Annotated in this window: 11 protein-coding genes; 8 read left to right on the forward strand and 3 right to left on the reverse strand. The window is 71.9% G+C overall.

All coding sequences use genetic code 11. The features are described from left to right. Nucleotides 1-115: 115 nt before the first annotated feature. Both ACF062_RS12315 and ACF062_RS12320 read right to left on the reverse strand, forming a co-directional pair. The gene (locus ACF062_RS12315) at nt 116-760 is read right to left on the reverse strand and encodes a GNAT family N-acetyltransferase (RefSeq protein WP_392137652.1); all 645 of its coding nucleotides are present in this window, start codon (nt 758-760) and stop codon (nt 116-118) included. A gap of 26 nt (nt 761-786) precedes the next feature. Then, the gene (locus ACF062_RS12320) at nt 787-1,587 is read right to left on the reverse strand and encodes an alpha/beta fold hydrolase (RefSeq protein ID WP_320589147.1); all 801 of its coding nucleotides are present in this window, start codon (nt 1,585-1,587) and stop codon (nt 787-789) included. Between the two features lie 404 nt (nt 1,588-1,991). Here ACF062_RS12320 and ACF062_RS12325 point away from each other — a divergent pair, with 404 nt between their 5' ends. The 5 genes from ACF062_RS12325 to ACF062_RS12345 are packed head-to-tail and all read left to right on the forward strand — an operon-like array spanning nt 1,992 to nt 7,056. Beyond that, nucleotides 1,992-3,119, forward strand: coding sequence for a hypothetical protein (locus ACF062_RS12325; protein ID WP_392137653.1), 1,128 nt, complete (start codon nt 1,992-1,994; stop codon nt 3,117-3,119). Then, a complete protein-coding gene (locus ACF062_RS12330) occupies nt 3,116-3,793 on the forward strand; it encodes a DUF6182 family protein (RefSeq protein WP_392137654.1) in 678 nt (225 codons plus the stop codon). The genes ACF062_RS12325 and ACF062_RS12330 overlap by 4 nt, the downstream gene beginning before the upstream one ends. Then, nucleotides 3,783-4,397, forward strand: coding sequence for a hypothetical protein (locus ACF062_RS12335; RefSeq protein WP_392137655.1), 615 nt, complete (start codon nt 3,783-3,785; stop codon nt 4,395-4,397). Before ACF062_RS12330 ends, ACF062_RS12335 begins: the two co-directional genes overlap by 11 nt. A 2-nt stretch (nt 4,398-4,399) precedes the next feature. Then, nucleotides 4,400-6,103, forward strand: coding sequence for a GH3 auxin-responsive promoter family protein (locus tag ACF062_RS12340; RefSeq protein WP_392137656.1), 1,704 nt, complete (start codon nt 4,400-4,402; stop codon nt 6,101-6,103). Beyond that, a complete protein-coding gene (locus ACF062_RS12345; protein ID WP_392137657.1) occupies nt 6,100-7,056 on the forward strand; it encodes a TauD/TfdA family dioxygenase in 957 nt (318 codons plus the stop codon). Before ACF062_RS12340 ends, ACF062_RS12345 begins: the two co-directional genes overlap by 4 nt. A 64-nt stretch (nt 7,057-7,120) precedes the next feature. Here the strand turns inward: ACF062_RS12345 and ACF062_RS12350 are convergent, their stop codons facing one another. Beyond that, on the reverse strand, nt 7,121-8,281 hold the full coding sequence (locus ACF062_RS12350; protein WP_392137658.1) for a cytochrome P450: 1,161 nt from the start codon (nt 8,279-8,281) through the stop codon (nt 7,121-7,123). Between the two features lie 389 nt (nt 8,282-8,670). On the opposite strand from ACF062_RS12350, the gene ACF062_RS12355 reads away from it, so the two are divergent. From ACF062_RS12355 to ACF062_RS12365, 3 genes are all read left to right on the forward strand, one after another. Next, on the forward strand, nt 8,671-21,579 hold the full coding sequence (locus tag ACF062_RS12355; RefSeq protein WP_392137659.1) for an amino acid adenylation domain-containing protein: 12,909 nt from the start codon (nt 8,671-8,673) through the stop codon (nt 21,577-21,579). Beyond that, nucleotides 21,576-40,679, forward strand: a complete 19,104-nt coding sequence (locus ACF062_RS12360) for a non-ribosomal peptide synthase/polyketide synthase (protein WP_392137660.1) — start codon at nt 21,576-21,578, stop codon at nt 40,677-40,679. The genes ACF062_RS12355 and ACF062_RS12360 overlap by 4 nt, the downstream gene beginning before the upstream one ends. A 388-nt stretch (nt 40,680-41,067) precedes the next feature. Beyond that, nucleotides 41,068-43,103, forward strand: a 2,036-nt coding sequence (locus ACF062_RS12365; protein WP_392137661.1) for a condensation domain-containing protein, incomplete at its 3' end; no start/stop codon positions are given.

Consider the following 43,103-nt stretch of genomic DNA (forward strand, 5'->3'; position numbering starts at 1 on the left):
TCGCCGCCCGTGCCGCTGGCCCCCCCCCCGGGGCCCGCGCCCCCCGTCCCCGGCGGGGGCGGGGTGGCCGCCCCCCCCCCCCCCCGGCCCCCCCCCCCCCACGCCGCGGCGCCGCCTACAGATCACCGCTGGTCGGCACCGACCGCGGGTCGCGCGGCAGCGGCCAGGGAGCGAGCCGCAGGTCGGGGATCGGCTTGTCGGCCGTCTCCGCCTCGGCCGTCTCGAAGCCCCGCGCCAGGTAGTTGCGCACGGCGTGTCGATGGTCGAGCGTGCTGGTCCGCAGGAAGACGTGCGACGTCGGCCCGGCACCCGGGCTCCAGTCCACGCCGCCGCGCCAGGCGTTCTCCACGCACGCGGTCAGCAGCGCACCGCCCAGACCCTGCCCGTAGAACTGCGGGAGCAGGCCGAACAGCACGATCTCCACCGCCCCGCCCGGCTGCGTCTCCAGCTCGAAGAAGCCGGCGACGGTGCCCCGGACCGTGGCGATCCACGTCGCCACGGTGTCGCGGCCGACCCATGCCTCCCACGTCTCGTGGTCCCACTCGAACCGGTCGGTCCAGCACACCCGGGAGCCCACCGCCGCGTACAGGGCACGGCTCAGGTCGACCGACGGCACCTGGGACCGCTCCACCCTCATGGGCACGTCCGCGCGCACCGGCCGCAGCCGCTCGGGCGAGGACATCCGTAGCGTCCACGTGGTCACTCCGCGGCTCACGGTCTTCGCCGCGAATCCCGCATCCGGCATCTCTGTCTGTGTCACAGCGAATCCTCCCGTGTGCCGGAGCCTCAGTACTTGGCGAGAAACTCGATGATCGCGGCGTTCACCGCGTCAGGGCGCTCCAGGTTGCCGAGGTGGCCGCAGTCGGGGATCTCCACGTGGTCGCAGCCGGGAATGGCGTCGGCGACCTCGGCCACCAGATGCGGCGGGCAGATCAGGTCGTCGGTGAACGCGATGGTGCGGCACGGCACGGTGATCGTGCGCAGCGCCTCCCGGCGGTCGCCCGCCCGGTCCACCCCGGCCTGACCGCCATCGCCGGTGATCCCACCGGCCAGCTCGAAGATTTCCAGCCAGCCGGAGGCCGCGGTGTCGTCGTTCAAGGTCGCCGGGGACAGCATCTCCAGGACCGTGCGCATCGCCTCGTACCTCGGCGGCAGCCGCACACCGCTCTCCCGCAGCGCCCGGTCCGCCTCCGTCAGAGCCCGCCGCGTCGCGTCGGCACGCGCACGCGTGGCGATCAGGACGGCAGAACGGACCAGATGCGGTGCCTGGCCGGCCAGCTCCTGAGCGATCATCGCGCCCATGGACGTGCCGACGATCCGGCACGGGCCGAGGCCCAGGGCCTCGATCAGGCCCCTGGTGTCGGCCGTCATCTCGGCGAGCGTGTACATCCCGGGAGGTGCGTCGGAGGCGCCGATGCCTCGGTTGTCGAAGATGATCGTCTCGTAGCCCGCCTCGTTGAGCGCCGGCGTCTGGTGTGTGGTCCAGACATGGCCGGCGGCACCCGAGCCCATGATGAGGAGTACCGGCTCCCCCTGACCCGAGCGCTGATAGGAGAGCCGGATGCCGTTGGAGGTCACATAGGGCATGGCGGGCCCTCGGTCACGGTCGTGGTGTGCAAGAGGGTCTCCAGTCGTCGGGGGAGAACTCGTTGACGAGGGGCGTGGATGGGCGCCGGGCGCTGCCGGGCGCACCACCATGACACCGCCCCGACTCCGCCATCAAGCCTGTCTGCCGAGGCCACGATCAGACACATACGCGCTGTTCAACCGGCCCGCGCACGCAGTTGAACGAACAGTCGGCGGCTGTTGACCCGGGACGTCCGGCCGGGCACATAGTGGGTCCGCGGCCGTGCCCGTCGGAAGCCCCGGCGCGGACCGCCGGCCCCGGGGACCCCCTCCCCGCACGCTTCCGGCCCCGCCCGAGGAATCCCCCGTCCCGGCGGAGCCGGAAGCCCGGCCCCCTCGCCACCCCGCATCCCACGGAGGACGACGTGCCCCTGCGCCAGCCGAAGCCGCCGCTCGCGGCGGGGCACGCCCGCCGCGTGCTCTTCGCGCCTGTACCCGTCGCCCCCACCAAGCCGCTCACCCTCAGCCACATCAAAGGGCTCCTGTGGAGCGACCTCGTGCACCGGGCCACCGGCCTGCTGCACCACGTCGACCTCCTCCACAGCTGGACCGTCGGCGTCCGCAACGCCCAGACACTCGGCTTCTGGAACCACCTCGACCGCACCCGCCCCGGCGCGGACTACAGCACCTGCGACGAGGAGGAGATCGGCGCCCTGTACGTGGAATACCAGCGCACCCGCACCGCCGGTGACGTCTCCGCCTCCGACGGCGCCCTCCACCCCGCGGGCGCGCGCGTCCTGGAACTGTGGGCGACGCGGCTGCGCGACATGGGCATCGCCGAAGGGGGGTTGCGGACTCCGACCGAGCCGCCGATCGGCCTCGACGGCCTCGTGGCGATGCTCGTGGACCTGCGCCTGGCCGTGGATCACCGGCGCTGGGGCGGACCGGTGCACCTCGACGCGACCCGGGCCGGCATGCCGCTGCGGCTGCTCGTGGCCGCCGACGGCACCGCCAACTACCTCGCCTCGGTCCTGCGTGAACTGGTCCCGCGCGTCCGCGCCTACGACGACGTCGTCCTCGCCTGCGATCGCGACTCCCTCCCCGACTACATCCTCGTACGCCACGTCCTGCGGCGGCTCGGCGCCCGGGTCGGACTCATCGGCCTGGGCCGCGTGCGCACCGGTGGCACGCGGGGCCGCATCCCCTCCTCGCGGCACGGCGGCTGGCAGGGTCTGACCGCCGCCGATCTGGCAGAGCGCTACCTCGACCGGGTCGGCCCCGCCGTGTACCGGCTCGGGCTGCGCCTGTACTTCACCGGGACCCTCGGCCACGGCGACGGCCGGCCGCACCGCCCCGACCTCCTGGACCGCTGCATGGGCCGGGCCGCGCGCGTCCTCAAGGAGCAGGGCCCCCGGGCGGACACCGCCGACGCGCTGCGCGCGCACTCCCGCCCCCACGCCTATGTCGACCCCTATCGCCTCACCACCGCGCTGCTCGCCCAGCACCGCAAGGCCGGAGCCGACAGCGGCCTCCTGGATGAGGTGTACCTGTGACGCCCGCCCGGCCGCCCCGCACCCAGCGCGAGCTCCAGGACGTGCTCGACGCCCGCGTACGGGCCGCCGGCCCACCCGGCCCCGGGGCCGCCGCCGTAGCCGTGCTCCGCAGCTGCGAGCCGCCCCGTTTCGCCCAGTCCGTCCTGGACTTCACGGCGACGCTCGACCCCGCCGCCGCGCACGCCTGGCTCGCGGACTTCACCCGCACCGTGTACCTCGCGGGTGACCCGTGCAACCTCGCCGTACGCCTGCCGCCCGCTTTCACGAGCACCGACGGCGAGGTCGCCTGGTACGCCCCCGCGACGGGGCCCCGCCGACGCGCACTGCGGCTCCTGCTGCGCCCGGTGAGCGGCACCCTGCCCAACGGGGCGCCCCCGGCCCCCTACACCCTGCGCGTTCCGCACGGCCACGCCCCAGGGCGGTGGCGGCTCACCGTCGCGACCGACGGGCTCACGCTCCAGCGCTACCTGGTCCACCTCGGCCACACCCTCGCCGAAGCCCTGCTCACCGGCGTCCTGGCCCCCGGCGAGCGGATCGCCGTCACCCACGTACCGCACCTGGGGGCACAGCCCCGGCACCCGGCGTACCTACGGGTCCACGAGGACGTCACGGACACCGCGCGGCTGCGCGCGTACACCTGCCTGGAGAAGACGACGGCCCGCGATGAACAGTGACTTCTGGGTCCTGCTCGGCACCGACCACTGCGGCAAGTCCACCACCCTGGACCGGGTCGCCGCGCGCGGCGGCTCCGTGCTGCCCGTCTCCTACGACGCGGCGCTCCTCCCCGAGGAGTACCGCGACCTCGCCCCCCTGCCCGGGACGCTCGGCCGGGCTGTCGCGGGCGGCCACTCGGCGGAGTACGTCCAGGCCCTCCTCCACCTCGCCGTCGCCTACTTCCGCGACCGGATCTTCCGCGCGCCCCCCGGCCGCACCCTCCTGATCGACTCCTACTACTACAAGATCCTCGCCAAGAGCCGGCTGCTCGGCCTGGCCGACGGCCCGTGGCCGCAGTACTGGCGGTCCATGCCCCGCCCGCGCGGAGTCGTCCTCCTGGACGTCGATCCCGCGACCGCCTGGCGGCGCGCCGGCGACGGCGCCCGGCTCAACCCACTGGAGCACTACGGGGCCACCCCTCACCTCGACGCCTTCACCCGTTTCCAGAGAGACCTGCGTGCCGAACTCCTGGCCGAGACACAGGGGTTGCGCGTCGAACACATCCCCGCCGGCCAGGACGCCGAAGCCACCGCCGACCACGTGCTGTGGGCCATCAAGGAGTGAGCATGAGACCCACCGACACCGCACCGCGGATCCAGAGCGACCAGGACGCCGCCTGGCGGGCCCGACTGGTCGCCGCCAAAGACCGGTTCGCGGCGGCTCTCCCCGACGCGGCCGCACGGCAGCGGCGCATCCTCGCCGAGATCCTCACCGACAACGCCGACACCGCCTTCGGCCGGGAACACGGCTTCGCCCGCCTCCGCACGATCGACGACTACCGCGCCGCCGTCCCGCTGCGCACCCACCAGGAGTACCGGCCCTGGCTGACCCGCTCCGCCGCCGGTGAGGCCCGCGTGCTCACCGCCGAGCCGCCCAGGCTGTTCTTCACCACCAGCGGCTCCACCGGCGACCGTAAACGCGTCCCCGTCACCGAGAGCTTCGTCAGACGCGTCTACCTGCCCTTCTTCCAGGCCGCGATGGGTGTGCCCGCGCAGTACCACCCCGACGCCTTCGGGCGCGGCGCCGTCACCCTGAACCTGCGCCACGACCGGCTCGCGCGCCCCGCCCTCAGCGACTCCGGCCGCCCCAGCCTCGGCCCCAGCCAGGCCGACCTGCGCGGTGGCTTCGGCGTGGACCTGGAGGAGCCCGGCAGCCGCGCCCCCTGGGCCGAGCTGCCGGCGGCCCTCGACGACCAGGCGTACCTCGACAAGCTGTACGTCCGCGTGCGTACGGCCGCGGAGCACGACGTGCGCTCCGTCATCGGCCACAACCCCACCATGATCGCGATGCTGCCCGAGCTGATCGCCCAGTGGTGGCCACGGCTGATCGAGGACATCCGCGACGGCACCTGCCTCGGCGCGCCCGGCGGCACCCCCGCCCCCGCCCGCGCCGCCGAACTGGAGCGCCGCGCCGGGGGCCGCCCCACACCGGCGGCGATCTGGCCGCACCTGAGTCTCCTGTACTGCTGGACCAGCGGAGTCGCCTCCCTCTACCTGCCCCGCCTCAAGGACGCGTACGGCCCCTCCGTCACAATCCTGCCCACGCCTCCCGCCGCCTCCGAGGGGCCCGTCGGCGTGCCCGTCGACCGGCACCCGAGCGCGGGCCCCCTCGCCGTCTCCTGCGTCCTGTACGAGTTCGTCGACGCGTCACGGGACGTCGCGCCCGACAGCCCCACGCTGCTCCACGACGAGCTGGAGGAAGGCCGCGACTACCACGTCGTCCTCTCCCACCTCGGCGGACTCTACCGCTATGTGCTCGGCGACCTCGCGCACGTCGTCGACCACGTCGACGGCGTCCCCCGCGTCGAGTACGCCGGACGAGCCACGCTCTCGGACACGGTGGGCGAGCGGCTGCGCGAACCGCACGTCGTACGCGCCCTGCGCGAGGCGAGCCGCGTCGCCGGCATCGGCGTCACCAACGTCACCTGCCGCCCCGAGAACGGGCCCGGCCGCCCCCACCACACTCTGGTCGTCGCCCCGGACCGGCCGCTGCCCCCGGCCCGGCTCCCGGCCTTCCAGGACCTGGTGGACAAGGAGTTGTGCCGGGTGAGCCACGACTACCGGCACGTGCGGTCGACGGGCGCGCTCGGCGCCGCCCGCGTGGTCCCCGTGGCCGCCTCGGCCTTCACCGAGCACTGGCACCACCGCCTGGCGGCCGGGATGAGACCCCCCGAGATCAAGGACCAGGTGTTCCAGCACGACCCCGCGGCCTGGGCACGGCTGCGGGACCACGGACGACACAGCACGCACACCGAGAAGAGGCCGGAATGACCGACACCAGGGGAACCACCGACCCCGAGAACTGGAAGCCACTGGAGCTGCGCCCCGAAAGCGGCCGCACCGGCGCCGCGGGGATACGCGAAGTCCTCGCCGGCATCGGCGACTTCGGACAGCTGCTCGCCCGCGAGAAGGCCGTCGTGTTCCGCGACTTCGACGTGGCCGAGCAGGACGTCGAGACCGCGATGGACCTGCTGCTGCCCAACCGGCTCGCGTACACGCACGGCACCTCGCCCCGTACCAAGCTCGGCGGGAACCTCTACACGTCCACCGAGTACCCCCAGCACATGACCATCGCCATGCACAACGAACTGTCCTACAGCCACCACTGGCCCGAGCGGCTCTTCTTCTACTGCGCCACCACCCCGGGCTCCGGCGGCGCGACGCCCGTCGTCGACGGCGGGCTGTGGCTGGACTCCCTGGACGAGGAGGTGCGCGACGCGTTCGCGGCGGGCATCCGTTACACCCAGAACCTCCACGACGGCTTCGGACTCGGCCGCGGCTGGCGCCAGACCTTCGAGACCGACGACCGCGCGGTCGTCGAAGCATTCCTCGACCAGGGCGAGTTCGACTGGAAGTGGATGCCGGACGGCGGCCTGCGCGTGATCAGCCCGATCCGCCCGGCCACCCTCAAGCACCCCCACTCCGGCACCGAGGTCTGGTTCAACCAGGCCGACCACTTCCATCCGGCCGCGCTCGGCGACGAGACCGCCCGAGAACTCGCACAGATCCTCCCGGCCGAGGAGCTGCCCCAGTCCGTCACCTTCGCCGACGGTGGCCCCATCCCCGACGCCTACGTCCGGCACGTCCATGACCGGGGCCTGGAGGTCGCCGTCGACGTCGACTGGCGCCAGGGCGACCTGATGGTCATCGACAACGTCGCGGTCGGTCATGGCCGGCGCCCTTTCGGCGGGGACCGCCGGGTCCTGGTCGCCATGTCCGGCTGACCGGTACGCCACAGGTGAAGGGGCCCGCCTCCCCGAGGCGGGCCCCTTCACCATGTGCCGGCTCTCAGGCCGCCTTCATCCGCACCGGCAGCGTCTCGGGCCCGTTCACCACGATCGAGTCGAGGAGCTTCGGCTCGCCGTCCGGCTCGACGTCCACTCCCCGCTCCGACAACTCGCCGTACAGCAGGCGCAGTTCCACCTTGGCGAGCATGCTCCCCAGGCAGAAGTGCTCACCGAAGCCCAGCGACAGGTGCCGGTTGGGGGTGCGGCGCACGTCGAACACGTCCGGGTCGTCGAAGACGGACTCGTCGCGGTTGGCCGAGGGCAGCCAGAAGACGACCTTGTCGCCCTCCTCCACACGCTGCCCGCGGATCTCCGCGGGCCGCACGGCCGTACGCATGATGTGCGTCGCCGTCGACGTCCAGCGCAGCACCTCCTCCACGGCGGACGGCAGCAGGCCCGGCTCGTCGCGCACCGCCTGCCACTGGTCCGGCCGCTCCAGGAAGGTCAGCATCCCGCCGGCCGCCGCGATGCGCGTGTTCTCCGTGCCGCCGACCAACAGGTTGTCGCAGTTGAGGATCACGTCGTCCGGGCTCAGGCGCTCCCCGTCGATCTCCGCCGTCGCCAGGATGCTCACCAGGTCGTCGCCCGGGTCCTCCGCCTTGTCGGCCTGCAACGTCTCGAAGTAGCCCAGGATGTCGAGGTGCGCGAACCTGCGCGCCGCCGGGTCGCCCGCCGCGAAGGCCTGGCTCGTCAGCTCGTACAGGTACTCCCAGTCGGACTCCGGCACGCCCATCATCTTGCAGATCACGTACAGCGGGACACGGGCCGCGACATCGGCCACGAAGTCACAACTGCCGCTCTCCAGCGCCCGGTCGACGACTCCCCGGGTGATGTCCTTCATCTCCGCCTCCAGGGCGCGGACCGACCGCACGGCGAACCAGCCGTCGACCAGCCCCCGCAGCTGCCGGTGCCGGGGCGCGTCCGTCAGGGCCAGTGTGCGCCCGCCGCCCGGGTCCGCCCCGTGGCCGGCGGGCCGCAGCAGGATCCCCTGCGCCGAACTGAACGTCTCCGCGTCACGGTAGGCCGTGCGGATGTCGTCATACCGGGTCAGCGACCAGAAACCGGGCAGCTCGCCCGGCTGGTGCCAGTGCACCGGATCGTTGGCGCGCAGCCAGCGCCATTGCGCGAAGGGATCACCGTGGGAATACAGTGCGGGATCCACCAGATTTATGTGCGGCGCTGAATCGGGCATACGGGTGCCTCGCAGATAGTGGGGTGGTCGGGAAATGATTCACGAAATTCTTCCGACGCGCGCGTTCGGATAGAGGCGGCAGTCACCGTCGCAGGGCGCGCACACCTACGTCAAGCCGTCCGGACCAGCCCCGATCCCGCGTTCAACTGCCGTGCTCACGCAGTTGAACGCCCACCGGGAGCACATTGATCACCGCTGGACCCTGAGTCATAGTGAGTCGCCGCGCCAGGCGCTGAAGAAAGTCCGAGATAAACAGGTCACAGCTTTTTGCAAGAGGAGCTGGGCGGTCATGCGCATGCCCCGGTTGAGGCGGCCCGTGCTGTTCCAGTCGATGAGTCGAACGATTGGAGAGCGCGGGAATGGCCAAGATCGAGGGTGAGCTCCGCGAATTGATGGGCGGACAGCTCGGCATCTGGTACGCACAGCAACTCGCCCCCCGCAACCGGGCCTTCTTCATCTCGGAGTACATCGAGATCCACGGCCCCGTGGACCACGAGCTCCTCGTGCGCGCCGCCGACCTGCGTGTGCGCGAGATCGAGACGCTGCGCCTGCGCGTGCGCACCGTCGACGGAACACCGATGCAGTACCTGCACGACGCCGCCGACTACCCCGTCCAGATCGTCGACGTCAGCGGCGAGCCCGACCCGTCCGCCGCCGCCCGCGCCTGGATGGACGCCGACCTCGCGCGCCCCGCCGAACTCGACGGCGGCCCGCTGTTCGGCAACGCCCTCATCAAGGTGGCGGACGAGCTCCACTACTGGTACGTACGCCCCCACCACCTCGTCCTCGACGGCCAGGGCGGCGTCGTCATGGCCCGGCGTGCCGCCGAGATCTACACCGCGCTCCTGGAAGGCCGCGACCCCTCCGAGGGCGCCGCCGACCCCGTCTCCGTACTCCTCGACGCCGACCGCGCCTACCGCGAGTCCGAGCAGTTCGAGGAGGACCGGCGCTACTGGCGCGAGCTCCTCGCAGACCACCCCGCCGTCCACGGCGGCGACGCGTACAAGTCCCGCCGCGCCCAGCGCGCCCCCCTGCGCCACACCGACGGCATCGACACGGACGCCGTCGACGTCCTCAAGACCGGCGCGCGCCGCCTCGGTACCAGCTTCGCCGGCCTGATGATCGCGGCCGCCGCCCTCCACCAGCACCGAGTCACCGGCGAACGCGAGGTCACCGTCGGTCTGCCCGTGCGCGCCCGTTACGACAAGCGGACCCTCGGCGTGCCCGGCATGACCTCCAACATCCTGCCGCTCCGGCTCACCATCGGCCCGGACTCCACCGTCGAGGACGTCGTACGACACACCTCCCGTGCGGTCCGCGAAGGGCTGCGGCACCAGCAGTACCGCTACAAGGACATGCTGCACGACCTGAACATCGCCGACGGCGACCTGTGCGGGCTGCACATCAACGTCATGGCCTTCGACTACGACCTGCGCTTCGGCGACTGCCCCACCGTCACCCACAACCTGTCCACCGGCCCCGTCGACGACGTCCGCATCGACATCTATGACCGCGCGGGCATGCAGATCAACGTCGACGCGAACCCTGACCACCATGACCTCACCGACGCCGCCGACCTCTCCCGCCGCTATCTGAACGTCGCCCACTGGCTCGCGAACGCCGCACCCGACGACCTCGTCGCGTGCGCCGAGCTCATGGACGAGGACGAGCGCCGCCGGGTGCTCGTCGAGTGGAACGACACCGACGCGCCCCTGGTGCCCGCGACTCTTCCGGAGTTGTTCGAGGCGCAGGTGGCGCGGACGCCGGATGCGGTGGCGGTGGTCTTCGAGGGCGAGTCGGTTTCGTATGCGGAGCTGGATTTCCGGGCCAATCAGTTGGCGCGGTTGCTGATCGCTCGGGGTGTGGGTGCCGAGTCGGTGGTGGGGGTGTGTCTGGAGCGTGGTGTCGAGTTGGTGGTGGCGCTGCTTGGTGTGGTGAAGGCGGGTGCGGCGTATCTGCCGGTGGATCCGGAGTACCCGGCGGAGCGGATCGCCTACGTCCTTGAGGCCGCCGGAGCCGCTTCGGTGGTCACGACCGGGGCGCTGGAGTCCCTGCTGCCCGCGGACGTCACGCGGGTGCGCGTGGACGACCCGGAGCAGGCCGGCCTGGACGACGGGCCCCTGGGCGTCGAGGTGCGGCCCGAGAACCCCGCGTATGTGATGTTCACGTCGGGGTCGACGGGGCGGCCGAAGGGCGTGGTGGTGCCGCATGCGGGGGTCGTGAACCGTCTTGTGTGGATGCAGGGCCGGTTTGGGCTGGGTGCTGGTGACCGGGTGTTGCAGAAGACGCCGTTCGGTTTCGATGTGTCGGTGTGGGAGTTCTTCTGGCCGTTGCTGGAGGGTGCGGCGCTGGTGGTGGCGAGGCCGGGTGGGCATCGGGAGCCGGGTTATGTGGCTTCGTTGATCCGGGAGCAGGGTGTGACGACGGTGCATTTCGTGCCGTCGATGCTGGAGGTGTTCCTTGCCGAGGTGTCGGTGGGGGAGTGTGGTGGTTTGCGGCGGGTGATCTGCTCGGGTGAGGCGTTGTCGGTGGCGGCGCAGGAGCGGTGCTTCGACGTGTTTCCGGGGGTGGAGCTGCACAATTTGTATGGGCCGACCGAGGCGTCCGTGGATGTGACGGCGTGGCGGTGTGTGCCGGGGGTGTCGTCGGTGCCGATCGGTGCTCCGGTTGCGAATACTCGTGTGTTTGTTCTTGATGCGGGTCTTCAGCCGGTGCCGGTGGGTGTGGGTGGAGAGTTGTATCTGGCGGGTGTTCAGCTTGCTCGTGGGTATGTGGGGCGGCCGGGGCTGACCGCTGAGCGTTTCGTGGCGGATCCTTTCGCCGTGGGGCAGCGTATGTATCGCACGGGTGATGTGGTGCGGTGGAACGCGGGTGGGCAGCTGGAGTATTTGGGGCGTGCGGATGAGCAGGTCAAGATCCGTGGTTTCCGTATCGAGCCGGGTGAGGTGCGGGCGGTGGTGGCGGCGCATCCGCAGGTCGCTCAGGCCGCCGTGGTCGCCCGTGAGGACATGCCCGGGGACACCCACCTCGTCGCCTACGTCGTTCCCCGCGAGGAGTACGGCAGTCGGCTCCCCGAATCCATCGTGCAGTTCGTGGCAGGGCGGCTCCCGGAGTACATGGTCCCCTCGGCGGTCGTGGTCCTGGACGCGTTGCCGTTGAATGTGAACGGCAAGCTGGACCGCAAGGCCCTGCCCGCCCCCGACTACGCCGGCCTCGCGGGCGCCGGGCGTGGCCCGGAGACTGTCCGCGAGGAGATCCTGTGCGCGGCGTTCGCCGAGGTCCTGGGTCTGGAGAACGTGGGCGTCGACGACGACTTCTTCCGGCTCGGCGGCCACTCCCTCCTCGCGGTGCGCCTCGTCGAGATCCTGCGCACCCAGAACGTCTCGGTATCCATGAGAGCCCTCTTCGACGCCCCCACACCGGCCGGCGTCGCACGCTCCATGGGCGCCGAGCGGGTCGTCGTCCCGGACAATCTCATCCCGGCCGGTGCCACCGAGATCACGCCAGCGATGCTGCCGCTGGTCGACCTGACCGCCGACGAGGTGGCCGTCGTGGTCGCCTCCGTCGAGGGCGGGGCGGCCAACGTCAAGGACGTCTACCCGCTCGCCCCGCTCCAGGAAGGCCTGCTCTTCCACCACCTGCTCGCGGACGGCGGAAACGACGCCTACGTCATGCCGGCGGTCTTCGAGTTCGACGCCCGAGAGCGCGTCGACGCGTTCACCGACGCCCTTCAGCAGGTGGTCGACCGGCACGACATCTTCCGCACGTCCCTGGCCTGGGAGGGCCTGCGCGAGCCGGTCCAGGTCGTGTGGCGCCGCGCCGCGCTGCCCGTCGTGGACGTGACCCTGGACCAGGACGCCGCCGACCCGGTGGCCGACCTCGTCGCCACCGGGGGCGCCCGCATGGACCTGCGCCGGGCCCCGCTGCTCGACCTGCACGTCGCGGCCGAGCCGGGCAGTGGCCATTGGCTCGTGCTGCTGCGCATGCACCACACGGTCCGCGACCACACCGCGCTCCAGGTCGTCCTCGACGAGGTGCGGGCGCTTCTGGCGGGCCGGGGCGACGAGCTGCCGGAGCCGCTGCCCTTCCGCGACTTCGTCGCCCAGGCCCGCTCCACCGTGGACCGCGCCGAACACGAGCGCTACTTCGCCGAGCTCCTCGGCGACGTCACCGAGCCGACAGCCCCGTACGGGATGGCGGACGTACGCGGCGACGGCTCGGACGCCGTCCTCGAACCGCTCCCGCTGGAGCAGGAGCTGACCGTACGGCTCCGCACGGCCGCCCGCCGCGCGGGCGTCAGTACGGCGACCGTCCTGCACGTCGCCTGGGCCCGGGTCCTCGCCGCCGTCAGCGGCCGCGACGACGTCGTCTTCGGCACCGTCCTGCTCGGCCGCATGAACGCCGGCTCGGGCGCGGACCGCGTGCCCGGCCCGTTCATGAACATGCTGCCGGTGCGCGCCCGCACCGCCGAAGCCGGCTCCCTCGCCGCGGTGTCAGCGATGCGTGGTCAGCTCGCCGAGCTCCTGGAGCACGAGCACGCGCCGCTGGCCGTCGCCCAGCGCGCCAGCGGGGTCACCGGCGACACCCCGCTGTTCACCTCCTTCCTCAACTACCGGCACAACGCAGGCCAGGACGCCGAGACGAGCTGGGACGCGGCGATGGAGGGCACGCGCCTGCTCTTCGCGCGCGAGCTCTCCAACTACCCGCTCGCGCTCCTCGTCGACGACAACGGGGACAAGATCGGTCTCTCCGTGGACGCGACCGCTCCCATCGACTCCGCCGCCGTGGCCGCGCTGGCCCGCACGGCCGTCGCGTCCCTCGTCGCCGCCCTGGAGTCCGCGCTGGACGGCGGGCCCGACCTGCCGCTGAGTGCGATCCCGGTACTCGGAGAGGACGAGCGCCGCCGGGTGCTCGTCGAGTGGAACGACACCGACGCACCCCTGGTGCCCGCGACTCTTCCGGAGTTGTTCGAGGCGCAGGTGGCGCGGACGCCGGATGCGGTGGCGGTGGTCTTCGAGGGCGAGTCGGTTTCGTATGCGGAGCTGGATTTCCGGGCCAATCAGTTGGCGCGGTTGCTGATCGCTCGGGGTGTGGGTGCCGAGTCGGTGGTGGGGGTGTGTCTGGAGCGTGGTGTCGAGTTGGTGGTGGCGCTGCTTGGTGTGGTGAAGGCGGGTGCGGCGTATCTGCCGGTGGATCCGGAGTACCCGGCGGAGCGGATCGCCTACGTCCTTGAGGCCGCCGGAGCCGCTTCGGTGGTGACCCTCGCCGGGCTGGCGGGGCTGCTGCCCGAGGGCACGGCCCGCGTGCTCCTGGACGAGGCCGACTTCACGGGCGTCCGGGGCGGGAAGTTGCGCCCCGGCGAGCGCAGTTCGAAGCCACAGGATCCCGCGTATGTGATGTTCACGTCGGGGTCGACGGGGCGGCCGAAGGGTGTGGTGGTGCCGCATGCGGGGGTCGTGAATCGTCTTGTGTGGATGCAGGGCCGGTTTGGGCTGGGTGCTGGTGACCGGGTGTTGCAGAAGACGCCGTTCGGTTTCGATGTGTCGGTGTGGGAGTTCTTCTGGCCGTTGCTGGAGGGTGCGGCGCTGGTGGTGGCGAGGCCGGGTGGGCATCGGGAGCCGGGTTATGTGGCTTCGTTGATCCGGGAGCAGGGTGTGACGACGGTGCATTTCGTGCCGTCGATGCTGGAGGTGTTCCTTGCCGAGGTGTCGGTGGGGGAGTGTGGTGGTTTGCGGCGGGTGATCTGCTCGGGTGAGGCGTTGTCGGTGGCGGCGCAGGAGCGGTTCTTCGATGTGTTTCCGGGGGTGGAGCTGCACAATTTGTATGGGCCGACCGAGGCGTCCGTGGATGTGACGGCGTGGCGGTGTGTGCCGGGGGTGTCGTCGGTGCCGATCGGTGCTCCGGTTGCGAATACTCGTGTGTTTGTTCTTGATGCGGGTCTTCAGCCGGTGCCGGTGGGTGTGGGTGGAGAGTTGTATCTGGCGGGTGTTCAGCTTGCTCGTGGGTATGTGGGGCGGCCGGGGCTGTCCGCTGAGCGTTTCGTGGCGGATCCTTTCGCCGCAGGGCAGCGTATGTATCGCACGGGTGATGTGGTGCGGTGGAACGCGGGTGGGCAGCTGGAGTATTTGGGGCGTGCGGATGAGCAGGTCAAGATCCGTGGTTTCCGTATCGAGCCGGGTGAGGTGCGGGCGGTGGTGGCGGCGCATCCGCAGGTCGCTCAGGCCGCTGTGGTCGCCCGTGAGGACATGCCCGGGGACACCCACCTCGTCGCCTACGTCGTCCCGACCGGCCAGGCGGGCGGGATGGACGAGAGGGAAGAGGCGGACGAACAGGCCGCAGTCGTACGCGAGTTCGTGGCCGGGCGGCTCCCGGAGTACATGGTCCCCTCGGCGGTCGTGGTCCTGGACGCGCTGCCGCTGAACGTGAACGGCAAGCTGGACCGCAAGGCCCTGCCCGCCCCCGACTACGCCGGCCTCGCGGGCGCCGGGCGTGGCCCGGAGACTGTCCGCGAGGAGATCCTGTGCGCGGCGTTCGCCGAGGTCCTGGGTCTGGAGAACGTGGGCGTCGACGACGACTTCTTCCGGCTCGGCGGCCACTCGCTGATGGCCGTACGCCTCGTCGAGATCCTGCGCGCCCAGAGTGTCTCCATCTCTGTGCGCACCCTCTTCGACCACCCGACCGTGGCCTCCCTCGCGGCGTCCGCCGGCGCGGAGCGGGTCGTCGTCCCGGACAATCTCATCCCGGCCGGTGCCACCGAGATCACGCCAGCGATGCTGCCGCTGGTCGACCTGACCGCCGACGAGGTGGCCGTCGTGGTCGCCTCCGTCGAGGGCGGGGCGGCCAACGTCAAGGACGTGTACCCGCTCGCCCCGCTCCAGGAAGGCCTGCTCTTCCACCACCTGCTCGCGGACGGCGGCGAGGACGCCTACGTCATGCGCGCGGTCCTCGACTTCGACTCCCGGGACCGGGCGGATGCCTTCACCGCCGCCCTCCAGCGTGTGGTGGACCGGCACGACATCTACCGGACCTCGTTCGTGTGGGAGGGCCAGCGCGAGCCCGTCCAGGTCGTGTGGCGCCGCGCCGCGCTGCCCGTCGATGAGGTCGTCCTCGACCCGAAGGGCACCGACCCGGTCGCCGAGCTCGTCGAGGCCGGCGGCGCCTCCATGGACCTGGGCCGGGCCCCCCTCCTGGGTGCCCATGTCGCGGCGGACCCGGCCGGCGGCCGCTGGCTCGTGCTGCTGCGCATGCACCACACGGTCCGCGACCACACCGCGCTCCAGGTCGTCCTCGACGAGGTCGAGGCACTGCTGGCCGGGCGTGGTGACGAGCTTCCCGAGCCACTGCCGTTCCGCGACTTCGTCGCCCAGGTGCGCGGCAGAGCCGACCGGGCCGGGCACGAGCGCTACTTCGCCGACCTCCTCGGCGACGTCACCGAGCCGACAGCCCCGTACGGGATGGCGGACGTACGCGGCGACGGCGCGGACACGGTCCACGCGGTGGTGCCGTTCCCGGCCGAGTTGGACCGGCGTCTGCGGGCCGTCGCGCGCCGGGTCGGCACCAGTACGGCGACCGTCCTGCACGTCGCCTGGGCCCGGGTCCTCGCCGCTGTCAGCGGCCGGGAGGACGTCGTCTTCGGCACCGTCCTGTACGGCCGCCTGAACGCGGGCGCCGGGGCCGACCGGGTGGCGGGACCGTTCATGAACACCCTCCCCGTGCGGGTACGGACGGAGGAACCGGGCGCGCTCGCGGCGGTGTCAGCGATGCGTGGTCAGCTCGCCGAGCTCCTGGAGCACGAGCACGCGCCGCTGGTCGTCGCCCAGCGCGCCAGCGGGGTCACCGGCGACACCCCGCTGTTCACCTCCTTCCTCAACTACCGGCGCAACCCTGGCCGTGCCGTCGACGAGGGCATGGAAGGGGCGCGGCTTCTGTCCGTGCGCGAGCGCACCAACTACCCGCTGGTCGTACTGCTCGATGACTACGGCGACCGCACCGAGGTCGCCGTCGACTCCGTCGCGCCCATCGACTCCCACGCGGTCGGCGTCCTCGTACGCACCGCCGCCGGAAACCTCGTATCCGCCCTGGAATCCGCGCTCGAAGGCGGCCCGGACGTCCCGCTCGGCGCCGTCGAGGTGCTGGCCGATGATGAGCGCCACCGGGTGCTGGCCGGCTGGAACGACACGGCGTCCGATGTCTCGGCAGAGCTGGTGCACGAGTTGTTCGAGGCGAGGGCGGCCGTGGCGCCCGACGCGTCGGCGATCGTCTCGGACGGCTCCGGTACGTCGTACGGGGAGTTGGACGCGCGGGCGAACCGGATCGCGCATTACCTGATCGGCCAAGGGGTCGGTGCGGAGTCGGTGGTGGGTCTGTGTCTGCCGCGTGGAACCGACATGATCGCGGCGATCGTGGGTGTGTGGAAGGCGGGTGCGGCCTATCTGCCGATCGATCCGCAGCAGCCGACGGACCGGATCGCGTTCATGTTGCGTGACAGTCGTGCGGCGTTGGCGCTGACGACGGAGGAGATCCTGGACGAGCTGCCGGCGGGCCGTTCGCGTCTGGTGGCGATCGATGACGCGTTTGTGGAGATGCAGCTTGCGGCGGCTTCGAGGGAGCGTCCTGGCAGGGTTGTTGATGTGCGGTCGCTCGCGTATGTGATCTATACGTCGGGTTCGACCGGTCAGCCCAAGGGTGTGGCTGTGACGCACGGCGGAGTCGCGAACTATGTGGCTTCTGTTCCCGGGCGGGTCGGTTTCGGTGGCCAGGGTGCGCGGTATGCGCTGCTCCAGGCGCAGGCGACGGATCTGGGCAACACGGTGGTCTTCGCCAGCCTGGCATCCGGCGGTGAGCTGCACATCCTGGACGAGGGTGCGGTCACCGACCCGCAGGCGGTGTCCGCGTACCTGGCCGAGCACCGGATCGACCACTTCAAGGCCGTCCCTTCCCACCTTGCCGCGCTCTCCGCGGCCGGTGGCGTGGAAGGTGTCCTGCCGAGGAAGTCTCTCGTGCTGGGTGGCGAGGCCGCCTCCCCGGCCTGGCTGCGGGAGCTGCTCGCCGCTGCGGGCGAGTGCGAGGTCCACAACCATTACGGGCCGACCGAGACGACGATCGGTGTCGCGACTGCCCGTCTGACCGTCGACATGGTCGCCGGGGAGAAGGTTCCGGTCGGCAGCCCGATCGCCAACACCCGCTTCTATGTCCTGGACGAGCGGCTCAGGCCGGTCGCGCAGGGCGTCGCCGGCGAGTTGTACGTCTCCGGGGCGCAGCTGGCCCGAGGCTACGTCGGGCGCGAGAGCCTGACGGCCGAGCGTTTCGTGGCCAGCCCCTTCGAGCCGGGCGGGCGTATGTACCGCACGGGTGACCGGGCCAAGTGGACGGCGGACGGCCAGGTGGTCTTCCTCGGCCGTGCCGACGACCAGGTCAAGATCCGTGGCTTCCGCATCGAGCCCGGCGAGGTCCAGGGCGTCCTGACCGGCCACCCGCTGGTCGACCAGGCCGCCGTGATCGCCCGCGAGGACACCCCGGGCGACCGGCGACTCGTCGCCTACGTCGTCCCGAACGACCGGATCGAGGCGGGAGCCGAACTCACCCAGTCCGTCCGGCACTTCGCGGGGCAGCGGCTGCCCGAGCACATGGTGCCGTCGGCGGTCGTCGTCCTGGACGGGCTGCCGCTGACCGGCAACGGCAAGCTGGACCGCAAGGCCCTGCCCGCCCCCGACTTCGCGGCGGTCGCGGGGGCGGGCCGGGCACCGGCCGACGTGCGCGAGGAGATCCTCTGCGCCGCCTTCGCCGAGGTCCTGGACCTGGAGAGCGTCGGCGTCGACGACGACTTCTTCGAGCTGGGCGGTCACTCCCTGGTGGCCGTGCGCCTGATCGAGATCCTGCGGGGGCGCGGCGTGTCCGTCTCCGTGCGTGCCCTGTTCGACCACCCGACCGTGGCCTCCCTCGCGGCGTCCGCCGGCGCGGAGCAGGTCGTCGTCCCGGACAACCTCATCCCGGCCGGTGCCACCGAGATCACGCCCGCGATGCTGCCGCTGGTCGACCTGACCGCCGATGAGGTGGCCGTCGTGGTCGCCTCCGTCGAGGGCGGGGCGGCCAACGTCAAGGATGTCTACCCGCTCGCCCCGCTCCAGGAAGGCCTGCTCTTCCACCACCTGCTCGCGGACGGCGGTGACGACGCGTACGTCATGCCGGCAGTGCTGGAGTTCGACTCGCGGGCCCGGCTCGACGCCTTCACCGACGCGCTGCGGCGCGTGGTGGAGCGGCACGACATCTACCGGACCTCCTATGTGTGGGAGGGACTGCGCGAGCCCGTGCAGGTGGTGTGGCGCGAGGCGCCCCTGCCCGTCACGGAGGTCGTCCTGGACCCGCGCGGCACCGACCCGGTCGCCGAGCTCGTCGCCGCGGGTGGCGCCCGCATGGACCTGGGCCGGGGCCCGCTGCTCGACCTGCACGTCGCGGCCGTACCCGCGGGGACCGAACCCGAGCACTGGATCGCGCTCCTCCGCGCCCACCACATGGTCCGCGACGGCACCGCCTTGGAAGTGCTTTTGGACGAGGTGACCGCGTTCCTCGACGGGCGCGGCGACCAGCTGCCCGAACCGCTGCCCTTCCGCACCTTCGTCGCCCAGGCGCGCGGCGGCGTCCCCCGCGCCGAGCACGAGCGGTACTTCGCCGAGCTGTTGGGCGACGTCACCGAGCCCACAGCGCCCTTCGGCCTGGTGGACGTGCGCGGCGACGGCGCCTCGCTGGCCCGGGCCCGCGTCGCGGCCGGCCCCGAACTGGCAGGGCGGCTGCGAGAGGTGGCGCGGCGCGCGGGCGTCAGCGCGGCGACCGTGCTGCACGTGGCCTGGGCGCGGGTCCTGGCCGCGGTCAGCGGCCGGCAGGACGTGGTGTTCGGCACGGTCCTGTTCGGCCGCATGAACGCGGGCGCCGGGGCCGACCGGGTGCCGGGCCCGTTCATCAACACCCTTCCCGTACGCGTCCCCACGGCCCGGACGGGCGCGCTCGGGGCGATCACCGCCATGCGCGGCCAGCTCGCCCGGCTCCTGGAACACGAGCACGCGCCGCTGGTCGTGGCGCAGCGGGCGGCCGGACTGGAAGGCGATGCCCCCTTGTTCACCGCCTGCCTCAACTACCGGCGCAGCGTCGGCGAGGACCTGGACGAGCGCTGGAACGCGTCCCTGCCGGGCACTCGGCTGCTGTTCACCCGCGAGCGCACCAACTACCCGCTCGCCCTGCTCGTCGACGACGACGGCGACGGCCTGGAGCTGATCGTCGACGCCGTCGCCCCGATCGACCCGGAGACGGTGGCCGTCCTGGCACGCACCGCCGTCGAGGAACTGGTGAGCGCCGCCGAGCAGGCCCTCGACGGCGCGGCCGACCCGCCGCTGAGCACGGTCGGCGTGCTGGCCGACGACGAGCGCCACCGGGTGCTCGCCGAGTGGAACGACACGGCCGCCGACGTGCCACCCGCGACAGTGCCCGAGCTGTTCGCCGCCCGGGTCCGCCAGTGTCCGGACGCGGTCGCCGTCGCCTCCGACGGCGCGGAGCTGACGTACGCGGAGCTGGACGCGCGGGCCAACCGGCTCGCACGATTCCTGACCGGCCGGGGCGTCGGCCCGGAGTCGGTGGTCGCGGTGGTGCGCGAGCGCGGCATCGACCTGATCGTCACCCTGCTCGGTGTCCTCAAGGCGGGCGGCGCCTATCTGCCGGTCGACCCGGAGTACCCGGCGGAGCGCATCGCGTTCATGCTCGACGAGTCGGGTGCGGCGATGGTCCTCGCATCGGCGCTGTGCGCGCCCGTCGTGCCGGGCGGCACCGTGGCACCGGTCCTCGTCCTCGACGAACCGCCGCTGGCGACGGAGATCGAGGCGTACGACGGGGGAGTCCTCAGCGACGAGGAGCGGAACGCACGGCTGCGGCCCGCCCACCCCGCGTACATGATCTTCACCTCGGGTTCGACAGGCCGGCCCAAGGGGGTGGTCGTCACCCACACCGGCGTCGCCAGCCTGGTGACCGCACAGATCGAGCGGTTCGAGGTCGGCGCCGACAGCCGGGTCCTCCAGTTCGCCTCGCCGGGCTTCGACGCGGCGACCTGGGAGCTGGTCATGGCGCTGTGCTCGGGTGCCCGCCTGGTGGTGGCGCCCGCCGAGACGCTGCTGCCGGGCGGCGGGCTGGCCGAACTCGTGGCACGCCACGGGGTCACCCACGCCACACTGCCGCCCGCCGTCCTGTCCGTGCTGGAACCCGAGGACCTCGCCCCGGTCACCACCCTGGTATCGGCCGGTGAGGCGCTCGGCGGCGAACTGGTCGCCCGCTTCTCGCCCGGCCGCCGCTTCGTCAACGCGTACGGCCCGACCGAGACGACCGTGTGCGCGACCATGTCGGACACGCTCGCCGAGGACGACGACCGGCCCGGCATCGGCACGCCGATCACCAACTCGCGGGTGTACGTGCTCGACGAGAGCCTCAACCCCGTCCCGGCCGGCGTCGACGGCGAGCTGTACGTCGCGGGCGCCGGGCTCGCCCGCGCCTACGTGGGCCGCCCGGCCCTGACCGCCGAGCGGTTCGTGGCCTCGCCCTTCGACGGGGCGGGCGAGCGGCTCTACCGCACGGGCGACCGGGTGCGCTGGACGGCCGACGGCCGGCTGGCGTTCGCCAGCCGCGTCGACGACCAGGTGAAGATCCGCGGCTTCCGCGTCGAGCCGGGCGAGGTCCGGGCCGTCCTGGCCGCCCACCCCGGCGTCACCCAGGCCGCCGTCGTCGTCCGCGAGGACGGCGCGGGCGGCAGACGCCTGATCGGCTACGTGGTGCCCGCCGCATCCGTGGGGGAAGAACTGGTTCCGGACGTACGGCGGTTCGCCGAGGCGCGGCTGCCCGAGTACATGGTGCCGTCCTCGCTCGTCGTCCTCGACGCCCTCCCCCTGACGGCCAACGGCAAGGTGGACCACGGAGCCCTGCCCGCCGCGGGACCCGCCGCGCGCACCGGCCGGGCGCCCACCACGGCGCGGGAGAAAGCCCTGTGCGTGGCGTTCGCCGAGGTGCTCGGCCTGCCCGACGTGGGCGTCGACGACGACTTCTTCGCCCTCGGCGGGCACTCCCTGCTCGCCGCCCGCCTCACGAGCCGTCTGCGGACGGTGCTCGGGGTCGAGGTGTCCCTGCGGGTGCTTTTCCGAGCGCGGACGGTGTCCGGGCTCGTACGTCAGCTTGGAAATGTGAGCTCTGCTAGGCCCGCGCTGCGGCCGATGCGTAACCAGGAGGAGTCCCGATGATTCCGTTGTCATACGCGCAGCGTCGGCTGTGGTTCATCTCCCAGTTGGAGGGACCTGGCGCGGCCTACAACATCCGCGTCGCACAGCGCCTGACCGGCGCGGTCGACCCGGCAGCCCTCGACGCCGCCCTGCGGGACGTCATCGGCCGCCACGAGATCTTGCGCACCGTGTACGGAGTCGCGGCGGGTGAGCCCTACCAGCGCGTGCTGAAGGCCACCGACCTGGCCTGGCACCTCACGGCCGCCGACGTCGCCCCGGCCGACCTGGACAGGAAGATCGCCGCCGCTGTCGGGTACGCCTTCGACCTCACGGCCGAGATACCCGTCAAGGCCTGGCTGTTCACCACGGCACCCGACGAGCACGTGCTCGTCATGGTCGTCCACCACATCGCGGGCGACGGCTGGTCCATGGGCCCGCTCGCCCGCGACCTGTCCACCGCCTACACCTCCCGCACCCGGGGCACGCCCCCGGCCTGGGAGCCGCTGGCCGTGCAGTACGCGGACTACACGCTCTGGCAGCGCGAACTCCTCGGCGACGAGAGCGACCCCGACAGCCTGTTCTCCCGGCAGACCGCGCACTGGCGCGAGGCGCTTGCCGACGTGCCGGAGGAACTGGAGCTGCCGTACGACCGGACGCGTCCGGCCGTCCTCGGCCACACCAGCCACACCATCCCCTTCGAGGTGCCCGCCGCGGTCCACGCGCGCCTCGCCGAGGTCGCGCTCACCGAGGGCGTCACGCTGTTCACCGTGCTCCAGGCAGCCCTCGCCGTGACCCTGTCCCGGCTCGGCGCGGGCACCGACATCCCGATCGGCTCCGTCAACGCGGGCCGCGGCGACGAGGCCCTCGACGACCTGGTGGGCTTTTTCGTCAGCACCCTCGTGGTGCGCACCGACCTGTCGGGCGACCCGACGTTCCGCGAACTCCTCGCCCGCGTCCAGGAAGCGAGCCTGGCGGCCTTCGAGCACCAGGACGTCCCCTTCGAGAAGCTGGTCGAGGAGCTCGCCCCGACCCGCTCCCTGGCCCGCCACCCGCTGTTCCAGGTCATGCTGATGCTCCAGAACACCGGCGACGCGGCGCTCCGACTGCCGGGCGTCCACGCCGAACCGGTGCCCACCGGCGACACCGCCGCCAAGTTCGACCTGGAGATCGGCGTCGGCGAGACGTTCCACGAGAACGGTGCCCCGGCCGGGCTGCGGGGCTCCGTCATCGCAGCCGCCGACCTGTTCGACGCCGACTCCGTACGGGCGATCGCCGACCGGCTCGCCCGCGTCGTCGAGGCCCTCGCCGACGACCCCGCCACCCGCGTCGGCGACGTACGACTCCTGGACGACGCCGAGCTGCACCAGGCACTCCACGGGTGGAACGACACCGACACGGAGATCCCGGCCGCCACACTGCCGGACCTCTTCGAGGCCCAGGTGGCCCGCACCCCCGACGCGATCGCCCTCGTCGACGGCGAGGACCCGTACACGTACGCCCAGCTCGCGGCCCGCGCGAACCAGCTGGCGCACCTGCTCGCCGAGCGGGGCGTCGGCCCCGAGTCGATCGTCGCCGTGGTGATGGAGCGGGGAGCGGACCTGGTCGCCGCGCTGCTCGCCGTGCTCAAGGCAGGCGGCGCCTACCTGCCCGTCGACCCGGAGTACCCCCAGGAGCGCATCGCGTACATGCTCGCCGACGCGCGCCCGGTCTGCGTGCTGACCGACCTCACCTGTGCCTCCGTGATACCCGCCACCGAAACAGTCCTCGTCCTCGACGGAGGGCGCACCGCGTGCGACACGGCCACCCCGCCCGGCCGGGCGACCCTGCTGCCGCAGCACCCCGCGTACGTCATCCACACCTCCGGCTCGACCGGCCGCCCCAAGGGCGTCGTCGTCAGCCACCAGGCCCTCGTCAACCACCTGCACGCGGTCGCCGAGCGCGTCCCGCTCGGCGCGGGGGACAGGCTGGTCGCCGTCACCACGGTCTCCTTCGACATCGCGGCCCTGGAACTGTTCCTGCCGCTCGTGAGCGGAGCCACCGTCGTCCTCGCCGACCGCGACACCGTCCGTGACCCCCACGCCCTCCTCGACCTGGTCCGCACCAGCGCCGCGACCGCCCTGCAGGCCGTGCCCTCCCTGTGGCGCGCGCTCCTGGACGCCGGCGACTGGCCCGCCTCCGTGCGCGCCCTCGTCGGCGGCGAGGCCCTGCCCCGGGAACTGGCCGCCGAGCTGCATGCCCTCGGCGCCCGCGCCGTGAACCTGTACGGGCCCACCGAAGCCACCATCTGGGCCACCTCCGCCGAAGTCACCGACGGTCCCGTCCTCATCGGCCGGCCCTTCGCCAACACCCGCGCCTACGTCCTCGACGACCGGCTGCGACCCGTGGCCCCCGGTGCCACGGGAGAGCTCTACCTCGCGGGCGCCCAGCTGGCCCGCGGCTACCTGGGCCGCGCGGCCCTGACCGCCGAACGGTTCGTCGCCTCCCCCTTCGTCCCCGGCGAGCGGCTCTACCGCACCGGCGACGTCGCCCGCAGCCGCCCCGGCGGCGCCCTGGAATGCCTGGGCCGCACCGACGGCCAGGTCAAGATCCGCGGCTTCCGCATCGAGCCGGGCGAGATCGAGGCCGTTCTCGAACGCCATGCCCGGGTCGCCCGCGCCGCGGTCGTCGTCCGCGAGGACACCCCGGGCGACGCCCGGCTCGTCGCCTACACCACGCCCGCGAACGGAGAGCGGGGAGAAGCCGACGCCGCGGAGCTACGAGCCCACGTGGGCGCGAGCCTGCCGGGTCACATGGTGCCGTCCGCGGTGCTGGTGCTTGACGCGCTGCCGCTGACCGCCAACGGAAAACTCGACCGCAAGGCCCTGCCCGCGCCCGACTACGCGACCGGGGCGGGCCGCGGGCCGGCCGACTTGCGCGAAGAGCTGCTCTGCGGTGTCTTCGCCCACGTCCTCGGCCTGGAGAGCGTCGGCGTCGACGACGACTTCTTCGCCCTGGGCGGCCACTCGCTGCTCGCCGTCGAACTCGCGCGCCGGGTCCGGGCCGTCCTGGGCGCCGACATACCCGTACGCGCCCTGTTCCAGACCCCGACCCCGGCCGGCCTCGCCGCCTCGGCGCACGCCGTCCAGCTCGCCGTCCCGCCCAACCCGATCCCCGCCGACGCGACCGCGATCACCCCCGGCATGCTGCCGCTCGTCGATCTGACCACCGCCGAGATCGCCACGATCGTCGCGACCGTCGACGGCGGGGCGCCGAACATCGCCGACATCTACCCGCTCGCCCCCCTCCAGGAGGGCCTGCTCTTCCACCACTTGCTCGCCGACGGCGGCCAGGACGCCTACGTGCAGCCCACCGTCCTCGCCTTCGACACGCGCGAGCGGCTGGAAACGTTCACCGACGCACTGCGCCGCGTCATGGAGCGCCACGACATCCTGCGCACCTCCCTCGTGTGGGAAGGCCTGCGCGAGCCGGTCCAGGTCGTGTGGCGCGACGCCCCCCTGCCCGTCACCGAGATCACCCTCGACGAGGACGGCGAACCCGCCGAGCAGCTTCTCGCCCTCGGCGACGCCCCCATGGACCTGACCCGGGCCCCGCTGCTCACCCTGCACATCGCGGCGGACCCCGTCGGCGGCCGGTGGCTCGCCCTGGTCCGGGCCCACCACACGGTGCAGGACCACACCGCTCTCGCGGTCGTCCTCGACGAAGTGCGGGCGTTCCTCGACGGGCGCGGCGCCGAACTGCCCGAGCCCGCGCGCTTCCGCGACTTCGTGGCCCGGTCCCGCGCGAGCCTCCAAGGCGCCGAACACGAAAGGTACTTCACCGAACTGCTCGGCGACGTCACCGAACCCACCGCGCCCTACGGCCTGGTGGACACACGCGGCGACGGCGCCCGGTCGTCCCGAGCCCGGCTCCCCTTCGCGCCCGCACTCACCCGACGCCTGCGCGACGTCTCCCGCCACCTCGGCGCGAGCCCCGCCACCGTCCTGCACCTCGCCTGGGCGCGTGTCCTCGCCGCCGTCAGCGGCCGCGACGACGTGGTCTTCGGCACCGTGCTGTCCGGCCGCATGAGCGCCGCCACCGGCGACGGGCAGGCCCCCGGCCCGTACATCAACATGCTGCCCGTGCGCGTGCGCACCGGCGAACTCGACACCCGCACCGCCCTGTCCGCGCTCCGCGAGCAGCTCGCCGGCCTCATCGAACACGAGCACGCGCCGCTCGCCACCGCGCAGAGGGCCGCCGCCGTCACCGGTGACACACCCCTGTTCACCTCCCTGTTCAACTACCGGCGCGGCGCTACCGGAGGCCGGCAGCTCGACGGCATCCGCGTCCTCCTCGCCCAGGAGCGCTCGAACTACCCCCTCGCCGTCTCCGTCGACGACGACGGCGAGGAGCTCACACTCTCCGTGGACGCGCGCGACCCCGTCGACCCCCACGAGGTCGGCTCCCTGCTGCGCACCGCCCTCGCCCGACTCCTCGACGCCCTCACCGAGGACACCGCCCGACCGCTCGCCGCGATCGACGTTCTCGACGAGGACCGGCGCCACCAGCTCCTCACCGCATGGAACGACACCGCCACCGAGGTGCCGCCCGCCACCGTCCCCGAACTCTTCGAGGCCCAGGCCGCGCACACCCCCGACGCGGTCGCCGTCACCGCCGACGGCCACTCCCTCACCTTCGCCGAACTCGACGCGCGCGCCAACCAGGTGGCGCGCCTGCTCGTCGACCGGGGAGTCGGGCCCGAGTCCGTCGTCGGCGTGTGCCTGGAACGCGGCGCCGAACCGGTCGTCGCCCTCCTCGCCGTGCTCAAGGCCGGCGGCACCCACCTGCCCCTCGACCCCGGCTACCCGGCCGACCGCATCGCCTACATGGTCGAGAACGCGGCCCCCGCCGTCATCCTCGCCACCGCCGCCACGGCCGGCGCCCTGCCGGACGGCGACGCCCCCGTGCTCGTCCTGGACGAGGCGGCCCTCGACGGCGTCGGCGAAGGCCCCCTCGGCGTCGCGATCCGCCCCGACCACTCCGCGTACGTCATCTACACCTCGGGCTCGACCGGCCGCCCCAAGGGCGTCGCCGTGCCCCACGAGGGCCTCGCCAACCTCGCCGCCTTCCAACGCGCCGGTGTCATCACGCGCTCCGGACCGCGCATGCGCGTCGCCCTGACGTACTCCCTGTCCTTCGACGCCTCCTGGGAGCCGCTCCTGTGGATGGTCGCGGGCCACGAACTGCATATCGTCCCCGACGACGTGCGCCGCGACACCACAGCCCTGGCCCGCTACGTCGACACCGCCCGCATCGACCTCATGGCCGTCACCCCCGTCCAGGCCGAACAGCTCCTCGACGAAGGCCTCCTCGGTGCCCGCGTGCACCGGCCCCGCGCGCTGCTCCTCGGCGGTGACGCCGTGGGCAGCGACCTGTGGCAGCGACTGCGGGCCGCCGAAGGAACGCTCGGCCTCAACTTCTATGGCCCGACCGAGGCCACCGTGCACGTCCTGTACCACGACACCGAGCAGAGCGGACGCCCGCTGATCGGCCGCCCCCTGCCCAACACGCGCGCCTACGTCCTCGATGCCTCGCTCAGGCCCGTCCCGGTGGGCGTCGCCGGCGAACTGTACGTGTCGGGCGCGGGCCTCGCCCGCGGCTACGTGCGACGCGCGGACCTGACCGTCGAACGCTTCGTCGCCTCCCCCTTCGATCCGGGGCGGCGGATGTATCGCACCGGCGACCTGGTGCGCCAGGATGCCGAGGGCCGTGTCGAGTATCTGGGCCGCGCGGACGACCAGGTCAAGATCCGCGGTTACCGCATCGAGCCCGGCGAGGTCGAGACCGCCGCCGCCGCGCACCCCGACGTCGCCCACGTGGCGGTCGTCGCCCGCGAGGACACCCCGGGAGACCGGCGACTGGTCGCCTACGTCGTGCCGTCCGCCATCGCGCCCGGCGCCGACATCACCGCGACCGTAAGGGAGTTCCTCACCGCTCGACTGCCCGAACACATGGTGCCCGCCGCCGTCGTCGCCCTGGACGCCCTGCCCCAGTCCGTCAACGGCAAGCTCGACCGCGCCGCCCTGCCCGTACCCGTGCACACGGCCAACGCGGACCGCGGCCCCGCCACGCTCCACGAGGAGCTGCTGTGCGGAGTGTTCGCCCAGACCCTCGGCGTACCCGCCGTGGGCGTCGACGACGACTTCTTCGCCCTCGGCGGCCACTCGCTGCTCGCCACCCGGCTGATCAGCCGCGTACGCGCCGTCCTCGGCGTCGAGGTGCCGTTGCGGACCCTCTTCGAGGCGCCCACGGCCGCCGCGCTCGCGGCCCGCCTCGGCGGCGCCACCGCGTCGCGCACCGCGCTCGCTCCCGCCGCCCGCCCCTCGCGCGTCCCGCTCTCCTACGCTCAGCGCCGCCTGTGGTTCGTCGGCCAGCTCGACGGCCCCGGCGCCACCTACACCATCCCGGTCGCCGTGCGGCTCACGGGCCCGCTCGACCGGGACGCGCTCGACGCGGCCCTGCGCGACGTGATCGGGCGGCACGAGGTGCTGCGGACCGTCTTCGAGGCCGCCGACGGGGAGCCGTACCAGCGGATCCTGGGCCCGGCCGACCTGGACCGGGCGCTGACGGTGGTCGACGTGTCCCCGCACGACCTGGACCGCGCGGTCGTCGAAGCCCTCGGCCGGCCCTTCGATCTCTCGGCCGAAGTCCCCCTCCGGGCCACGCTGTTCCGGGCCGGCACCGACGAGCACGTCCTCGTCCTCGCCCTCCACCACATCGCGGGCGACGGCTGGTCGATGGAGCCGCTGGCGCGCGATCTGTCCGTCGCGTACACGGCCCGCCGACAGGGCGAGGCCCCCGCATGGGAGCCACTGCCCGTCCAGTACGCGGACTACGCGCTGTGGCAGCGGGCCCTCCTGGGCGAGGAGCACGACGCCGACAGCATGATCTCCCGGCAGGTCGCCTACTGGAGCGCCGCGCTGGAGGGCGCACCGGAGGAGTTGGAGCTGCCGACCGACCGCGGGCGCCCCGCCGTCCCCTCGCACCGGGGGCACACCATCCCCCTGGCCGTCCCGGCACACGTACACGCCCGCCTCGCCGAGGTGGCGCGCGCCGAGGGCGTGACACCGTTCATGGTCCTGCAGGCCGCGCTGGCGATGCTCCTCTCGAAGCTGGGCGCGGGCACGGACATCCCGATCGGCGCCGCGAACGCCGGCCGCACGGACGAGGCCCTGGACGACCTGGTCGGCTTCTTCATCAACACTCTCGTCATACGCACCGACCTGAGCGGCGACCCGACCTTCAGGGACGTGCTCAGCCGCGTACGCGAGACGAGTCTGTCGGCGTTCACGCACCAGGACGTGCCGTTCGAGAAACTCGTGGAGGAGCTCGCTCCGACGCGTTCACTGGCGCGGCATCCGCTGTTCCAGGTCATGCTGAAGGTGCAGAACACCGGCGAGGCCGTCCTCGACCTGCCGGGTGTGCGCGCCGCTGGGTTCCCGGCCGGTGCCTCGACCGCCAAGTTCGATCTGGACGCGTCGGTGTCGGAGGTCTTCGACGAGACCGGCGCCCCGGCGGGCCTGCGCGGTTCGGTGGTGGCCGCCGCGGATCTGTTCGACGAGGAGACCGCCGACCGGCTCGTTGCCCGCTGGGTGCGGGCCCTGGAGCGGTTGACCGCGGATCCGGAGCTGTCGCTGAGCGCTCTGGATGTTCTGGACGAGCGTGAGCGGTCGCTCTCCACGGGGTGGAACGAGACGGCTGTTCCGGTGGTGGCGGGTTCGCTGCCGGAGCTGTTCGCGGTGCAGGTGGCTCGTCGGGCGGACGCGGTTGCCGTGGTCGCGGGTGAGGTGTCGCTCTCGTATGCGGAGCTGGACGCGCGGTCGAACCGTCTGGCCCGTCATCTTCGGGCGCAGGGTGTGGGTCCTGAGTCGTTGGTGGGGGTGTGTCTGGAGCGGGGAGCGGATCTGGTTGTCGCGCTGCTTGCGGTGCTCAAGTCCGGTGGCGCGTATCTGCCGGTGGACCCGGAGTACCCGCTGGAGCGGATCGCGTACATGGTCGAGGATGCGGCGCCCGTGGTGGTGATCACCTCGCATGCGGCGGCGGGTGTCTTGCCGGTGTCGGGTGCGCCGCTGGTGGTTGTGGATGACGTGGAGACGGTTTCGGCGTTGGCGGTGTTGGATGGTGGTCCGCTGGGTGTGGTGGTGGGGTCTGAGTCTCCGGCGTATGTGATTTATACGTCGGGTTCGACGGGTCGGCCGAAGGGTGTGGTGGTGACCCATCGGGGTGCGGTGAGTTTGTGTGAGGGTCATGGCCGGTGGGTGTTCGCGGCGGGTGGTGATGTGTTGCGGGTCGCGTTGACGACTTCGGTGTCGTTCGACGCGTCGTGGAATCAGCTGGCGGCTGTGTTCACGGGTCATGAGCTGCATGTGGTGGACGGGGAGACGTGGCTGGACGCGGGGCGTCTGGTGGCGTGGATGCGTGCGTCGCGGATCGATTTCGCCGAGGTCACTCCTTCTTATCTTCAGATTTTGGTGGAGGAGGGTCTGTTCGGGGGGTCTGGGGGTCCGTCGCGTATTGGTGTGGGTGGTGAGGCGGTCCCGGCCGGTCTGTGGGAGCGGCTGCGGTCGTTGGAGGGTGTGGAGGGCTTCAATTTCTATGGTCCGACCGAGGCGACCGTTGACACCGCGATCGCCCGGCTTTCCTCGTCGTCCGATGTGGTGGTGGGCCGGCCTGTGCCCAACGCGCGTGTTCACGTGCTGGATGAGGCGTTGCGGCCTGTGCCGGTTGGTGTGGCGGGTGAGTTGTATGTGTCGGGTGCGGGTGTGGCGCGGGGGTATGTCAACCGTCGGGCTCTGACCGCTGAGCGGTTCGTCGCCTCGCCGTTCTCTGCCTGTGGTGAGCGGATGTATCGCTCGGGTGACCGGGTGAAGTGGACGGCGGACGGCCAGTTGGTGTTCCTGGGGCGTACGGATGATCAGGTGAAGGTGCGTGGGTTCCGTATCGAGCTGGGTGAGGTCCAGGCGGCGGTGGCCGCGCATCCGCAGGTCGCGCAGGCCGTTGTGGTCGTGCGGGAGGACATTCCTGGTGACCGTCGTCTTGTCGCGTATGTCGTCACTACTGGTGAACTGGCTTGTCCGGTTGCCGGGTTCGTGGCTGGGCGTCTGCCTGAGTACATGGTTCCGTCGGCTGTCGTTGTCCTTGATGCTCTGCCGTTGACTGCCAGCGGCAAGCTGGACCGCAGGGCGTTGCCCGTTCCCGGGCATGAGGCGGCCGCGGGGGTGCGGGGTCCGTCCAACGCGCGTGAGGAGATCGTGTGTGCGGCCTTCGCCGAGGTTTTGGGGGTGGAGGGCGTTGGTGTGGATGATGATTTCTTCGAGTTGGGGGGTCAGTCGCTTCTTGCCATCCGGCTCGTTGCTCTTCTCCACAAGCGCGGGGTTTCCGTCTCTGTGCGGACGTTTTTCCAGGCGCCGACGCCGGCTGGTCTCGCGGCTTCGGTGGACGCTGTCCGGGTCGAGGTGCCGGCGAACCTGATTCCGGCGGGTGCCACGAGCCTTACGCCGGAGATGCTGCCGCTGGTGGATCTGACCGTCGATGAGATCGCGACCGTCGTCGCGACCGTCGACGGCGGCGCGTCCAACGTCGCGGACGTCTACCCGTTGGCTCCCCTCCAGGAAGGCCTGCTCTTCCACCACCTCCTCGCCGACGGCGGCGACGACGCCTATGTGCTCCCCACGGTCCTGGAGTTCGACTCGCGCGAGCGGCTCGACGCGTTCACGGACGCCCTGCGCCAAGTGGTGGAGCGGCACGACATCTACCGCACGTCCATCGTGTGGAAGGGCCTGCGCGAGCCGGTCCAAGTCGTGTGGCGCGACGCCATCCTGCCCGTCGTCGAGGTCACGCTCGACGAGGGCGACGAGAGCAGCGACCCGGTGCGGCGGCTGCTCACGGCGGGCGGCCTGTCGATGGCCCTGGACCGGGCACCGCTGCTCGGCCTGCACGTCGCGGCCGTACCCGGCGGCGCCGGCCGCTGGCTGGGGCTGCTGCGGGCGCACCACGTGGTGCGCGACCACACCGCCCTGGAGATCGTCTTCGGCGAGGTGCAGGCGATCCTCGCCGGGCGCGGCCGGGAGCTGCCCGAGCCGCTGCCGTTCCGCACCTTCGTCGCCCAGACGCGCGGCGCCGTCGAGCGCTCCGAGCACGAGCGCTACTTCGCCGACCTGCTCGGCGACGTCACCGAGCCCACCGCGCCGTTCGGTGTCGCGGAGATCCGGGGCGACGGCGGCTCCTCGGTACGCGAAGTGGTTCCCTTCGCGGACGAGTCGACCCGGCGCCTGCGTGAGGTCTCCCGGCGCCTGGGCGCCAGCCCCGCGACCTTGCTGCACGTCGCGTGGGCCCGGGTCCTGGCGGCCGTGTCCGGCCGTACGGACGTGGTGTTCGGCACGGTCCTGTTCGGCCGCATGAACGCGGGCGAGGGTGCCGACCGGGTGCCCGGCCCGTACATGAACACCCTGCCCGTCCGCGTCCGCACGGACTCCTACGGGGCTCTGAGTTCGGTCTCCGCCATGCGTGACCAGCTCGCCCGGCTCCTCGAGCACGAGCACGCCCCGCTCTCCGTCGCCCAGCGCGCCAGCGGCGTCACCGGTCACACACCGTTGTTCACCGCCCTGTTCAACTACCGCCACCACACGGACCGGTCCGACGGCAGCGCGCCGCGCGGCGAGCTTCCGGGCATCACGCTGCGGTTCGCCGAGGAACGCGACAACTTCCCCCTCGCGCTCTCCGTCGACGACCACGGCGACGGCATCAAGCTGGCCGTCGACGCGGTCGCCCCGATCGACTCGCGCATGGTCGGCGGCCTGATGCGCACCGCCGCCCACAACCTGGTGGACGCTCTTGAAGCCGCGCTCGACCACGGTCAGGACGTGCCGCTCAGCTCCGTCCAGGTCCTGGACGAGGCCGGGCTGCGCCAGGTGCTCGGCGCCTGGAACGACACGGCGGCCGAGGTCCCCGACGCCACCGCCGTCGCCCTCTTCGAAGCCCATGCGGCCCGCACGCCGGACGCGGTGGCCCTCGTCGCCGACGGAGACGAGGTGACGTACGCCCAACTGGACGCGCGCGCCAACCGGATGGCGCGCCACCTCGCGGGCCAGGGGGTCGGTCCCGAGTCGGTCGTCGCGCTCTGCCTGGAGCGCGGCGCCGACCTGGTCACGGCGGTGCTCGCCGTCCTGAAGGCGGGTGGCGCCTATCTGCCCGTCGATCTGGACTACCCGGTGGAACGCATCGCGTACATGTTCGCCGACGCCGCACCGGTGGCGGTCATCGCCACCACGGCCACGGTCGCGGCCGTTCCCCCCTCGGACGCGCGGCTCGTCGTCCTGGGCGACACGGACCTCGAAGGCCTGGCGGACGGTCCGCTGGGCACACCGATCCGGCCCGAGCACCCCGCGTACGTCATCTACACCTCCGGCTCGACCGGCCGCCCCAAGGGCGTCGTCCTCACCCACGCCGGGTTCGCCAACACGATCGCCGGTCTCGCCCGCTTCGAGGCCGGTCCGGGCTCGCGGGTCGCGCAGTTCGCCTCGGTGAGCTTCGACATCTTCTGCCTGGAGTGGTCGCTGGCCCTCACCTGTGGTGCCACCCTCGTGGTCGTGCCGGCCCATCGCCGCCTCGGCGCGGACCTGGCGGCGTTCCTCGCCGAGCAGGCCGTGACCCACGCGACGCTGCCGCCCGCCGTCCTGGCGGGCCTGGAAGAAGGATCGATCGGAACGGACGTCGTCCTGGAGGTCGGCGGCGAGGCGTCCTCGCCCGAGCTGATCGAGCGCTGGGCGCGCGGCCGGACCATGTACAACACCTACGGTCCGACCGAGACGACCGTCGACGCCACCGTGTGGCGCTGCGAGCCGGGCGTCTCCGACGTCCCGATCGGCACGCCCATCGGCAACACCCGCACCTACGTCCTCGACGGCTCGCTCTCGCCCGTCCCGGTCGGCGTCGCAGGGGAGCTGTACGTCGCCGGCGACGGCCTGGCCCGCGGCTATCTGGGCCGCCCGGCCCTCACCGGAGAACGGTTCGTCGCCGACCCGTTCTCCACCACCGGGGACCGTCTCTACCGCACCGGCGACCTGGTGCGCTGGAGCCCCGACGGGCGGCTGCGGTATCTGGGCCGCGTCGACGAGCAGGTCAAGATCCGCGGCTTCCGCATCGAGCTGGGCGAGGTCCAGTCCGTCGTCGTCGCCCACCCGGGCGTCGACCGGGCCGCCGTCGTCGTCCGCGAGGACACCCCCGGCGACAAGCGCCTGGTCGCGTACGTCGTCCCGGCAGAGGCCTCCCGCGTACCGGCCGCCGCCATCCTCGACTACGCGGCCGACCGGCTGCCCGCGTACATGGTCCCGGCCGCCGTCGTCGTCCTCGACGCGCTGCCCCTGACGGCCAACGGCAAGCTGGACCGGAGGGCCCTGCCCGCCCCGGCCCACGCCGACGGCACGAGCGCCGCGCGCGGCCCGTCAACCCTCCAGGAGGAGATCCTCTGCGGAGTGTTCGCGCAGGTCCTCGGCGTGCCCTCGATCGGCGTCGACGACGACTTCTTCGCGTACGGCGGCCACTCCCTGCTAGCCGTCCGGCTCATCAGCCGCGTCCGCACCGTGCTCGGCGTCGAGGTGCCGCTGCGCACGCTGTTCGAGGCCCCGACAGCCGCCGCGCTCGCCGCCCGGCTCACCGGAGCAGGAGCGGCCCGGACCCCCTTGACGCCCATGCGGCGGCCGGCCCGCACCCCGCTCTCCTTCGCGCAGCGCCGCCTGTGGTTCATCGGCCAGCTGGAGGGCCCCAGCTCCACCTACAACATCCCGATGGGCCTGCGGCTGACCGGCGCCCTGGACCGCTCGGCGCTCACCACGGCCTTGCGAGACGTCATCGGGCGGCACGAGGTGCTCCGCACCCTGTTCCCGGTCGCCGACGGCGAGCCGTACCAGCAAGTCGTCGGCCTCGACGAGCTGACGTGGGCGCCGGAGGTGACACGGGTCGCCGAGAAGGACCTGACGGCCGCGGTCGCCGCGGCGGCGGAGCACGTCTTCGACCTCGCATCCGAAGTGCCGGTACGTGCCACGCTGTTCGAGCTGACGCCCGAGGAACACGTCCTCGTCGTCGTCGTGCACCACATCGCCACCGACGGATGGTCCACCGGCCCCCTGGCCCGCGACGTGTCGGTCGCCTACGCGGCCCGCCGCGAGGGCCGGGCACCGGCGTGGGAGCCCCTGCCGGTCCAGTACGCGGACTACGCGCTGTGGCAGCGCGAACTGCTCGGCGACGAGCGCGACGACTCCACGAGCATGATGGAACTCCAGGTCGCCTACTGGCGGGACGCCTTGGCGGGTGCCCCGGAGGAGCTGGAGCTGCCGTTCGACCACATCCGTCCGGCCGTCGCCTCCCACCGGGGCCACAGTGTCCCGGTCGACATCCCGGCCGCCGTGCACACCCGGCTCGTGCACATCGCTCGCGCCGAGGGCGTCACCACGTTCATGGTTCTCCAAGCGGCACTGACCATGCTGCTGTCCCGCCTGGGCGCGGGCACCGACATCCCGATCGGCTCGCCCAACGCCGGCCGCACCGACGAAGCGCTCGACGACCTGATCGGATCCTTCGTCAACACCCTCGTGCTGCGCACGGACCTGAGCGGAGACCCCACCTTCCGGGAGGTCCTCGCACGCGTACGGGAGCGGAGCCTGTCGGCCTTCGCCCACCAGGACGTGCCCTTCGAGCGGCTCGTCGAGGAACTCGCGCCGAGCCGCTCCATGGCCCGCCACGCCCTCTTCCAGGTCATGCTCACCCTGCAGAACACCTCCGAGGCGGTGCTCGAACTGCCCGGACTCGGAGCACGGGCCCTGACCACCGGGGCCTCGCGGGCCAAGTTCGACCTCGACGTCATCGTGGGCGAGGCCTTCGACGACAACGGGCGTCCGGCCGGGGTGCGCGGCTTCGTCACCGCCGCCGCCGACCTGTTCGAACCCGCCACCGCCGAGCGGCTCGTCGCCTGCCTGACCCAGGTCCTCGACGCGCTGACCGCCGAGCCGGACACCCGTCTCAGCGGGGTCCCGGTCCTCGACGACACCGAGCGCCACCGGCTCCTGGTCGAGTGGAACGGCACCGCCGCCGGCATCACGCCCGCCACGGTGCCGCAGCTGTTCGCCGCGCATGTGACCCGCTCGCCGGACGCCACCGCCGTCATAGCCGACGGTACCGAGGTGACGTACGCACACCTGGACGCCCGCGCGAACCGACTGGCGCACCAGCTGGTGAGGCGGGGCGTCGCACCCGAGTCCGTCGTCGCGGTCTGCCTGGAGCGCGGCACCGACCTCATGGTGGCGCTGCTCGCCGTCCTGAAGGCCGGGGGCGCGTACATGCCGATCGACCCGGAGTACCCGGCCGACCGGATCGCGTACATGCTGGGCGACGCGGCACCGGCCCTGGTCCTCGCCTCCGCCCGCACGGCGGACAGGATCCCCGTCGAGACCCTGCTCGTCGACGAGGCGGACCACGAGAAGGCGGACGCGGAACACGAGAAGGCGGACGGACCCCCGCCCGTCGACCTCGCGGTGACCCACCCCGCGTACGTCATCTACACCTCGGGCTCGACCGGCCGCCCCAAGGGCGTCCTCGTCTCCCACGCGGGTGTCGCCGGCCTCGTCGCGGGCCACGTCCGCGACCTCGGCGTCGGCCCCGGCGCCCGGGTCGCCCAATTCGCCTCCGCGAGCTTCGACACCTTTGGCTGGGAGTGGCTCATGGCCCTCCTGTCCGGGGCGGCCCTCGTGGTCGTCCCGCGCGAGAAGCGCCTGGGCGAGGCCCTGCCGGCCTTCCTGACCGAGCAGCGCGTCACCCACGCCACCCTGCCGCCCGCCGTCCTCGCCACCCTCGACGAGAACAGCGTCGACCCGGACACCGTGCTCGTCGTCGCGGGCGAGGCCTGCCCGCCCGACGTGATGGCCCGCTGGGCGCGCGGCCGCAGCCTCTTCAACTCCTACGGGCCCACCGAGACCACCGTCGACGCCACCCTGTGGCGGTGCGACCCGCGGTCCGCCGAGGTCGCCATCGGCAGACCCGTGCTCGACACCGAGGTGTACGTCCTCGACGAGTACCTGGCACCCGTCCCCGTCGGCGTCGCGGGCGAGATGTACGTCTCCGGCGTGGGCCTCGCCCGCGGCTACCTGGGACGCCCCGAACTGACCGCCGAACGCTTCGTCGCCTCGCCCTTCGCACCGGGCGAGCGGATGTACCGCACCGGCGACCGGGCCAAGTGGACGGCTGACGGACAGCTCGTCTTCGCCGGCCGCACCGACGACCAGGTCAAGATCCGCGGCTTCCGTATCGAGCCGGGCGAGGTCCAGGGCGTCCTGACCGGACATCCGCTGGTGGCCCAGGCTGCCGTCATCGCCCGGGAGGACACCCCCGGCGACAAGAGGCTCGTCGGCTACGTCGTGCCCGCCGACGGCGCCTCCTCCTGGTCGCCGTCCACCACGGCGTCGGTCCTCGCCCACGCGGCCGACCGCCTGCCCGAGTACATGGTCCCGTCCGCCGTGGTCGCCCTCGACGCCCTGCCGCTGACGGTCAACCGCAAGCTCGACCGCGAGGCCCTGCCCGCCCCCGACTACTCGACGGGCACGGCGGCGGCCGGACGCGACGGTGCCCGCGGCCCGTCCGACCTCCGCGAGGAACTGCTCTGCGGGGTGTTCGCCCAGGTCCTCGGCGTGCCCAAGGTCGAGGTCGACGACGACTTCTTCGCCCTCGGCGGCCATTCGCTCCTCGCGGTGCGCCTGGCCAGCCGGGTACGGGCGGTCCTCGGCGTGGACCTCGACATCCGGGTCCTGTTCGACGCCCCGACCGTCGCCCAACTCGCCGCCGAGCTCGACGGCGCCGGGCAGGCACGGCCGGCGCTGACGGCCACGGAGCGGCCGGCGCGGGTGCCGCTCTCCTTCGCCCAGCAACGCCTCTGGTTCATCCGCCAGATGGAGGGACCGAGCGCCACCTACAACATCCCGGTCGCCCTGCGCATGACCGGAGATGTCGACGCCCGAGCCCTCGGACTCGCCCTGCACGACGTCATCGGACGCCACGAGGTGCTGCGCACCGTCTACCCGACGGCGGACGGCCGGCCCCACCAGTGCGTCCTGCCCCTCGACGAGGTGGACTGGCAGCTCGCGCTCGCCCCGATCGCCCCGGAGGATCTGCCCGACGCGGTGAAGAAGGCCGCGGAGTACGAGTTCGACCTGGAGGCCGACCTCCCGATCCGCGCCTGGCTGTTCGAGTCAGGCTCTCAGGACGAGCGGGTGCTGCTCGTCGTCGTCCACCACATCGCGGGCGACGGCTGGTCCTGGGGGCCCATGGCGGACGACCTCTCCACGGCCTACGCGGCACGAAGCAAGGGCCGGGCTCCCGCGTGGAAGCCGCTGCCGGTCCAGTACGCCGACTACGCGCTCTGGCAGCGCGAACTGCTCGGCGAGGAATCCGACCCGGCCAGCCTGCTGAGCCGACAGATGGACTATTGGCGAGAGGCTCTGGCCGGATCGCCCGAGGAACTGATGCTCCCCGTCGACCGGACGCGGCCGGCGGTCGCGTCCCACGAGGGCCACGCCGTCCCCGTCGTCGTTCCGGCCGAGGTGCACGCGCAACTGGTGAAGGTGGCCCGCGCCGAGGGCGTGACCACGTTCATGGTCCTGCAGGCCGCACTGGCGATGCTGCTTTCGCGGCTGGGTGCGGGGACCGACATCCCGATCGGCTCGGCGAACGCGGGCCGCACCGACGTCGCACTGGACGACCTCGTCGGCTTCTTCATCAACACCCTGGTCCTGCGCACCGACGTGTCCGGCGACCCCACGTTCCGCGACGTCCTCGGCCGGGTTCGCAAGACGAGTCTGGCGGCCTTGGCGCATCAGGAGGTGCCGTTCGAGCGGCTGGTGGAGGAGTTGGCGCCTTCGCGGTCGATGGCCCGGCACCCGCTGTTCCAGGTCCAGTTGGACCTCCAGAACAACGCCGAGGCCGTCCTCGACCTGCCGGGCGTACGGGCCGGCGGGATGTCGGCCGGCACCTCGATGGCCAAGTTCGACCTGGAGGTCGGCCTCGGCGAGATCTTCGACGAGGACGGCGCCCCGGCCGGCCTGCGCGGGACCGTCACGGCAGCGGCCGACCTCTTCGACCGGGAGACGGTCGAGGGGCTGGGCGAGCGCCTGGTCCGGGTACTCGCACTGCTGGTCGCCGCACCCCGTACCCGGCTCAGTGCGCTTCAGGTGCTGGGGGAGGTGGAGCGGTGTCGGGTGTTGGAGGAGTGGAACGACACGGCTGCCGACCTGGGCACCGCGCTGGTGCCGGGTCTGTTCGCCGCGCAGGTGGTGCGGTCTCCGGAGGCGGTGGCTGTTGTCGGGGAGGGTGTGTCGGTTTCGTTTGCGGAGTTGGATGCGCGGGCGAATCGGTTGGCCCGCTATCTGGTTTCTCAGGGTGTGGGTGTGGAGTCGTTGGTGGGGTTGTGTCTGCCGCGTGGGGTTGAGGCGGTGGTGGCGGTCCTGGCGGTGTGGAAGGCGGGGGCGGCTTATGTGCCGGTTGATCCGGGGTATCCGGCTGAGCGGATCGGTTTCATGCTGGCCGATTCGGGTGTGGCTTTGACGTTGACGACCGAGGAGGTCCTGGACGATCTTCCGGCCGGGCGGAACCGGTTCGTGGCGTTGGACAGCACGTTGGTGGAGATGCAGCTGGCGGCCGCTTCTGGTGAGGCGCTTGAGGTGGTGGTTGAGCCGCAGTCGCTCGCGTATGTCATCTATACCTCGGGTTCGACGGGGCGGCCGAAGGGTGTGGCCGTCACTCATGGCGGTCTGGCGAACTATGTGATGTGGGCGGCGGATGCGTATTGCATGGGTGGTGGCGGTGGTGCTCCGTTGCATTCGTCTCTTGCGTTCGATCTGACGGTGACCAGTGTTCTGGTGCCGCTGGTGTCCGGGTCCGCGGTCGTGGTCAGTGAGGCCGGTGGCGCTGAAGGGCTGGCGGACCTGATTCGTGAGCCTGGTGGGTTCGGTCTGGTCAAGGCAGTCCCCGCCCACCTGCCGCTGCTGACGGAGATGCTCTCTGCGGAGCAGGTGGCGACCTCGGCTCGTACGTGGGTTGTCGGTGGTGAGGCTCTGCCGGGCGGTGTGGTCCGTGACTGGTTGTCGCGGGCTCCGGAGTCGGTGGTCGTGAATGAGTACGGGCCCACCGAGACGGTGGTCGGGTGCTGTGTCTTTGAGATTTCGGCGGGTCAGGTGGTGGGGGAGTCGGTGCCGATCGGGCGGCCGATCGCCAACACGCGTCTGTATGTGCTGGATGAGTATCTTCAGCCGGTCGCTCCAGGGGTTGCTGGTGAGTTGTATGTCGCGGGTGTTCAACTGGCGCGTGGTTATGTGAGGCGTCCGGGTCTGACGGCCGAGCGATTCGCAGCGAACCCCTTCGAGCCGGGCGGACGGATGTATCGCACGGGGGATGTGGCCCGCTGGACCACCGACGGGCTCCTGGAGTATCTGGGTCGTGCGGATGAGCAGGTCAAGATCCGTGGCTACCGGATCGAGCCGGGTGAGGTCCAAGCCGTCGTGGCCGCCCATCGCGGGGTCGCCCAGGCGGCCGTGGTGGCCCGTGAGGACATCCCGGGGGACACCCGTCTCGTCGCCTACATCGTCCCCACCGACCTCGACGACGCCGAGCCTGAACTGCCGTCCCACGTACTGGAATTCACGGCGACGCGGTTGCCGGAGCACATGGTGCCGGCGGCCGTGGTGGTCCTCGACGCTCTCCCGCTGACCGCCAACGGCAAGCTCGACCGCAAGGCACTGCCGGCCCCGGACGCCTCTATGTCGGCAGGATCCGGGCGCGGACCCGCCACCCGCGAGGAAGAGGTCCTGTGTGAGGCCTTCGCCCAGGTCCTTCGACTGGAGAAGGTCGGCGTGGACGACGACTTCTTCGCGCTCGGCGGCCACTCGCTGCTCGCGACCGAACTTGTCATCCGCATCCGCGCCGCCCTCGGCATCGACGTCGAGATCAGGGCCCTCTTCAATGCGCCGACCGTGGCTGGTCTCGCACAGCAGCTCGGTACCGAAAAGTCAACCCGCCCGGCTCTTCGTCGAATGCGTGTTGAGTAGGAAGCGCATAAGTCAAGGCGGTTACTGCTGAACGACTGAACCAAGAGAAAGCGCGCTTCGGCCGCCGTGTCCCGTGAATGCGGATGCGGCGGCCGAAGCGCGTTCCCGGGGCGGTCCGGCCGTTCAACTGCCGTGAGGGAGCGGTTGAACAGCCTCCAGGTGAGCAGATTGATCGTCAGTACGGCCTGGGTCATAGTGAGTCGCGCCAAACCCGGGATCCGCCGAAGAAGGACGGAGCCTCGGACCGGTGAACCAATTACCCGTCTTACCGGTGGCATCCCCCACCGGCCTTTATCCATTTGTTTCTTGTTCGGGTGTACAAGGCTCCGGAAAGCCTTGACCGATCCGCGCCGACGTTGCGGCCGGGACGAAACCAGGAAGGTTCCTGATGATTCCGTTGTCTTTCGCGCAGCGTCGGTTGTGGTTCATTCAGCAGCTCGAGGGCCCCAGCGCGACCTACAACATCCCGGTGTCGCTGCGTCTTTCGGGATCGGTCGACCGCGCCGCGCTGGCCGCGGCCCTGCGGGACGTCCTGGAGCGGCACGAAGTGCTGCGCACGACCTTCGGCACGCACGACGGTGAGCCGTACCAGCGCATCCTCGGTCTTGAGGAACTCGACTGGGACCTGCGGACCGTTGACCTGCCCGACTCCGCGACGCCGGCCGACCTGGCCGGCGCGGTCGCAGACGTGTTCGGGTACGAGTTCGACCTGGCGGCTGAACTGCCCATCCGTGCCTGGCTGTTCTCCGCCGGCCCGGACGAGCACGCGCTCGCCGTGGTCGTTCACCACATCGCTGGCGACGGCTACTCGATGCGCCCACTCGCCCGCGACGTCTCCGCCGCCTATGCGGCCCGGTGTGAGGGCCGGGCTCCTGAGTGGGAGCCGCTGCCGGTCCAGTACGCGGACTACGCGCTGTGGCAGCGCGAGCTGCTCGGTGACGCGGCCGACCCCGACAGCGTCATGACGCGCCAGGTCGCCTACTGGCGCGAGACGCTGGCCGGCGCGCCCGAGGAGCTGGAGCTCCCCTTCGATCACACGCGTCCGATTGTTGCCTCGCACCAGGGCCACAGCGTGCCCTTCGAGGTCCCGGCCGACGTGCACGCACAGCTGCAAGAGCTTGCGCGCGCCGAGGGCGTCACGACCTTCATGGTTTTCCAGGCCGTCCTCGCGATGACGCTGTCGAAGCTGGGCGCGGGCACGGACATCCCGGTCGGCGCCGCCGTGGCCGGTCGCACGGACGTGGCGCTGAGCGACCTGGTCGGTTTCTTCGTGAACACGCTGGTGCTGCGCACGGATCTGTCGGGTGATCCGACGTTCCGGGAGGTCCTGGGTCGTGTGCGGGAGACGGGTCTGTCGGCTTTCGCCCACCAGGATGTGCCGTTCGAGAAGCTGGTGGAGGAGCTCGCGCCGACGCGTTCGCTGACCCGCCATCCGCTCTTCCAGGTCATGCTCACCGTCGAGAACGTCGCCCAGGCGGAGGTCCGACTGCCGGGTGCGCAGACGGGTTCGCTGGCCGACGTGGCCTCGGCGGACGTGTCGGAGCAGCTTGCCGCCAGGACCGTCGCCAAGTTCGACCTCGAGATCGGTGTCGAGGAGGCCTTCGATGCCGGGGGCGCCCCCGCCGGCCTGCGCGCCTCGGTGATCGTCGCCGCCGACTTGTTCGACGCCGACTTCGCCGCTCGACTTGCCGGGCGGCTCACGCGCGTCCTGCGCCAGCTCGTCGTCGAACCGCAGACCCGGCTGAGTGCTGTCGACGTTCTGGACGCTGCCGAGCGTCACCAGGTGCTGGCCGAGTGGAATGACACGGCCGTGCAGATCGTTCCCGCCACGGTGCCTGAGCTGTTCGAGGCGCACGTGGTGTCGACCCCGTCCGCGGTCGCGGTGATCGCGGACGGCCGCGAGGTCACGTACGCGGAGCTGGACGCACGGGCCAACCGCCTCGCGCATCACCTCCTCGGCCTCGGTGTCCACGCCGAGTCGGTGGTGGGCCTGTGCCTGCCGCGCGGCATCGACATGGTGGCGGCGGTTCTCGGCGTGTGGAAGGCCGGCGGTGCGTACGTGCCGCTGGACCCCGAGCACCCTGAGGAGCGGCTCTCCTACATCCTGGCCGACAGTGGCGCCCGCGTGGTCGTGAGCAGCTACGACGCCGCCGACGGCGTCGCCGAAAGGCTCGGCGTCGATCACGTGCTGTGGTTGGACGACCCGGCGACGGGAGCGGCCCTGCAACGCCTGCCGGTCAGCGCGCCGCGGCGGCCGGAAGCCCGGGACTGCCTCGCCTATGTGATTTATACGTCGGGTTCGACGGGGCGGCCGAAGGGTGTGGCTGTTGGTCATGGTGGGTTGGCGAATCTGGTGTCGGTGTTCGGGCCGTTGATGGGGGTGGGTCCGGGGGTTCGTGTGTTGCAGTTCGCGTCGTTCAGTTT

Source organism: Streptomyces sp. NPDC015345, from assembly GCF_043078805.1.
In the GTDB taxonomy this organism is placed as follows: Bacteria; Actinomycetota; Actinomycetes; order Streptomycetales; family Streptomycetaceae; genus Streptomyces.

Excerpts from the sequence above, each read along its gene's own strand:
- ACF062_RS12320 (WP_320589147.1), bottom strand. The coding sequence starts at position 1,587 with ATGCCCTATGTGACCTCCAACGGCATCCGGCTCTCCTATCAGCGCTCG.
- ACF062_RS12335 (WP_392137655.1), top strand. The coding sequence starts at position 3,783 with ATGAACAGTGACTTCTGGGTCCTGCTCGGCACCGACCACTGCGGCAAG.
- ACF062_RS12340 (WP_392137656.1), top strand. The coding sequence starts at position 4,400 with ATGAGACCCACCGACACCGCACCGCGGATCCAGAGCGACCAGGACGCC.
- ACF062_RS12345 (WP_392137657.1), top strand. The coding sequence starts at position 6,100 with ATGACCGACACCAGGGGAACCACCGACCCCGAGAACTGGAAGCCACTG.
- ACF062_RS12355 (WP_392137659.1), top strand. The coding sequence starts at position 8,671 with ATGGCCAAGATCGAGGGTGAGCTCCGCGAATTGATGGGCGGACAGCTC.
- ACF062_RS12360 (WP_392137660.1), top strand. The coding sequence starts at position 21,576 with ATGATTCCGTTGTCATACGCGCAGCGTCGGCTGTGGTTCATCTCCCAG.